The 57671-nt window shown below is 42.8% G+C and carries 42 protein-coding genes and 1 pseudogene (2 of these 43 cut by a window edge); 27 read left to right on the top strand and 16 right to left on the bottom strand.

Annotated features, from left to right (window positions below; all coding sequences use genetic code 11):
• From ACUNWA_RS08975 to ACUNWA_RS08960, 4 genes are all read right to left on the bottom strand, one after another.
• Positions 1 to 714, bottom strand: the start of a protein-coding gene (locus ACUNWA_RS08975; protein ID WP_445591560.1) for a hypothetical protein. Its footprint begins 777 nt before the window's first position; the window shows 714 of its 1491 coding nt (coding positions 1-714); the start codon lies at positions 712 to 714; its stop codon lies off the left edge, out of view.
• A 166-nt stretch (positions 715 to 880) separates the two neighbouring features.
• Positions 881 to 2218, bottom strand: a complete 1338-nt coding sequence (locus ACUNWA_RS08970) for an NAD(P)-binding domain-containing protein (RefSeq protein WP_445591559.1) — start codon at positions 2216 to 2218, stop codon at positions 881 to 883.
• A gap of 3 nt (positions 2219 to 2221) precedes the next feature.
• Positions 2222 to 3091 carry a hypothetical protein gene (locus ACUNWA_RS08965; protein ID WP_445591558.1) on the bottom strand — a complete coding sequence of 290 codons (870 nt, stop codon included), beginning with the start codon at positions 3089 to 3091 and terminating at the stop codon, positions 2222 to 2224.
• Positions 3092 to 3172: 81 nt separating this feature from the next.
• Entirely contained in the window at positions 3173 to 4963 is a 1791-nt protein-coding gene (locus tag ACUNWA_RS08960) for a GNAT family N-acyltransferase (protein WP_445591557.1), read from the bottom strand.
• A 167-nt stretch (positions 4964 to 5130) separates the two neighbouring features.
• On the opposite strand from ACUNWA_RS08960, the gene ACUNWA_RS08955 reads away from it, so the two are divergent.
• Both ACUNWA_RS08955 and ACUNWA_RS08950 read left to right on the top strand, forming a co-directional pair.
• Complete coding sequence (locus ACUNWA_RS08955; RefSeq protein WP_445591556.1) at positions 5131 to 6972, top strand: YgiQ family radical SAM protein; 1842 nt, start codon at positions 5131 to 5133, stop codon at positions 6970 to 6972.
• Positions 6973 to 7091: 119 nt separating this feature from the next.
• Complete coding sequence (locus tag ACUNWA_RS08950) at positions 7092 to 7841, top strand: DUF4197 domain-containing protein (protein WP_445591555.1); 750 nt, start codon at positions 7092 to 7094, stop codon at positions 7839 to 7841.
• Positions 7842 to 7980: 139 nt separating this feature from the next.
• Here the strand turns inward: ACUNWA_RS08950 and ACUNWA_RS08945 are convergent, their stop codons facing one another.
• Positions 7981 to 8925 (bottom strand): TIGR01212 family radical SAM protein, encoded by a 945-nt coding sequence (locus ACUNWA_RS08945; RefSeq protein ID WP_445591554.1) that lies wholly within the window; start codon positions 8923 to 8925, stop codon positions 7981 to 7983.
• Positions 8926 to 9165: 240 nt separating this feature from the next.
• On the opposite strand from ACUNWA_RS08945, the gene ACUNWA_RS08940 reads away from it, so the two are divergent.
• The 9 genes from ACUNWA_RS08940 (at position 9166) to ACUNWA_RS08900 (ending at position 23003) form a co-directional block, all read left to right on the top strand.
• On the top strand, positions 9166 to 10698 hold the full coding sequence (locus ACUNWA_RS08940; RefSeq protein ID WP_445591553.1) for a DUF4301 family protein: 1533 nt from the start codon (positions 9166 to 9168) through the stop codon (positions 10696 to 10698).
• 50 nt (positions 10699 to 10748) lie between these two features.
• Entirely contained in the window at positions 10749 to 12167 is a 1419-nt protein-coding gene (locus tag ACUNWA_RS08935) for a tetratricopeptide repeat protein (protein ID WP_445591552.1), read from the top strand.
• A gap of 2 nt (positions 12168 to 12169) precedes the next feature.
• Positions 12170 to 12928 (top strand): phosphosulfolactate synthase, encoded by a 759-nt coding sequence (locus ACUNWA_RS08930; protein WP_445591551.1) that lies wholly within the window; start codon positions 12170 to 12172, stop codon positions 12926 to 12928.
• 335 nt (positions 12929 to 13263) lie between these two features.
• Positions 13264 to 15525 (top strand): aconitate hydratase, encoded by a 2262-nt coding sequence (locus tag ACUNWA_RS08925; RefSeq protein WP_445591550.1) that lies wholly within the window; start codon positions 13264 to 13266, stop codon positions 15523 to 15525.
• A 19-nt stretch (positions 15526 to 15544) separates the two neighbouring features.
• Positions 15545 to 16795 carry an isocitrate dehydrogenase (NADP(+)) gene (locus tag ACUNWA_RS08920; RefSeq protein WP_445591549.1) on the top strand — a complete coding sequence of 417 codons (1251 nt, stop codon included), beginning with the start codon at positions 15545 to 15547 and terminating at the stop codon, positions 16793 to 16795.
• Positions 16779 to 18047, top strand: a complete 1269-nt coding sequence (gene icd / locus ACUNWA_RS08915; protein ID WP_445591548.1) for an NADP-dependent isocitrate dehydrogenase — start codon at positions 16779 to 16781, stop codon at positions 18045 to 18047. Before ACUNWA_RS08920 ends, icd begins: the two co-directional genes overlap by 17 nt.
• A 36-nt stretch (positions 18048 to 18083) precedes the next feature.
• Positions 18084 to 19406 carry a citrate (Si)-synthase gene (locus ACUNWA_RS08910; protein WP_445591547.1) on the top strand — a complete coding sequence of 441 codons (1323 nt, stop codon included), beginning with the start codon at positions 18084 to 18086 and terminating at the stop codon, positions 19404 to 19406.
• A gap of 297 nt (positions 19407 to 19703) precedes the next feature.
• Complete coding sequence (locus tag ACUNWA_RS08905) at positions 19704 to 20627, top strand: YitT family protein (protein ID WP_445591546.1); 924 nt, start codon at positions 19704 to 19706, stop codon at positions 20625 to 20627.
• Between the two features lie 87 nt (positions 20628 to 20714).
• Positions 20715 to 23003: a patatin-like phospholipase family protein gene (locus ACUNWA_RS08900; protein ID WP_445591545.1), complete on the top strand. Its 2289-nt coding sequence runs from the start codon at positions 20715 to 20717 to the stop codon at positions 23001 to 23003.
• A gap of 51 nt (positions 23004 to 23054) precedes the next feature.
• Here ACUNWA_RS08900 and ACUNWA_RS08895 read toward each other — a convergent pair whose 3' ends face one another.
• Positions 23055 to 24458 carry a glycoside hydrolase family 16 protein gene (locus ACUNWA_RS08895; protein ID WP_445591544.1) on the bottom strand — a complete coding sequence of 468 codons (1404 nt, stop codon included), beginning with the start codon at positions 24456 to 24458 and terminating at the stop codon, positions 23055 to 23057.
• A gap of 122 nt (positions 24459 to 24580) precedes the next feature.
• On the opposite strand from ACUNWA_RS08895, the gene ACUNWA_RS08890 reads away from it, so the two are divergent.
• The 5 genes from ACUNWA_RS08890 (at position 24581) to ACUNWA_RS08870 (ending at position 31512) form a co-directional block, all read left to right on the top strand.
• Entirely contained in the window at positions 24581 to 25684 is a 1104-nt protein-coding gene (locus ACUNWA_RS08890) for a gamma-glutamyl-gamma-aminobutyrate hydrolase family protein (protein ID WP_445591543.1), read from the top strand.
• Positions 25685 to 25739: 55 nt separating this feature from the next.
• Entirely contained in the window at positions 25740 to 27314 is a 1575-nt protein-coding gene (locus tag ACUNWA_RS08885; RefSeq protein ID WP_445591542.1) for a peptide chain release factor 3, read from the top strand.
• A 75-nt stretch (positions 27315 to 27389) separates the two neighbouring features.
• The gene (locus tag ACUNWA_RS08880; RefSeq protein ID WP_445591541.1) at positions 27390 to 27971 is read left to right on the top strand and encodes a DUF2179 domain-containing protein; all 582 of its coding nucleotides are present in this window, start codon (positions 27390 to 27392) and stop codon (positions 27969 to 27971) included.
• Between the two features lie 180 nt (positions 27972 to 28151).
• A complete protein-coding gene (locus tag ACUNWA_RS08875; RefSeq protein ID WP_445591540.1) occupies positions 28152 to 29321 on the top strand; it encodes a phosphoglycerate dehydrogenase in 1170 nt (389 codons plus the stop codon).
• A 166-nt stretch (positions 29322 to 29487) separates the two neighbouring features.
• A complete protein-coding gene (locus ACUNWA_RS08870) occupies positions 29488 to 31512 on the top strand; it encodes a transketolase family protein (RefSeq protein WP_445591539.1) in 2025 nt (674 codons plus the stop codon).
• A gap of 109 nt (positions 31513 to 31621) precedes the next feature.
• Here ACUNWA_RS08870 and ahr read toward each other — a convergent pair whose 3' ends face one another.
• Both ahr and ACUNWA_RS08860 read right to left on the bottom strand, forming a co-directional pair.
• Positions 31622 to 32629: an NADPH-dependent aldehyde reductase Ahr gene (gene ahr / locus ACUNWA_RS08865; protein WP_445591538.1), complete on the bottom strand. Its 1008-nt coding sequence runs from the start codon at positions 32627 to 32629 to the stop codon at positions 31622 to 31624.
• Between the two features lie 206 nt (positions 32630 to 32835).
• Complete coding sequence (locus ACUNWA_RS08860) at positions 32836 to 33225, bottom strand: nuclear transport factor 2 family protein (protein ID WP_445591537.1); 390 nt, start codon at positions 33223 to 33225, stop codon at positions 32836 to 32838.
• A gap of 331 nt (positions 33226 to 33556) precedes the next feature.
• On the opposite strand from ACUNWA_RS08860, the gene ACUNWA_RS08855 reads away from it, so the two are divergent.
• On the top strand, positions 33557 to 33682 hold the full coding sequence (locus ACUNWA_RS08855) for a hypothetical protein (RefSeq protein ID WP_445591536.1): 126 nt from the start codon (positions 33557 to 33559) through the stop codon (positions 33680 to 33682).
• Between the two features lie 44 nt (positions 33683 to 33726).
• On the opposite strand, the gene ACUNWA_RS08850 is transcribed toward ACUNWA_RS08855, so the two are convergent.
• The 3 genes from ACUNWA_RS08850 to ACUNWA_RS08840 form a co-directional block, all read right to left on the bottom strand.
• Positions 33727 to 34491, bottom strand: coding sequence for an SGNH/GDSL hydrolase family protein (locus tag ACUNWA_RS08850; RefSeq protein WP_445591535.1), 765 nt, complete (start codon positions 34489 to 34491; stop codon positions 33727 to 33729).
• Entirely contained in the window at positions 34463 to 34750 is a 288-nt protein-coding gene (locus tag ACUNWA_RS08845; protein WP_445591534.1) for an AAA family ATPase, read from the bottom strand. Before ACUNWA_RS08845 ends, ACUNWA_RS08850 begins: the two co-directional genes overlap by 29 nt.
• Before the next feature lie 134 nt (positions 34751 to 34884).
• A complete protein-coding gene (locus tag ACUNWA_RS08840) occupies positions 34885 to 36168 on the bottom strand; it encodes a DUF4493 domain-containing protein (protein ID WP_445591533.1) in 1284 nt (427 codons plus the stop codon).
• Positions 36169 to 36691: 523 nt separating this feature from the next.
• On the opposite strand from ACUNWA_RS08840, the gene ACUNWA_RS08835 reads away from it, so the two are divergent.
• Together ACUNWA_RS08835 and ACUNWA_RS08830 are read left to right on the top strand one after the other, a co-directional pair.
• Positions 36692 to 38209 (top strand): tagaturonate reductase, encoded by a 1518-nt coding sequence (locus tag ACUNWA_RS08835; protein WP_445591532.1) that lies wholly within the window; start codon positions 36692 to 36694, stop codon positions 38207 to 38209.
• Positions 38210 to 38215: 6 nt separating this feature from the next.
• Positions 38216 to 39703, top strand: coding sequence for a UxaA family hydrolase (locus tag ACUNWA_RS08830; RefSeq protein ID WP_445591531.1), 1488 nt, complete (start codon positions 38216 to 38218; stop codon positions 39701 to 39703).
• A 214-nt stretch (positions 39704 to 39917) separates the two neighbouring features.
• On the opposite strand, the gene ACUNWA_RS08825 is transcribed toward ACUNWA_RS08830, so the two are convergent.
• Positions 39918 to 41108 carry an FprA family A-type flavoprotein gene (locus tag ACUNWA_RS08825; protein WP_445591530.1) on the bottom strand — a complete coding sequence of 397 codons (1191 nt, stop codon included), beginning with the start codon at positions 41106 to 41108 and terminating at the stop codon, positions 39918 to 39920.
• 150 nt (positions 41109 to 41258) lie between these two features.
• Here ACUNWA_RS08825 and mltG point away from each other — a divergent pair, with 150 nt between their 5' ends.
• A complete protein-coding gene (gene mltG, locus ACUNWA_RS08820) occupies positions 41259 to 42338 on the top strand; it encodes an endolytic transglycosylase MltG (RefSeq protein WP_445591529.1) in 1080 nt (359 codons plus the stop codon).
• 142 nt (positions 42339 to 42480) lie between these two features.
• On the opposite strand, the pseudogene ACUNWA_RS08815 reads toward mltG, so the two are convergent.
• A pseudogene (locus ACUNWA_RS08815) lies at positions 42481 to 43302 on the bottom strand (alpha/beta hydrolase).
• 148 nt (positions 43303 to 43450) lie between these two features.
• Entirely contained in the window at positions 43451 to 44467 is a 1017-nt protein-coding gene (murB, locus tag ACUNWA_RS08810) for a UDP-N-acetylmuramate dehydrogenase (RefSeq protein ID WP_445591528.1), read from the bottom strand.
• A gap of 72 nt (positions 44468 to 44539) precedes the next feature.
• Between murB and ACUNWA_RS08805 the strand changes: the two genes are divergently transcribed.
• Positions 44540 to 45649 (top strand): glycosyltransferase, encoded by a 1110-nt coding sequence (locus ACUNWA_RS08805; protein WP_445591527.1) that lies wholly within the window; start codon positions 44540 to 44542, stop codon positions 45647 to 45649.
• Here ACUNWA_RS08805 and ACUNWA_RS08800 read toward each other — a convergent pair.
• Both ACUNWA_RS08800 and ACUNWA_RS08795 read right to left on the bottom strand, forming a co-directional pair.
• Positions 45646 to 46878, bottom strand: a complete 1233-nt coding sequence (locus ACUNWA_RS08800) for a DUF6051 family protein (protein WP_445591526.1) — start codon at positions 46876 to 46878, stop codon at positions 45646 to 45648. The two genes, ACUNWA_RS08805 and ACUNWA_RS08800, sit on opposite strands and share 4 nt — an antisense overlap.
• A 259-nt stretch (positions 46879 to 47137) precedes the next feature.
• Positions 47138 to 47854 carry a cell division ATP-binding protein FtsE gene (locus ACUNWA_RS08795; protein WP_445591525.1) on the bottom strand — a complete coding sequence of 239 codons (717 nt, stop codon included), beginning with the start codon at positions 47852 to 47854 and terminating at the stop codon, positions 47138 to 47140.
• Positions 47855 to 48012: 158 nt separating this feature from the next.
• Here ACUNWA_RS08795 and ACUNWA_RS08790 point away from each other — a divergent pair, with 158 nt between their 5' ends.
• The 6 genes from ACUNWA_RS08790 to hemA form a co-directional block, all read left to right on the top strand.
• Positions 48013 to 51078, top strand: coding sequence for a tetratricopeptide repeat protein (locus ACUNWA_RS08790; RefSeq protein ID WP_445591524.1), 3066 nt, complete (start codon positions 48013 to 48015; stop codon positions 51076 to 51078).
• Between the two features lie 11 nt (positions 51079 to 51089).
• Positions 51090 to 52883 (top strand): hypothetical protein, encoded by a 1794-nt coding sequence (locus ACUNWA_RS08785; RefSeq protein WP_445591523.1) that lies wholly within the window; start codon positions 51090 to 51092, stop codon positions 52881 to 52883.
• Between the two features lie 348 nt (positions 52884 to 53231).
• Complete coding sequence (gene gyrB, locus ACUNWA_RS08780) at positions 53232 to 55196, top strand: DNA topoisomerase (ATP-hydrolyzing) subunit B (protein WP_445591522.1); 1965 nt, start codon at positions 53232 to 53234, stop codon at positions 55194 to 55196.
• Between the two features lie 67 nt (positions 55197 to 55263).
• On the top strand, positions 55264 to 55845 hold the full coding sequence (locus ACUNWA_RS08775; protein ID WP_445591521.1) for an LOG family protein: 582 nt from the start codon (positions 55264 to 55266) through the stop codon (positions 55843 to 55845).
• Positions 55846 to 56211: 366 nt separating this feature from the next.
• Positions 56212 to 56547 (top strand): hypothetical protein, encoded by a 336-nt coding sequence (locus tag ACUNWA_RS08770; RefSeq protein ID WP_445591520.1) that lies wholly within the window; start codon positions 56212 to 56214, stop codon positions 56545 to 56547.
• A gap of 51 nt (positions 56548 to 56598) precedes the next feature.
• Positions 56599 to 57671: the 5' portion of a glutamyl-tRNA reductase gene (gene hemA, locus ACUNWA_RS08765; protein ID WP_445591519.1), read on the top strand. 178 nt of this gene lie beyond the right edge of the window; only the first 1073 of its 1251 coding nucleotides appear in the window; its start codon is at positions 56599 to 56601; the stop codon falls past the right edge of the window.

Raw genomic sequence — 57671 nt, 5'->3', positions numbered from 1 at the left:
TCCCTTTAAGGGAAAATTGGTTTGATTATGATCAAAATCAGGCAAGCTACTAACCTGAAGAAACGATTCTACGGTATGGCATTTGCGACAATCCTGACCAAATCTATTTTCATGCACGTCCTTGTGACAAGCAGTACAATTATTGAATTCCACATTGGTAAATTGCTGAAAAGCCTTTCCATTTCGTTCTTCCTTCATGTGACATTTATTACAGTCAACTTGCTGGTGTTTTCCTTCCAATTGGAAATCAGCTTGCTGGTGATCAAATTTTGTCGCTGGGTTAAAGCTGTTCAGGTTGTGACACGATGAGCACTCGTCGGATAAGGTTTGCTGATGATAATCTTCATGACAAGTCAGGCATTTTCTTTCCAAGCCAAGAAAAGTATTCCCTGTTTTCTTTTGTGATATTTCCTGATGAATAAATTCTTTCTTGTGGCAGTCTTTACACGTAATCAGGCTGTGCCTCCCTTCCAGTTCAAAGCCTGTCAGTGCATGGTTAAATTGTTCCTGATTGAACCGGGCCATCTCAAAATCCCTCCCATGATGTTCACTATGACAAGTAATACATGCCTTGCCATCCATTTCTGTTGAAGCATGAAACCCTTGATTTAGCTGGATCAGATTTTGAATTTCGATATGGCAATCCAGACACTTTTCATTGGTCACTTTTTCACCCAAAACATGACATTCGGTACAACGAGTTAATCCTTCCAAATGCTCATGGGCCTCAGTCAGATCTCCTGGCGAAAGCTGTGCAAACAGGTTCGCTGAAAAGAAAAAAGATATCCCTATGATAATAGCGTGTTTCAGAATTGTTCTTTTTTTATAAAAGGTAACGATGTTTAGCAGAACTAAATTGGTTTATCATGCAATTCTGGGCTTATTTATCATGTTTCAAAATAGCCTCTCCAAATTTTCGGGTAATATTAATTCCCGCTTTTGTCAGAAACTGAATCGGTAATTCGCCTCCAGCAAAAATGTACACCAGATCATTGGGCAGCAGAATCGGTTCCGTTTTTTCATGTACGGAGAGTAGTACGCCACCGTCTTTTACTTCCAGTAAGTTGGATTCAAAGCGGACCATCAGCGTTTTTTCGGCAATAGCCTGCTCTATTTGCATTTTATTTTTAGGTTTAATTCGATTAAAAATCTCTTTCCGATAAGAAAGTGTCACGTCATTTTGCATGCATAAAAGCAGGGCTGCTTCAACAGCTGAGTCACCACCACCAACCACCAGGATTTTTTTACCGCTTATCAACTCTGGCTCCAGCAAGCGATAGGCCACCTGGGCGCTTTCTTCCCCGGGAATATTTAACTTTCGGGGAGTTCCGCGTCGTCCAATGGCTACCAGTACTTTTCGCGAACTAAATCGCTCACCCGTTTTTGTTTCTACTTCAAAATGGCCATTGACGCGATGAATGGCTTCAACCTTCATTCGTTCCTGAATTGTGATGCCATTCTTAGCAATGACGTCATTCCACAGATCAAGCAATTCTTTTTTACTGGTCTCAAACAAACGTACCTTCCCATAAAGGGGAAGATCCATCGGAGAAGTCATTACAATTTTAGAACGGGGAAAGGTGTATACGGTACCTCCCAGAGAATCTTGCTCGAGCGCAAGCACAGAAAGGTTTCGTTTTTTTGCAGCCAAGGTGGCCGAAATTCCAGCCGGACCAGCTCCAATGACGACCAAATCGTAATCTGCTACAATCGTTTTATCGATCTTCCTCGCCAGGTTTTCAACAGCTTGTTTTCCCTGTTCGACAGCGTTTCGGATTAAACCCATGCCTCCGATTTCACCCGCAATATAGATACCTGGCACATTTGTTTCAAAGTTTTGATCAACATGAGGCAGATCAACGCCACGCTTTTCAGTCCCGATAACCAAGGTAATTGCTTGTGTAGGACAAGCATAAAAACAAGCCCCATGTCCGATGCAACTACTGGCGTTAATAGTCGTCGCCCGCCCATTCCTGATCCCAAGAATATCTTTCTCCGGGCACGAGGTGATGCAGGCGCCGCTCTTAATGCACGAGTTGGGATCAACCACAGGGTGCAATGAAACCGGTTCATACAATCCTTCCGCTTTCGCAATCTGAATTTTTTCTTCTACACGTTTTGACTCACGTTTCTGTTTTCGCATGTAAATCCACAAAACAGTCAACAGCAGGCCTACAACAACTGCATAAATGACGATCTTCTCAATTAAAACTTCCATCTTTCAAAATATCCATTTATACCCAAAAGTCAGCGTAACAGCAACGTGTATTACCATAATAACAAGCATGATCAAGGCAAATGGCAAATGGGCAACGTGCCAGTACCGAAATAGATTTTGCATATTTATTAGCCTGTCAATCTTTCGATTTAAGAGAATTTCAGCACGCACCAAGCCCCAGATTTTACGAAATTCCTCCCGACTAAGTTGTTGTTGTTTCAGCTGAGTCTTGATTTGCGGCTGCACCTTAGTTTCAAATTGAAACTTAATAAAAAAGCGCTGAAACATATTGCCACCTTCTCTTGTGGGACGTGCTTTTACAGCGGTTAAAATTTGATTTATCACTTGCTCATCCAACTGATGTTTAGCTTTCAGTTGATTATTCAAAACGACTTTTTTCTGATCCAGTTCCACCAGACTCAATTCACGACCTTCAATCGTGCGTGGAATTTGAAGATAAATATAACGCCCAATGATTCCACTAAAAACCACGGCCACCATGCTCCAAAAGCTAATAGCGACAATCCCTCCAAACTTAAACGCGGTGTGAAATAAAACCAAAATCGGCCCGAGCGTACATAAAAATATATGAAATTCGAGCCAGTATTTTAAAATGCCCAACCGGGAGAAAAGACGAACTCTTTTACGAACCATGTAAAGGGAAACTCCCGTTACAATCAAAAATGAACCTACAATTCCAAGCCCGTGCCCCCACACCCCACTTGGCTTCAACGCCTGGTGTTGATCATGATAAAAGCGCTCCTCCAGGCTAAGTTGATAGTAGCTGTATCCATCAATCAACAGGAAAAGCAAAACGCCAACCACAATTAGCACCAAGGTTGAAAGATATATTTTATACAAAAATTGCTTCATTTATTTTTTCCTAACAAAACGGGGGAAATGGGTTTTATTGTCTTTACCATCAACCAAAATCGAAAAATATCACCTTCTACCTTACTCCCTGCTCGTATAAAACCGATTCAAGATAGATCCATCATTTGTTTCTTTTGAGAGTGATTCAATTGTATTCTTTGGAACATCGTAAACATCCAGTAAAATCAGTCCATCCAAACAGTTATTAAACTTCGGATCGACGTTAAATCCAATAATTTTCGCATTCAGACGAACATATTTCTTTAACAACACCGGTAAGCCCGGATTTTGAAGATCGACATCGCCAATAAACCGATCCAGCTTATTGATATCGTCCATGTTTTCCATAATCACGTTCATATCCGCATCCTGGCTTTTAAACTTGAAGGCTTTTCGAGGAGCCACAAACCGGGCATTTTGCCAGTCGAAATGATGCGACATGATAAATTTGATAATTAACTCTTTCGAGCTCTTCGAATAGTTGGCACTAATACTTACCGGCCCAAGCAGGTAGCGGTATTCCGGGTTCTTCAGCAGAAAGTACAGGATGCCTTTCCACAGCAAAAATAAGGGTAAAGTTTGCCGCTGGTATTCCTTCACCACAAACGAGCGGCCCAACTCCAACGACTCGCCAAGCACGGGTTCGAACGTATCTTTCAACTTAAACAGACTTTGAATGTAAAAACCGCGAACGCCAAACTTGTGCAAAATATCGGCTCCTTTACCAATTCGGTAGGCTCCAACCAGCTGTTCGGCAACTTCATCCCAAATAAAAAGCTGCTGGTAATACAAGTCAAACTCATCCAGATCGATGCTTCGGTTGGTGCCCTCGCCCACCTCACGGAAGGTGATTTCGCGCAGACGCCCAATTTCATAAAGAACAGTTGGTATTTCGCTGGATGGCGTGCAAAAAACCTTGAAGTTTTTCACCTGAAACAAGAGCTTTTCACTTTTTAAACTATTAATTTCATTGCATATCAGTTCTTTTGACGAAGCCTTAGCAATCTCTTCAACGCGCTTTTGCCTTTTCAGTGAATAATTGAAAAAGCGCTTGACCTCAATGCGCGATTTCAAGCTGTAGGTCTTCGCTCTCAAGTAGCGTCCAAACTGGTATACTTCAGGAAAGCGGGCCTGCTCATTGACCGATATGGCCGAACCAATGCGCACCTTAACCGGCCTGCGTCTTTTATTAAGCAATTCAGAAGGAAGTTTCACTTGCTGCAAGTTCGAATTGACACGGCCAATCAAATGAAACAAACGGCTGTTGTGTCCACCAAAATAAACCGGGACAACCGGCACATTGGAATGCTTGATAAATTTCAGGGCCGAATACTGCCACTGGCGATCGGTTATTTTGTTATTCGACTGATAACCCGACACTTCCCCTGCCGGAAAAATACAAAGTCCGCCGCCTGATTTCAAATGTCTCATCGCATTTTTTATGCCTCCAAAGCCTGCTTGTTCCGCTTGTCGGTTTTCAAACGGATTGACAGGTAAAAAGAAATCGCTGATAGGCTCGATCTTTTTCAGTAAAAAATCAGCCATCACTTTAACGTCTGGCCGAACAAGGCTGAGGATTTTGATTAAAAGAATACCATCAAGGCCACCAAACGGATGATTGGCAACCACAATAAAAGAACCTGCTTTAGGAATTTTACGTAACTCCGACTCGTCAAACTCATACTTAATTTCCAGAATCTTAATCAACTCATCGATGAATTCGATCCCTTGCTTATTGGCAATTTGACCATAGATACGGTTAAGCTTGCTGAACCGCAAAACATACATGATAAATTTCGCGAGGTTCTCTCCTCCCAGATACGCCAGGTACGGACTGGCTTTAAGAATGTCTTTAGACTTGACAATTTCCATGATTTTATCGAATTATAGACTCCCTAAATTTAAGAAGGATGCCGCTTTCTTTTACAAAACCAAATGGGTTTTTAAACATATCCTTCGCTAAAAAAAGAGGACAAAGTCTTTTAAATCAGCAAAAGCAGGTTAACTTTGCACTTTACAAGATTAAGAAAGGACAACACGTGAATCAGTTATACGACAGATACAAAACAACCGACTGGTTGCCAACAACCAAAAAAGAAATTGAAGAACGCGGCTGGGACGAAGTGGATGTGATTTTATTTACAGGCGATGCCTATGTCGATCACCCTTCGTTTGGAGCAGCCGTAATTGGGCGAGTACTGGAAGCCGAAGGCCTGCGCGTGGCTATTGTGCCACAACCCAACTGGCAGGATGATTTGCGTGATTTTAAGAAACTTGGCGCCCCTCGCCTCTATTTTGCCGTCACTTCCGGAAACATGGACTCGATGGTCAACCACTATACGGCCAACAAGCGAAAGCGCTCCAGCGATGCTTACACACCCGGCGGTCAGCACGACAAGCGACCCGACTATGCAGCAACGGTATACTGTAATATTCTGAAAGAATTATACCCCGACACCCCCATTATGCTTGGAGGAATTGAGGCTTCACTACGCCGGGTAACTCATTACGATTACTGGCAAAACAAACTGAAACCTTCTATCCTGGAAGAAGCAAAAGCTGACTTACTTTTCTATGGCATGGGCGAAAAATCAATCATTGACTTTAGCCGACTGATTCAGCGGGGCGTTGATGCCCGAACTATTACGAACCTGCCACAAACAGCTTTTTTGGTTGATAAAGACTCTAATTATGCGACCAATAAGAAATGGAACAACATCGATTTGTATTCGCACGAGGAATGCTTAAACGATAAGATGAAGTTTGCTAAAAACTTCATGCACATCGAAGAAGAATCGAACAAGTCGGAGGCCAATAAAATAACGCAACACATCGGCAACCAGCAAGTGGTAGTCAACCCGCCATGGCCGCCTTTGCTTGAAAAAGAAATTGACCGCTTTTATGATTTTCCCTATACCCGGTTGCCACACCCCAAATACAAAAACAAAGGCACCATTCCTGCTTATGAAATGATTCGCCATTCCATAAACATTCATCGCGGGTGTTTTGGTGGATGTACCTTTTGTACCATTTCGGCACACCAAGGAAAATTCATAGCCAGTCGCTCCGAAAAGTCCATCCTGAAAGAACTGGACCAGGTTACCCAAATGCCCGACTTTAAGGGATATATTTCGGACTTGGGTGGCCCGTCGGCGAACATGTACAAAATGAAGGGTATTCATGAAGAAATTTGCCGCAAATGCAAGCGTCCGTCGTGTATCTTCCCTGAAGTCTGTAAAAATCTGGATATAAATCACAAGCCCATGCTCGACTTGTACCGCAAAGTTCGTCAGCATCCAAAGATTAAAAAAGCCTTTATAGGCAGCGGTATTCGTTACGATATGATTCTGCACGAGACCAAAGACAAGCAGGTCAATAAAACCAACATGAGCTACTTGCGTGAAGTGGTGAAACATCATGTTTCAGGGCGATTGAAAGTGGCTCCGGAACATACTTCCGACGACGTGCTGAAAATCATGCGGAAGCCTTCGTTCAAGCTGTTTTATAAACTGAATAAGACCTTTAACGAAATCAATAAACAAGAAGGCCTGAATCAGCAATTGATTCCCTACTTTATTTCGAGCCACCCGGGTTGTCATAACTCCGACATGGCCAATCTGGCTGCGGAAACCAAGCAACTCGACTTTAAGCTGGAGCAGGTGCAGGATTTTACGCCTACGCCCATGACATTGGCTACGGTAATCTATTACACCGGCTACCATCCTTACACCATGGAAAAAGTCTTTACCGCCAAATCAAAAAAGGAAAAACTCTCTCAACGCAAATTCTTTTTCTGGTATAAAAAGGAGTATAAACAGCAAATTCGACAGGAATTGATTAAATTGAACCGCAAAGATTTGCTGGAGAAGATATTGGATTAACGTAGCCTAATTCCTTTATCCTCGAATTTCCGCTGCCGGGCTTCAGAATAAATTCAAAAGACCGGGCATTTGGAACTTCAAGTTTTGGGATTTTAAATATGAATCTTCTTAAAAGAATTATGAATACAAAAAGGATACTCCTCGGATTGTTTATGCTGACTTTGGTGGGTTGTGCCGAGATGCAACAAATGGCCAAAACCATTTATGACGAGCAGAAACCACTGTCTACTACAGAGATTGCAGCCGGTCTAAAACAAGCACTGGTGGTTGGAACCGACAGCTCAGTTGCTGAACTATCAGCCCTAAATGGCTACTTAAAAGACGAAGCGGTAAAAGTCTTGCTTCCCCCCGAAGCAGATATCATCACCAAGAATTTAAGTAAACTCCCGGGAGGACAGGATTTGGTCGACAAAGTGATTACCAGCATCAACACCGCGGCTTCGGACGCCGCCAAAGAAGCCGCTCCCATTTTGGTGAACAGCATCAAAACCATGAGCATTCAGGATGCAGCCGGACTGCTGACTGGTGGCGACTATGCAGCAACCGAATATCTCAAACGTACCAATTACGATGCGCTGGTTGCGCTTTATCAACCCAAAATAAAAGGATCGTTGAACAAGAAGATTCTGGGCAATTATTCTGCTCAGCAATCCTGGGACGAAATGACGGGCAAATGGAACCAAGTAGCCGGCTCTTTCGTTGGACAGCTTGCTGACCTGGAAAAAGTGGAGACTGATTTGAGTACCTACCTCACCCAGCGTGCCTTAGATGGCTTGTTTCTGAAAATTGGAGAAACCGAGAAAAACATCCGGCAGGATCCGGCGGCCCGGATAACCGACCTTCTGAAACGGGTATTTGCCCGCCAATAAATTGACCAGGGAATTAATCCTCAGAGGAGAGCTCTCAAGGGTCTACTTAATATGATTATAAACTGCTAGTGGATGAATTCCAGCGCTTGAAAAACGTATATCCGGAATTTGTCCATCAGCAGACAACTCCCTCCCAAAACTATTCATATAATCGTCCTTGCCAGGTTTGACGTTCATCCAATCGTTTCTCCACCTTAGCTACGAACTCAAAATTTTTCAATCCCCATTTAGGGGCAATCAACATGCTTTGGGAGGTTTGGCTTACAAAACGTTCAACGACAATCTTCGGGTTCAATAACTCCAGGTAGTCAACAATAAACTCTACGTATTCTTCAGCCGAGAACAGGCCAAAATCCTCCGGCTGCCGCGCAAACTCGACAGCCATTTGGGTGCCCTTATGAATTTGTAGCTGATGTAGTTTCAGGTTCTCAACCGGCAATTGCGAAATCACCCGTGCCTGGTTTAACAAATCATCACGCGTTTCGCCCGGAAAACCCAAAATCAGATGCGCGCAACTATGAATCCCCCGACTAGCCGTCTGCTCAATCGCCCACCTGGCTTGAGCAAATTGATGCCCGCGGTTTATCCGCTCCAGCGTTTCATCCTGAACCGACTCCACACCATATTCAACCATCACGTAATAGTCATGAGCAAGTTCTGCAAGGTAATCCAGAACCTCAGCATCGACACAGTCCGGGCGGGTTCCCAGCACCAATCCAATAATTTGAGGATGCGCCAACGCTTCCTCATATCGGGCTTTGAGTACGACTAAATCTGCATAAGTATTTGAATAGGCCTGAAAATAGGCCAAGTACCGCATGGCCGGATACTTGCGGGAATAAAAACCTATACCCTGCTGCAACTGCTCGGCGATGCTTTTCTCCGGCCCACAGTAGTCAGGTTGAAACGATTTATTATTACAATAAGAGCAGCCACTACGCGCCTTGGTTCCATCCCGGTTCGGGCAGGTAAATCCGGCATCTACGGCCACTTTTTGTACCCTCCCGTCAAACATATTCTTGAAATAAGTCGGAAAATCATTAAAACGTTTGGCGTGTCCCCAAGGAAAATTCTGTTCAGTCATAAACTTTTATTATCCCGCAAAAATAAGGCAATTCTGAATCAAAAAAGACAAAATCCCTTTTAAAGATGAACAGCCGCAAAATCAGCCGTTTTAACGACCGGCAGCTATCGCTCTGAAAATGAAAAGCCAATCGGGCCTTATCAACAAATGTTGAAAACTTTAAAACCTTGACCTCGCTTATTGGTTCTATTTCTACAAGCTATTTTTTTAACTTTAGAGTAATTCATAAAACGTCAACCTATGTTTAGTGCCGAAGATTTGGTTTTTATTGATGAACGAGGAAGTGATTTAACAACCGTTAAAGAGCAAGTAAAAAATTTCGAGCAAGGCTTTCCCTATCTCGAAATCATACAAGCGGCAACTGTTGGACAGGGAATCATTCAATTAAAGGAAGAGCATGCCCAGGAGTTCATAAACTTCTTCGAGCAGAAGCGAGAAAAAGGTATCTCCCTACTGAAGTTTGTTCCCGCGTCAGGAGCTGCCAGCCGCATGTTTAAAAGTCTGTATAACGCCAAAGCCAAGCTTGAAAATGGCGAGCTAGAAGAAGACGTGCTGCAGGAGAAAGAGGTTCAGACCTTCTTTGACAAGCTCGAAAAGTTTGCTTTTTATGCTGATTTGAAAAAGCTGGCTGACAAACCCCTAGAAGAGCTTTCGGCCTTGGACGTACTTAACCTGGTGCTGACAGAAAAAGGATTAAACTACGGCAACCTTCCCAAGGGATTGCTCCAATTTCATCAATATAAAGATGATTCCCGAAGCTCATTCGAGGAGCACTGTGCTGAAGGTGCGCTTTACGCCAAAGATCGCGAGGGCAAAGTGCAAATGCATTTTACCGTTTCGCCTGAGCACAAACAAGCTTTTGAAACTCACTTGAAGGCCATCAAAGATAAATATGAGAAGAAGCTTGATGTAAGCTATAAAATCTCGTTCAGCCAGCAAAAGCCTGCTACCGACACTATTGCGGTAGACCTGAACAACAAGCCCTTTAGAAACGGCGACAACAGCCTGCTTTTTCGTCCGGGAGGGCACGGCGCTTTAATCGATAACCTGAATGATCTGGATGCGGACCTTATTTTCATCAAAAACATCGACAATGTGGTTCCGGACTATCTCAAAGCGGAAACTATCAAATACAAAAAAGCACTTGCCGGGTTGCTGCTAAATTACCAGAAACGAATTTTCAGCTATCAGCGAGTGCTCGACGAGAGGCACTATACCGCGCTTGACAGTAAGTTTTACTCCGAAGCGTCGGCCTTTCTCGAAAATGTTTTGAATGTAAAGCCACCAACCAACCAATACTATTCTGAAAAAGAAGAATTATACCATTACCTTAAGTCAAAATTTAATCGACCTATCCGCGTATGTGGAATGGTGAAAAATGAAGGAGAACCCGGAGGTGGTCCGTTCTGGGCAAGAAACGCCGATGGCTCTATTTCGCTTCAGGTAGTTGAAAGTTCACAAATCGACGAGAAGAATGAAAGTCAAGCCAACATTGTAAACCAAACCACCCACTTTAACCCCGTAGATCTGATTTGTGGAACGAAAAACTATTTGGGAGAACCCTTTGATTTGTTATTATTAAGGGATCCGAAAACCGGATTCATATCCTATAAGTCTAAAGATGGAAAAGAACTCAAGGCCCAGGAGCTTCCTGGTCTTTGGAATGGAGCAATGGCTGATTGGAACACGCTTTTTGTGGAAGTTCCAATCCTGACTTTCAATCCGGTAAAGACGGTCAACGACTTATTACGAAAAGAGCACCAGCCGGACTAAGTAATTCTAAAAAGTATTATTAAATTTGCAGCTGCAATTTTTGGGATTCTATGGAAGAAGATTCAAGGGACTTTTACGACAATGAGGAAATAGGGGAAGCCGTTAAACGCTTCGAAAGGATGATGAAAGCCAACCAAGTTGACTATTTTGATGTTTTTGAAGTAGAAGGTATTGTGGATTATTTTCTGGACGAAGGCCAAATGACCATGGCAAATCAAGCCATTGAAAATGGCCTGAAAATTCACCCCTCCTCCATTACGCTTCAAATAAAAAAAGCGCAACTACTTTTAGTGGATGGCAAAGTGGAAGAGTCACTGTCCATCATCCGTGTGGCCGAATTGATTGAGGAAAGCAACTCGGATATCTACCTGATTAAAGGCTCAGCATTAATCATGCAGGGCTTTGTTGATGAAGCCATTACGGCATACGAGCATGCTATTTCCCACAATTACGAGGAAGAAGATGAATTGCTCTACAATATTGGTATCACCTTAGGACAAGCGGGTGAAATTCAAAAAGCAATTACCTTTTTAGAACGTGCACATACCTTCAACCCGAAGAATGAACAGGTTCTTTACGAACTGGCTTACTATTGTGATAAAGACAATCAGGATGACAAAAGCATCCTTTATTACAACCGCTACCTCGATATTGACCCCTTTAATCCATCGGTTTGGTACAACCTCGGAATTACCTTCAACCGTATCGGGCAACATGACAAGGCGATTGAAGCCTACGACTTTTCGATTACCTTGAACGATGAGTTCGAACAAGCTCTTTTCAATAAAGCCAATGCCTTGTCGAATAACGGGCAACACGAAGAAGCCGTTGAATGCTATCTGGAATATTTAAAAACAGACAAAGATAATGACGATGCGTACTGCTACCTGGGTGAGTGTTATCTGAATCTTGACCGTTACAACGAAGCGCTGGTAAATTATAGAAAGGCCATACGCCTCAATAAAAATAACGCCAACGCCTGGTACGGCTCAAGCTTGATCATGTGGATTGAAAATAATCTGACCGAAAGTCAGTCCCTCATCAAGAAAGCCCTCAAGCTGGACGATACCAACCCCGATTATTGGCTCATGTATGGAAAAATAAATCACGAACTTGATTTATTCGACCAGGCAGAATCAGCCTTTGACATGGCAACTTCACTGGATCCGGACAACCGTGAATGCTGGATTTCTTATGCCGAAATGCAATACGATCGAGGCTTGCTGCAACAGGCCATTGATATTTTGAAGAAAGCCAATCAAATCATTGTGGACGATTCAAATATCAACTACCGGCTAACAGCTTTTCTACTTGAAAACAATGAAGAACGCTCGGCAACCGATTATTTTGAAATTGCCTTAAAAGCCGATTTCAACAGTTACCGTGATTTATTCGATTACTACCCACAAGCTCAACAAAACGAATCGATCAAACAACTCATAAAAGAATACCAATCAACCAATTTTTAAAGATGAATTTCAACTTACCCTTTATTCCTGAACGCCCTGAGAAACCAAGATCATCAGGTCTGACAATGGTTATGGACAAAGGCCTAAGCCTCCGCGAGGCTGAAGACTTATGCGAAGTAGCATCGGAATACACAGACTTTGTTAAGCTAGGATTTGGAACCGGGCTATTGACCCCAGGTGTAAAAGAGAAAATCAAACTGTATCAACAGGCAGGAATTAAACCCTACTTTGGAGGAACACTCTTTGAGGCATTTATTGCCCGCAATATGTTTGATGACTATCGCAAGTTTATTGCCGATAGCGGCGTTGAAACGGCCGAGGTTTCTGACGGTGTGCTTCCAATCGAACATGACAAGAAGTGCGAATACATCAACCTGTTGTCCAAAGAATTCCAGATTTTCTCAGAAGTGGGAACCAAACTCAAAGGGAAAGAAATTAGCAATGCGGAATGGGTTTCCTGGATGAAATCAGAGTTAGAAGCCGGTGCCTGGAAAGTAATCGCCGAGGCGCGTGAAAGTGGCAACATGGGCATTTACAAGGAAGATGGATCGGCCAACAGCCAGCTCATCATGGACATCAAAAAAGAAATAGCCCCCGAACATATTTTATGGGAAGCTCCGCTAAAAAGCCAGCAAGTTTGGTTTATCAAACTGCTTGGGCCCAATGTTAATTTAGGTAATATTTCTCAATCGGAGGTGATTCCACTTGAAACACTCCGCAGAGGACTTCGCGGTGACACGCTGCAGAGTTTTATTCCGTAAATAAAATTTCAGATTCAATCAATTATAAACCACTAAGGAAATCCTTGGTGGTTTTTTTTAGTCTCACAATCACGCACTTACTCCCCAGCCAGCATTCTTCACTTCCTTCCTCATTCTAAAAAAGAACATACTTTCAGTAAGCCATCCCCTCCCTGATGCTTCTTTTTATTTATTCTAAATAAACAAAAAGAGCTTTAAAACATCTAAATAGTTACATATTTTATCACCAAAAAATTGATATCTTAAGCTCATCACAGGAAACCTTTAGCCTCTGTTTTTGTTAAGGAAGATGTAAATATTGAACAGGAAATTACAATAGATTAAAAAACCACAATATGTTTGATTTAGATTTAATAAAGAAAACCTACGAGAATTTTGGCCCTCGTATATACAAGGCCAGAGAGATTTTAAAAAAACCACTCACGCTCTCTGAAAAGATTCTCTACACTCACCTTTTCAATCCCGAAGAAGTGGCGGATTTCAAGCGGGGTGTTGATTACGTTGATTTCGCCCCCGACCGGGTAGCCATGCAGGATGCGACTGCGCAAATGGCCTTGCTTCAATTTATGAATTCGGGAAAAAGCCGAACTGCGGTACCATCAACAGTGCATTGCGATCACTTAATTCAAGCCAGCGTTGGAGGACGAACAGATCTCAAGTTTGCCCTCGAAAGCAATAAGGAAGTGTTTAACTTTCTGGAGTCCGTTTCCAACAAATATGGCATTGGCTTTTGGAAACCCGGAGCCGGTATTATTCACCAGGTAGTGCTTGAAAACTATGCTTTCCCAGGAGGAATGATGATAGGAACCGACTCCCACACCGTCAATGCGGGAGGACTTGGCATGGTTGCCATAGGCGTAGGCGGTGCCGATGCGGTTGACGTGATGGCTGGCATGCCTTGGGAACTTAAATTTCCGAAATTGATCGGTGTTAAACTCACCGGAAAACTCAATGGGTGGACTGCCCCCAAAGACATTATTTTAAAAGTAGCCGGAATACTCACAGTAAAAGGAGGCACCGGTGCTATTATTGAATATTTCGGAGAAGGTGCCGAATCGCTTTCAGCAACCGGAAAAGGAACGATCTGTAACATGGGAGCCGAAGTTGGTGCCACCACATCAACCTTTGGTTACGACCAAAGTATGGAACGCTACCTGCGGGCTACAGGCCGCGCTGAAGTTGCCGACCAGGCCAATGGGATCAAAGAGCACTTAACTGCTGACGCAGACGTTTACGCCCATCCAGAAAAGTATTTTGACCAACTAATAGAGATTAATCTAGATGAATTGGAACCACACTTAAATGGTCCCTTTACACCCGATCTGGCAACACCAATTTCGCAAGTAGCCAAGGTGGCCAAAGAAAACGGATGGCCAACAAAAATTGAAGTGGGCCTGATTGGTTCATGTACCAACTCGTCATATGAAGACATTTCACGTGCGGCTTCGCTTGCTCAGCAAGCTGTCGATAAAAAATTAAAGACCAAATCAGAGTTTACCATTACCCCAGGTTCTGAGCAAGTACGCTTCACCATTGAGCGCGATGGATTCATAGACATCTTCAATAAAATTGGAGCGAGTGTTTTTGCCAATGCCTGTGGCCCATGCATTGGACAATGGAACCGACCTGGAGCAGAAAAAGGAGAAAAGAACACGATTGTGCACTCATTCAACCGTAACTTCTCCAAACGTGCTGATGGTAATCCGAACACCCATGCCTTTGTCGCTTCGCCCGAGTTAGTTACTGCCTTAGCAATTGCCGGAGATTTAACCTTCAACCCGTTAACCGACAAACTGGTCAACCAGGAAGGAAAAGAAGTGCAACTGGATCCACCAACAGGAGAAGAATTACCAAACAAAGGCTTTGCAGTAGAAGATGCCGGGTATCAGGCACCTGCCCAGGACGGTTCTTCCGTTGATGTCATTGTGTCCCCCGATTCTGAGCGTTTGCAATTGCTGAATGCTTTTGAACCGTGGAATGGCCAAAACCTGAATGGAGCGAAACTGCTGATCAAAGCACAAGGCAAATGTACCACCGACCACATCTCGATGGCTGGCCCCTGGCTGCGTTTCCGTGGTCACCTAAACAACATCTCAAACAATATGCTAATTGGCGCAGTCAATGCCTTTAATGGCGAAAGCAATAAGGTGAAAAATCAGCTGAATGGAGGCTACGATGAGGTTCCCAAAGTACAACGTGCGTACAAAGCAGCCAATATTCCAACCGTGGTTATTGGTGACCACAATTACGGTGAAGGTTCATCACGCGAACATGCCGCCATGGAACCCCGTCATCTGGGTGTAAAAGCCGTCATTGTAAAATCATTTGCCCGAATTCACGAGACCAATCTAAAGAAACAAGGCATGCTGGGCTTAACGTTTGCCAATGAAGCCGATTACGACAAAATTCAGGAAGATGACACCTTCAATTTCATCGATTTGGCTGATTTTGCTCCAGAGAAATCCTTACAACTAGAGCTCGTACATGCAGATGGAAGCAAAGAAATCATCGAATTGAATCATACCTATAATGCCCAACAAATTGAATGGTACAAAGCTGGTTCAGCGTTAAATTTAATCAAACAACAAAATAACTAATCAAAATTAGACACCCGCAATGGATAAAATTAAAGTTGTAAATCCAGTTGTTGAACTGGACGGAGATGAAATGACCCGGGTTATTTGGTCATTCATTAAAGAAAAGCTCATTTTCCCTTATCTGGATCTGGACATTAAGTACTACGATCTGGGGATGGAAAAACGTGATGAAACGGACGATCAAATTACCGTTGACGCGGCTCACGCCATCCAAAAATATGGCGTGGGAATTAAATGCGCCACCATTACGCCCGATGAATTGAGAGTAACTGAATTCAAATTGAAAAACATGTGGCGTTCGCCCAATGGTACGATCCGGAATATTCTGGGAGGAACAGTTTTCCGCGAACCCATCATCATTAATAATATCCCGCGTTTGGTGCCGGGCTGGAAAAAACCGATTTGTATCGGTCGTCATGCCTTTGGTGACCAATACCGGGCAACCGACTTCCTAACCAAAGGAAAAGGCAAACTCACCATTACTTTCACACCTGAGGATGGCGGGGAAGTGCAATCTTATGATGTCTATGATTTTCAAGACAATGGTGTAGCCATGGCCATGTACAACACAGACGAATCGATTATTGGTTTTGCCCGGGCTTGCATGAATCAGGCGCTAAGTAAAAAATGGCCATTATACCTGTCAACCAAAAACACCATTCTGAAAAAATACGATGGTCGCTTTAAAGATTTGTTTGAAGAAGTGTTCAACAAGGAATTCAAAGAAAAATTTGAAGCTGCCGGAATTACCTATGAGCATCGCCTAATTGATGACATGGTGGCTGCCGCCATGAAATGGGAAGGTGGCTTTGTATGGGCCTGCAAGAATTACGATGGCGATGTGCAATCGGACACGGTAGCACAAGGCTTCGGCTCACTTGGATTAATGACTTCAACACTCGTTACACCCGATGGCAAAACCATGGAAGCAGAAGCAGCCCATGGAACCGTTACTCGTCATTATCGCCAGCATCAGCAAGGCAATCCAACATCAACCAATCCCATCGCTTCTATTTTTGCCTGGACCAGAGGATTAGCCTTCCGCGGAAAATTAGATGAGAACCAGGCCTTGATAGACTTTGCCACTGCACTTGAGCAAGTGTGCATCGAAACCGTTGAGAGTGGCAAAATGACTAAGGATTTAGCGCTGATTATTCACGAGAAAGACCTTAAGCAGGAGCACTACCTGACCACCGAAGAATTTTTAAATGCCATTGACCAGAATCTAAAAAGCAAAGTAACAGCAATTACCTATGGGAGAAAAGATTAAACTTGAAAAAGGTCGGTTAATAATCCCTGATCAACCCATTATTCCTTACATACAAGGGGATGGAATTGGCAAGGACATAACAAGACCGACCCAAAAAGTACTAGATGCTGCTGTTGAAAAAGCTTATGGTTCAACCAGAAAACTGATTTGGAAAGAAGTTCTGGCTGGACAGAAAGCCTTTAAAGCAACGGGCGCATATCTGCCGGATGAAACACTGGATGCCTTCAAAGAATATCTCGTAGGCATAAAAGGACCGCTTGAAACTCCGGTTGGAGGCGGCATTCGATCGCTGAATGTAGCCCTGCGGCAAACTCTCGACTTGTATGTTTGTCTGCGTCCGATACGCTGGTTCAAGGGGGTACCCTCGCCTGTTCGTTACCCCTCCATGGTTGACATGCATATTTTTCGCGAAAATACCGAAGACATTTATGCCGGTATTGAATTTCAAACAGGTGAAGAAAAAACGAAGAAGTTTCAGGATTTCCTGATCAATGAAATGGGAATAAGCTCTCAAATTCGCTTCCCGGAAAGCACTTCTTTTGGTGTTAAACCAATTTCCAAAGAAGGCTCAGAGCGGCTCATCCGGGCAGCCATCCAATATGCTATCAAACGTCATCTTCCTTCAGTAACCTTGGTTCACAAAGGGAACATTATGAAATTCACCGAAGGCGCGTTCAAAAACTGGGGGTATGAATTAGCCGAGTCTGAGTTTGGCAAACACGTGTTTACCTGGCGTCAGTATCAGCAAATTGAAGCAGATAAAGGACAACTTGATGCAGACAAAGCCCTTGAAGAAGCCCAAAAGTCAGGTAAAGTCATTATCAAAGATGTCATTACCGATGCCTTTTTGCAGGATAGCCTGTTACACCCCTATGACCATTCGGTTATAGCCACGATGAATTTAAATGGTGATTACATCTCTGATCAACTAGCTGCCATGGTCGGTGGAATAGGTATCTCGCCAGGCGCAAACATCAACTACCAAAGTGGCTTTGCCATTTTTGAAGCCACACACGGAACCGCTCCAACCATCGCCGGGACTGGTAAAGCCAATCCAAGCTCCATGATCCTTTCCGGAGTGATGATGCTTGAATACCTGGGATGGGACGAAGCGGCCGAGCATGTGTTCGATGCCATGGAACATACCTTTGCCAAACGCCGAGTTACCTCTGACCTGCATGCGATGATGGAAAGTTCAACTTTGTTGTCTACCACAGAGTTTACTGATGAAATAATCCAAAATATTCACTAACTTAAGAAAGAAATCAAACTAAAATACTTTATACAAATGGAATACATTAAGAATAGGTTTTATCAAAAGGCGAGCAAATGCGTTAGCGAGTACCAACGGATTAAGAATGAGCATGGCGACAAAGTAATTGCCAATGTCACTATTGGTCAGGTAATGACTGGAATGAAAGGCGTACCCAGCTTGATAACAGATACTTCCAAGCTGGATCCAACAACCGGAATTCGTTTCCGTGGTTATACCATTCCCGAATTGAGGGAGAAACTGCCCCGCCTAAGCCCTGATGGAGAACCCCTTCCTGAGGGATTGTTCTACCTCATGCTTATTGGCGAAATCCCCGAACGCGACGATGTGTTAAACATTAGTAAAGACCTGGCAACTCGTGCCCATGTGCCTCAGCATGTTTTTGACGTCATTGATGCTATCCCAAAGAATTCACGCCCAATGACTCAGTTTAGTGCGGCAATCCTCAGTATGGCTACCGATTCAATTTTCCAGAAAGCCTATCGCGCTGGAGTCCATAAAAAATACTACTGGGATACCACTTACGAAGATGTGATGAACCTGATTGCACGCTTACCCCGAATAGCCGCGTACATCTACCGTCGTCAGTTCTTCAACGATGAACATATTGAACCAGATCCACGTTTGGACTGGGCTGGAAACCTGGCCCACATGATGGGACACGACAGTGAAGAAGTTAAACGCTTACTTCGTTTGTACATGGTTATTCATGCCGATCACGAAGGTGGAAACGTTTCGGCACACACCACTCACCTGGTCGGTTCAGCGCTCAGCAATCCTTATTATGCTTATGCTGCAGGTATGCTCGGATTAGCCGGACCACTTCATGGCTATGCTAACCAGGAAGTGATTAATTGGATTTTTGCCATGCTTCAAGAGTTGGATACGGAAAACCCAACCGAAGAGCAAATTATAGCTTATACTAAACGAACTCTGGACGAAGGTCGTGTTATTCCAGGCTATGGCCATGCAGTACTTCGTCAAACAGATCCCCGATTTACAGCGCAACAAGAATTTGCCAAGAAATATGTTAAAGATGATAAGCTCATCAATATTGTGAACACACTTCACCGCGTCGTTCCTCCAATTCTGGAAGCTACAGGTAAGGTTAAAAACCCTTGGCCAAATGTTGATGCGTATTCAGGTTCCTTGTTATATTACTATGGAGTGCAAGAGCATTCGTTCTACACCGTCTTGTTTGGTGTTTCCAGAGCTCTTGGCGTATTAGCTAGCTTAGTTATGGATCGTCTGTATGGCTTGCCAATTGAACGGCCATCATCTTATCCGCTCAAATGGTATCATGAAAAGGCCGGAGAACAAGGCCCTTCCGGATGCTAAATCGTACAAATCTGATAAAATTCAAAATGCTCTCTGTTAAGAGGGCATTTTTTTTGAAAGTCCATAACACCAGCAGGGCAATACCCACTAGCATACCGCAGAAAGACAGCAAAAGAAGATCACAAAAAACAGGCGACTAATGGAGATTTTCAAAATTGATCTCAGCAGAAGCCGCTCTTCTGAGATTACTCCTCCCTAACTCTCTTTTGCAAAACACTTGCAATTGTTACATTTGCTGATAAAAATCACAGCATATGATGCTCGTCTCAACTTAATTTGCAATAAAAACCGAGACTTATGGCTTACCTTCAAAAAGAAAAATTATTTACAGTAAGATGGTTTAAGGAATACAGCTTTATCACCATTGGCGCCTTTATTCTTGCAGTTGGTTTCGTTTATTTTATCTCACCGCATAAGATTGTACCGGGCGGTGTTTACGGCATCGCCATTGTCGTGCACTACCTGTCGGAAGGTGTTTTTTCTTTTTGGCCCGAAGGTATTCCCATCGGACTGTTTGGCTTGATTTTGAATATTCCGCTCACCATTGCCGGCATCAAGATACTGGGGCCGCGCTTTGGTGTAAAAACGGTCATTGGCTTTGTCCTTTCATCCGTCTTCATGGATCTGATAACTTATCTTCGTAGCAATGGCAATGCTCCTTTAGTTGAAGATGTTCTACTTTCTTGCGTCTTTGGCGGAGTACTTATCGGCTTCGGCCTTGGGCTTATTTTTAAATCCAGAGCAACATCAGGTGGATCTGATATTATTGCCATGATTATCACTAAATACACTGGTTTCCAACTCGGTCAATTATTGATTTATGTTGATTCCGTAATTGTTTTGATCGGACTTGCTGCCTTTGGCGAATGGCAAATTCCACTTTACTCTTGGTTAGTTATCTACATTACCGGTCGTGCTATTGACATTACCATTGAAGGGCCGAACTATAACAAGGCTTTGCTTATCATTTCGAATAAACATGATGAAATAAAAAATAAGATACTGGTTGACTTGCAACGTGGGGGGACTTATTTTAAAGGTCAAGGCATGTTTAGTGGCGAAGAAAAAGAAATAATTTATACCGTTGTCAGCCGTCGCGAAGTGATAATCCTGGAACAATATATCAGTCAAATTGATCCGAACGCTTTTATTACCGTAATGGACACTAGCGAAATTCTGGGAGAAGGGTTTCAGAATTTGAAAATGAAAATTGATTCATAAGTATATTTTATTTCTTCTGCTCACAGAAAGTTAAGTTACAATTCATTAATTTAGCTTGTCAAAATCGGACACTAGTTATTTATTGCTATGAAAGCCTTTCTTCTCACGCTCCTGTTTTCTAGTTTGATATTTATTTCCAATGCCCAATCCGTTGGACTCGTCCTTAGCGGAGGTGGAGCTAAGGGACTGGCACACATAGGCGTTATACGAGCACTGGAAGAACAAAATATTCCCATTGATTATATCTCCGGAACTTCCATGGGAGCCATTGTAGGTGGACTTTATGCCGCTGGATATACCCCTGATGAGATGGACGAACTTTTCCAGTCTGACCAATTTAGGTTTTGGGCCACCGGAAAAATTCAGGAAGAGTATCGATACTATTTCAGAAAATTGGAGCAAACCCCATCGTGGTTGAACCTTGACCTTAAAAAAACAGAGGACAAACTCAAAATCTTACTGCCCACCAATATTATTCCTGAAGAGCAAATTGACTTCGCCTTTATGGAAATGTTTTCATCCACCAATGCCGTGTGCAACTATGATTTTAACAACTTGATGGTACCCTTTCTGTGCATTGCTACCGATGTTTATGAAAACAAAGAAGTGGAGCTTCGTAGTGGTGATTTGGGAGAAGCCATCCGAGCCTCCATGACCTTTCCACTCTACTTTAAACCCATCACCATTGATGGAGCATTGGTTTTTGATGGCGGAATCGTGAACAACTTTCCGGTAAAAAATACCATTGACGCCTTTAATCCTGACATCGTTATTGGACATAAAGTAGCCAACAACTCCAAGCGTGCCAGCCAGGATGATGTAATGGCTCAGCTGGAAAACATGATCATGCAAAAAACAGATTATGAAGTCCCAAACGACAAAGGGATCCTACTGGAGACAAAATTTTCTAACGTCAGCTTGCTTGATTTTAACAAAATACTGCCAATTGAAGATGCTGGGTATAAAACCGCGATCGCTCAGATGGATAGCATCAAGATGCTAATAAAGAGAAGAGTTTCTCAAGAAACGCTGGCCCAAAAACGGCAATATTTTAATCTCCGTAAACCGGAGCTGCTCTTTCAAAACATACAGGTTGAAGGAGTTACCGACCCCATGCAGCGCAAGTACATCATCCAAAGCGTTAAACACAAAAACAATGTGATTGATCTGGGGCAGCTTCGCCAAGAATATTTTAAGCTCGTCGCAGATCCTCAGCTACGAGCAGTTCGCCCTGTATCTTTTTATAACAAGGAAACCGGTTACTTTGACCTTCACCTGAAGGTGACCAAAGAAAAGTCATTGGAGATAAAATTTGGAGGCAATGTCTCGACCAAGCCCATTAACCAGGGATTCTTAAGTCTCGATTACCTGTTTTTCGATAATCGTGCCTACACCTTAAGTTCCAACATTTATTTCGGTCGTTTCTACAGTTCAATAAAAGTCGGAGGACGCATTGATTTCCCAACCAGTCTCCCCTTCTACCTGTCGGGTTACCTAACCTTTAACCGTTGGGACTTTTTCTCCAGCAACAATGAATTTTTCTTTGAAGATGTTAGCTCTCCCTACATTATACAGGATGAAAACAATGTTCGTTTTGAGCTGGGCTTTCCGGTAAAAACCCATGGAAAGCTAACGCTGGGAACAAGTTTCTCATCGGCTGCTGACTCTTATTACTTCAATGAATCGATAAAAAAGGATGACGACGCAGAGCAAACTAAATTTGATGCCTTTTCAAGCAAAATCAGCTTTGAGCGTAACTCTCAAAATTACAAGCAATATGCTACTGAAGGTGTTTCTTCTGAACTGAACTTCACCTATACTTTTGGAAACGAAAAACACCAGCCGGGCTCCAACTCTCCGTTAAACCAACGTTTCTCCGGTTCACAGGATTATTATACCTTAAGGGCAAAATATGAACGGTATTATCCGATAAGCCGGAACTTCAGACTTGGACTTGCGCTAAATGGCGTATTCAGCAATAAAAAATTTCTAAATAATTACACAGCAACGGTATTGGCAGCAAACACTTTCTCGCCGACCCCTTTCAGTCAAACTTTATTTATGAAGAAATACCGGGCCAATAAGTATTTGGCTTCCGGCTTAAAAACAATTTTCAACTTAAGCAGCCAAATGCACTTCCGACTCGAAGGCTATGCATTTGCGCCGGTGCGGGAAATTACCCTTGGAGAAAATTTTCAAGCGAGTTACGCACCGAATCGTTATTCGTCCCTCAATTTAATGGCTATGGGAGGCTTTGTTTTTCATTCCGGACTTGGGCCCTTGAGCTTGACTCTAAATTATTTTGACAAGGAAAATACCAAGTTTTATGTGGTGTTCAGCTTTGGCTATGTACTCTTCAACAAGCGGGGGTACTGATTTTAAAGCCCCTCAAACCGTAAAACAACCATTAATTACTTGCCTTCGCTCTTAGGATTTCCGTTTTTGGTAAAACCGAACCCAATCTACGTCAAAATAATGAGGAAGTGCTTGGCTATCCTGAATGACCAACGAAGTTAAATTGAGAAACATCGGATAATCTGGCGTATTGGCACTCACAGTAAAAAGCTCTTTGTCATTGATCTTCCAGCTTACTTTACCCTTTTCCCAAACCATGCTAAAAATGTAAAGCTTGCCAGCTGATAATCCTGCTAAAGAGAAACCATTGCTTGTTTGCGACTGACTCAATCCAAGCTGGCTTTTGGCACCACATTCAAACAAATTAAGTCGTAAGCCATTTTGCTCACCCGCCAAGTAAAAAACATCCTGAAAATTTTTATTTGGATTGTACTTGATCTTAGCTTCTAAAATTCCGTATTGAGCTTCAAAAAGGCCTCCAGTTGTCAAGGTATCCGATGAATAATCCATTTCCTTTTCAACAAAGCCCAAAACCGGATTCCAAACTAAGGAATTCAGTTTCTCCTTTTTAACCTGAATTTGAAGGCGCTCTCCCTTGATTTGTGTATTCTTCCCATTCGAAAAAGCCTGCAAATCGCCATGTTGTGAAAAATTCTTTCCTACTGTTTTCTCCGCATAGTAATTGATACTCTTCCACTTGGCAGAATTCAGCTCATTACCATCAAAACAGTCTTCAAAAACTAGCTCCCAGTTTTTAGGAAAATCCAGCGCATCGGTGTTCTTATACTTCTGATAAAGCATAATCTCTGGCTTATTTTTTAATTCCAGGTAACGCTTTTCTTCAACAAATTCGGGGCTTTTCTCCCACTTCTTAGGATCTTCCAAATAGCTTTTCTGCGTCTTAAATTCGTCCGACTCAACCACGACCTTCAACTCATTAAAAGTTCGTCTTTCCTCTGACTTCTGCATTCGGAGGTAGTTCTTGTAGGCTGCAGATTTTGGATATTTCTGAAAGAATTGGACGTCAGACGAAGCTTTCAGTTGCTGGTATTCCGCATTGAGAGCCTTGCTTTCTTCTGCCGAGGAAATTGATCCTTGCTGAATCATCCTTTCCAGTTCGAAATAACGATCCAACGCATTTCCCTCTTTCAGGTTTTCATAACGCTTCAGGTCGGCTGAATCAGCTGTTTGGAAGTACTTCTGCAATCGTTTATTTCTTTTTAGCTTATTAAACTGTTTAAGCTGGCGCTCTTCAGAGCTACCTTTAAACCTTAACGTTTTCAGTTGCGCCTTCAGTTTTTTGAATGATTCGGCATTCACCTTCTCTTCTAATCGTAAAAGCTCCTTCAATTCATCCGACTGTTCAACTTGAGAAAACACGTGATAATCTTTCCAAAGAGATTCTTTTGCAGACTCGATCTTTGAAGTGGATTTAATACCGCCAAAGGTATTTAACAGAAACAGTTTTAGAGACATGTTGATCCTTTTCTTCGGGTTTATGAAATTTAAAAATAATAATAAAAAAGTTAGTTAATAACATTTTTCATCATCTAACAGAAAAATATTAATTTCAACTCCTGAAAAACAACCCTGCACCTATGAAGATGAATAAACGTATTCTACTGTTCCTGTTCGTTTTAAGCTTATTTCTTCATTTACCGTCTACAGCTCAAGACTATTTCAAAGATGGTGGCGAACCTGGAAAAACCTATCTGCTCATGGCGCATCCGACAGTAGAGAACATTCAAGCAATGAAATACCTGATTGACAACAATATACTATTTGTTGGCGAAACCGAGATTGTTGGTATCTACTATAGTTTTGAAAACTATAACTATAGCGAGTCCGTTGATTATATCCATGAAAATGAACTGGATAACTTCCATCTGCAGCATTTAACGGGCATGTTGACACCAGAAAATATTTTCAGCGAAAATGACTTCTCCGCTAATTTTGAAATTATTTTTCAACAAACGCTGGGGATCTTCTTCTTTGGTGGTCCCGATATCCAACCGAGCTTATACCATGAAGAGAATCAATACGCGGTTGTTACAGATCCCTATCGGCACCTGTTCGAGCTGTCCTTGCTGTTTCATCTTTTAGGTGGTCCCCAAAACCCCGATTATATACCCTTGCTGGAGTCAAATCCCAAATATTTCGTAGGCGGATTTTGTCTTGGCATGCAAAGTATGAATGTAGCTACCGGTGGAACATTAATCCAAGATATTCCGGCTGAGCTATACGATATTGATGAGCCGGCAGAAATAGTACAACTGGATAAAGACAAGATTCACCGTAACTATTGGCAGGAAATTTTCGAAAACGATCAGTTGATGCCTATCAATTTTCACCAGCTCCATTTGCCGGAAGATGGCTTTTTCGAGAATGAAGTCAAATGGCGCGGTACTACTTCTCCTCCCGTTCTTAGTTCGCACCACCAAGCCATTGAAAACTTGAATGATTGCTGGGAAGTAACAGCCTGGTCGAAAGACAAAAAGGTGATTGAGGGCATTCGTCATAAAAAATACCCGAATGTTTTTGCCTTTCAATTTCACCCTGAAGTTACAGCCTTGTTTGAACCGACAGATTCGTGGCTCTTCTCCCCTTCCGACCAGCTACGAACCTATTACGACCGCATTGGGCAGGAAGGTGTGAAATTCCATAAAAAAATATGGCGGCTGATATCTAAATCCATTCAGTAATCCAAAACCGGATTATTCTCTAAAAAATTCTATTTTTGCAGCTCAAATAAAATGTATGGGCTTTATAGACGAGATTAAACGCAGAAGAACTTTTGGTATTGTGAGTCACCCGGATGCCGGAAAAACAACCCTCACGGAAAAACTCTTACTTTTTGGTGGAGCCATTCGCGTGGCCGGAGCTGTAAAAAGTAATAAAATCAAAAAGGGAGCAACTTCCGACTTCATGGAAATTGAACGCCAACGGGGTATTTCGGTGGCTACTTCGGTCATGGGGTTTGAATACCGGGATTATAAGATCAATATTCTCGATACTCCGGGTCACCAGGATTTCCAGGAAGATACCTTCCGGACGCTTACCGCTGTTGACAGCGTTATCATTGTGATTGACGCCGCCAAAGGGGTCGAGCCACAAACGGAAAAACTGATGAACGTTTGCCGGATGCGCAAAACGCCCGTCATTGTGTTTATTAATAAACTCGACCGCCCCACACAGGACTCGTTTGACCTGCTAGACGAAATTGAAAATCAACTACAAATTAAAACCCGCCCTTTAAGCTGGCCCATCAACAGCGGCCCCGACTTTAAAGGAGTATATAATATATATAACAAAAGTCTACGTCTGTTCGATGCCAATGTACAGGAAATTGAGGAAGGGATTGCTTTTGAAGATATTAACAGCCCTGAACTCGAGAAATACATTGGCGATGATGCTGACGTATTGCGCGAAGAGTTGGAATTAGTCGAAGGTGTTTATCCTGAATTTGATCATCAGGAATATTTTGAAGGAAATTTGGCTCCAGTATTTTTTGGTAGTGCGCTTTACAATTTCGGAGTCCAAGAGTTGCTCGATGCGTTTGTAGAAATAGCGCCCTCGCCAAGATCTAGCATGACCGAAGAACGAGAAGTGAAACCCGAGGAAGATCAATTCAGTGGTTTTATTTTTAAAATTCATGCGAATATTGATCCCAACCACCGCAGTCGAATTGCCTTTGTGAAAATCTGCTCCGGGAAGTTCGAACGAAACAAACCCTACAAACATATCCGTAGCGGCAAAGCCTTACGCATATCAAGTCCTACAGCCTTTATGGCTTCGCAAAAGGAAATTATTGAAGAGGCATATCCTGGCGACATTATTGGGGTTCCTGACTCGGGAAACCTGGTCATTGGTGATTCCATTACCGGAGGCGAAGAAATTCATTTCAAAGGACTCCCCAGCTTCTCGCCTGAGTTGTTCCGCTACATTGAAAATGCCGATCCAATGAAGTCGAAACAATTAGCGAAGGGCATCGACCAGTTGATGGATGAAGGAGTGGCACAGCTTTTTACCAGCCAATTTAATGGTCGGAAAATTATTGGAACTGTAGGGCAACTTCAGTTTGAAGTAATTGAGTACCGCCTGCTACATGAATATGGTGCGAAATGTCGTTTTGAAAACCTGTCCATGCACAAAGCCTGCTGGATCGAATGCAGCGATCCTAAAAAGCTCAATGAATTCAGAAAGCGGAAACATCAGAAGATGGCGACCGACAAACGCGGACGGGACGTTTTCATGGCCGACTCAAGCTTCATTTTGCAAATGGCGCAGGATGAATTTAAAGACATCAAATTCCACTTTACCAGCGAATTTTAAGAGTAGGCGGCATTAAGTGCGCTTTGTATTGAATGGATATTTTTCTACTTTTAGAAAAAACACGACAGGCTGACTATGGAAATTCTAAGCATTAATCTTACTGAAGGCGATCTGTTTTCCTATCTTATTCTGCCGCTTTTAATTTTCTTTGCCCGCATCAGCGATGTAACTGTTGGAACCCTCCGGATTGTGATGGTTTCCAAAGGACAAAAGCTTATCGCTCCTTTGCTTGGTTTTTTCGAAGTAATTATCTGGCTGATTACCATGAGTAAGATTATCCAGAACATTGATAACTGGGTAGCCTATGTAGCCTACGGTGCCGGGTTTGCTGCCGGGAATTATATCGGATTGATGATTGAAGAAAGGCTGGCGGTCGGCATTGTCCAGCTTCAAATCATCACCCGCAAAAGTGCACAAAACTTAATCGCAAAGCTGAAAGCCAGTGGCTACGGCATTACCCATCACGAGGCACAGGGAGCTATTGAAAAAGTAGCTGTCATCTACACCATCATCAAACGGAACGAACTAAATAAGGTTCTTGAAATCATGCGCACCTATAATCCCAACGCTTTTTACTCCATTGAGGATATCAAATCGATGAGCAAAAACATGCCCCTGCAGGTGAATAGCAATTTTCGCTGGCGCAAAGGAAAATAAGCCTCTACTTGTTCCAAATCCTACTTGCCCCATTTTGTTTTGAACGTTACCAATGGGTTCAGATTCCAAAAAAACAAAAGCATTTAATATCAATTATTAAATAAAATTCTGATATTTGTCAGACTTTTTTAAACTTCTCAAGCAAAACAAAAATCATAATACAAAAAAATTATATAAACTATGTTTAAGATTCAGACCTTAAATAAGATTGATCCCATTGGATTAAAGAACTTTCCGTTGGATCAATACGAAATCGCCAGTGAGTTTTCAAATCCGGACGGAATTATTGTACGTAGCATGAAAATGCACGACATGGAATTACCTTCGAACTTGAAAGCCATTGCCCGTGCAGGTGCTGGTGTGAATAATATTCCAATTGAGAAGTGCACCAACCAAGGAGTTGTGGTTTTCAACACTCCCGGCGCCAATGCACACGCGGTAAAAGAATTAACGATTGCTGGTCTGTTGCTTGCTTCGCGAGATATTGCAGGCTCTATTGAGTGGGCCAAAACGTTGATTGGCAAAGGTGATGAAGTTCCTGGCCTAATTGAAGCAGGCAAGAAAAATTTTGCCGGACAGGAAGTTCGGGGTAAAACGCTGGCTGTTATCGGACTGGGTGCTATTGGTGTTTTAGTAGCCAACGCGGCACAGGCACTTGGCATGAATGTACTAGGATATGACCCATTTATTTCTGTAAAACACGCCTGGAAATTAAGCCGGAATGTGAAGCAAGCAGAAGGAATGGAATCGTTATTAGCTAATGCCGATTATGTAACCCTGCAAATTCCTTTAACGCCGGAAACCAAAGGATTTATCAATACAGATAAGTTTAAGATGATGAAAGACGGCGTTCGTGTGCTCAACTTTGCACGTGGAGGTCTGGTTAATAACCAAGATTTGGCTAGCGCTATTGAATCGGGAAAAGTAGCTCGCTACATCACTGACTTTCCAGATGAAGAAACCCTGAAAATGGACAACGTAATTTCCATTCCTCACCTGGGAGCATCGACTGCTGAGTCGGAAACCAACTGCGCCGTCATGGCTGTTGACGAAATCAGAGAATTCATGGAAAACGGGAACATCATCAACTCGGTGAACTTCCCAACTGCAGAAATGGAGCGTACCGGTGGAGCCCGTATTGTTGTTGCAAACAAAAACGTTCCGAACATGGTAAGCCAAATTTCGACCTTATTAGCTGGTGAAGGATACAACATTTCCAACATGCTTAACCGCAACAAAGCAGAAATTGCCTACAACATCATTGATGTTGACCGAAAAGAAGCCGATCCAAGCCTAATTGACAAAATTGCAGGAATCACTGGCGTCATCATGGTAAGAATCATCCAATAAGAACATTACAGTACAAATAGATACCGGCTCATCTTAAGCTTTTTGCTTTATTAAGCCGGTATATTTGTTTTTATTCTTCTCACTTCGCAAATAATTTTAATTTTGCAATCGTTTGAAAAAAACGGAATAAAACTGGATAATTTTAATTCTGGCAAAAAATAGAATCATGAGTAACAAGTTGATCGAAAAAGCTGCAGATAATGTTCGCATTCTTTCTGCCGCTATGGTTGAAAAAGCAAAATCTGGCCATCCTGGTGGTGCCATGGGCGGAGCTGATTTTGTAAGCGTATTGTATTCAGAGTTTTTAAACTACGACCCTTCAGACATGAGCTGGGCTAACCGCGACCGCTTCTTTCTGGATCCGGGGCACATGTCTCCTATGTTGTATTCCATTTTGTCGTTGACAGGCAAATACAGCATGGAAGATTTGGCAAACTTCCGCCAATGGGGAAGCGTTACTCCTGGGCATCCTGAGGTGGATGTTGAACGCGGAGTGGAAAATACTTCCGGACCACTTGGACAAGGACATACCATGGCCGTTGGTGCAGCCATTGTTGAGCGCTTTATGGTAGCCCGCTTTGGCGAATGGATGGCTCATAAAACATACGCTTTTATTTCAGATGGTGGTATACAGGAGGAAATATCGCAAGGCGCCGGACGTATTGCCGGATTTTTGGGGTTGAACAACCTGGTGATGTTTTACGACTCGAACGACATCCAGCTTTCAACAGAAACTGATGCGGTATCAAGAGAAGACACTGCTAAAAAATATGAAGCCTGGGGATGGAATGTCCTTACCATTGAAGGCAATAATCACAACGCTATTCGCGAAGCTTTAAAAGCAGCTAATACGGAAACTGAAAAGCCAACCCTGATTATTGGCAAAACGATTATGGGTAAAGGTGCTGTAACAGAAACAGGCGAAAGTTTCGAACGCAAAGTTTCAACCCACGGACAGCCTTTGGGAGCTGCAGGTGCATCATTAGCAAAAACGATTGCCAACCTGGATGGCAATCCGGAGAATCCGTTCCAAATCTTTCCAGAAGTGGAAGATTTATTCAAAAAACGAAACGAAGAGCTTATTGCTTCGGCCGCTGTAAAAAAAGCCGAGCAAGCTGAATGGGCAAAAGCCAATCCGGAACTAGCCCAAAAATTAGAAAAATTCTACTCGCAGGAAGCTCCTGAATTTGATTTTAGCAAAATACAACAAAAAGCAGGCGCCGCCTCTCGTGCTGCTTCGGCAACCGTGTTGGCTGCTTTTGCCGCTGAGGTTGAAAACATGATTGTATCTTCTGCCGACTTGTCAAACTCAGACAAGACCGATGGGTTCCTGAATAAAACAACTGCTTTCGCAAAAGGGGACTTCACAGGTGCTTTCCTTCAAGCGGGTGTTTGTGAGCTGACCATGGCTTCCATCATGAATGGAATGGCCCTACACGGCGGCGTGATTCCAGTGTGTGGTACTTTCTTTGTTTTCAGCGATTATCAAAAACCAGCTATCCGTATGGCTGCCTTGATGGAATTGCCTGTAAAATACGTGTGGACACACGATGCTTTCCGCGTAGGAGAAGATGGGCCAACGCACCAACCTGTTGAACAGGAAGCCCAAATTCGCCTGATGGAAAAACTGAAAAACCACAAAGGTGAAAATTCAACTTTGGTTTTGCGCCCGGCTGACTCAGAAGAAACAACGGTAGCTTGGAAATTGGCCCTAGAAAACACCAAAACGCCAACAGCGCTAATTCTATCTCGTCAGAACATTCCGAATCTCCCAGGAGAAAATCGCTATGCTGACGCCTTAAAATCAGAAAAAGGAGCCTACATCGTAACCGGTTCTGAAGGTACACCAGATGTCATTCTGCTTGCCAGCGGTTCTGAAGTTGCCACTTTGGTTGCCGGTGCTGAGTTGCTGGAAAAAGAAAACATCAAATGTCGTATTGTTTCGGTTCCTTCCGAAGGACTGTTCAGAAGCCAAACTGCCGAATACCAAAATGCAGTATTGCCAGCTGGCGTGAAAAAATTTGGTCTGACTGCCGGCTTGCCTGTCAACCTGGAAAGTTTAGTTGGTGCCGACGGAACTGTTTTCGGATTGGATTCATTTGGATTCTCTGCTCCTTATACGGTGCTGGATGACAAGTTAGGATTCAATGCACAAAATGTATATAACCAAGTGAAAAAGCTTTTGGTTTAATCACTCAATAATACATCAGAAAAGGCCGGTCAATCCGGCCTTTTTTTTGCCTCGTAATATTTAAGGGAAAGAATCGACAACAATCACTATTTCAACCACCAATCGAATCCTATCGTTTTAAAACAACTCGGTAACGGGCTTTTCCTTTTTCAAGATGTTCAATGGCTTCGTTAACCTTTTCCATCGGAAATTCTTCCACCATCGGATAAATCTCATGACGCTTACAAAAATCAAGCATCGTGCGTGTTAAGGCTGGACTTCCCAATGGACTTCCACCAACTGATTTTTCGCCTATGATCAATGAAAATGCAGGTATTTCCATTGGTTCCAATACCGCCCCTACCGTATGAAATTTACCTTTGGGAGCCAAGCTGGTTAAATAAGAATTCCAGTCGAGGGTTACATTAGTGGTGTTCAATATAAAGTTGAGGGTTCCGGCAATACTGTCCAACTCCTTCGGATCTCTGGAATTGATGACTTTTGATGCCCCCATGGCCATAATTTGTTCTTTTTTATCCGGATGAGAACTGAATGCCACAACTTCGCAGCCCCACTTGTTCAGGAATTTCAAAGCCATATGACCAAGTCCGCCTATCCCAATTACCCCTACTTTATCAGTTGGTTTTACACCCCACAAAACAATCGGATTAAAAACAGTTATTCCACCGCACAAAAGCGGTCCCGCTTTTTGACTATCGACGCCAGCAGGAATAGCGATAGCCCACGACCAATGACACCTCACATAATCGGCAAATCCTCCATGACGCCCCATGATAGTACCTTCAACGGTTTCGCACAAATGATGGCTGCCATCCATACATTGGTCACAATGCATACAAGAACCCGAATTCCATCCAAGCCCGACAATATCTCCTATTTTTACGTTTTTAACCTCACTCCCAAGGCTTACCACTTCTCCAATAACTTCATGTCCCGGAACAAATGGGTACTGTGTCATCCCCCAGTCGTTGTTCAACATGCTTAAATCGGAGTGACAAACTCCGCAGTAATGAACTTCAATATCGACCTGATCGGTGCCTATATCAGGCAATTCATAGGTAAATGGCACCAGCTTCCCACCGGGCTCATTTGCTGCAAAGGCATTTACTTTTCTCATAATATGTGTTGTTGAATTATTAATAACGACTAGGAACAAGTTAAAGCACTGACAAATAAGCCACAAACTAGCCTTAATTTTTTTCTACATAGAAGTATATACATGCCAATAAATCAAATTCAAAAAGTCAGGTGATATTTAAATGACGGGCATTCATTGCGAACAAGAGTCATTTGGTGATTCTAGTTCGCAATGAATGTTTTGACTTACGGATTAATAATTGATGCCGAATCAGCTGCCTGGAAAAAATGGATCGCTTTTCCATCTTTAAATGTCCAGGTGTGCGTTGCATTTGCCTTGAATTTTTTCCCAGTAGCTTTCCACGTCCCCGTATAGTGGCCAACCATCACAATCTTGTCTCCTCCGTCAACAAAGTCGAATATTTCAATTTTAAAATTGTCGTAATATTCAGGAATGAGTGCCAAAACGTCGTCCACAACAGCCTGTGCTCCAACATACCTTCCTTCGTCATTTACGTACGGAAATCCAATACACTCTTCCCAAACAATGTCTTTATGCCAAGAGGACAGAACTCCTTTCATGTTACCAGCTGCAAAATCCTGGTAGCCTTTTTTTAAAACCTCTAAATTACCCATAATAACCTTTTTAAATTTATTTGCATTAACCCTGATTCGTTCTAACTACTTGATGTAACTGGTTATCATTTTCTCAATTCGAATCAGCAAGAACTGACTGGGTATATTTCTTGCTGATTCCAGATTAATTTGAAGCAATTACATTGGAAAGAACACTCAATTCAACGAATAAAAAGAAGCGATTTCTGGCAGAGAGATACAACTTTAGGCAAATAGTGAGTTAGTGAGAGAACGGACTATCAATCAGCCCATAACATTCTAAGCGAGCATTCAAGTTACACCTTATCCAAATTAATTCAAAATAATGAACTGATTTATTTTGAATAAAAACATGGAAAAATTAGTTCGACGATCCATCCTCCAATCTTCGAAAAAACGGACCAACAAAAAAGGCCGGGATTTCCCCGACCTTCCTACTATTCCTACACAAATGGATGTAAAAAGTGAAACCGTTTGATGCATCAACTACATTTCGTTTTCCATTTAACGGCTTTCTTCTACTTATTTCACTACTTTCAACCAGGCGCTGGCCATCAGCTGGGCACCTGCCATTGAAGGATGCACGCCATCCCCACTCCAGTATGTTGCTGGAGCATAATTCAGGGCTTTTTCAAAGATCTTTTGATAGGGTACAAACAGGGTGTCGTATTCGTCAGCCAGTTTTTTTGCCACGTGCTGATAAGGTTTAAACTCGTCCATCCAGCCGTCAGCAATGGCTGATCCGCCGGGAACGGAAAACGGTTCACAAATTACCAATGTTACATTGGGCAGGGCCTCTTTTGTGCGTTTAAGCAATGCCCGAAAATCATTTTCATACACCTGCACGGTTCCGTCATAGTTGCCATTGCGTTTGTGCCAATAGTCGTTCACCCCAATCAGAATGCTTAAAACATCTGGTTTTAGGTCCAGGCAATCTTCGTACCAGCGATCATGCAACTGATACACTTTATTTCCGCTAATTCCGCGGTTGTAAATCGTCAGGTTTTTCTCGGCTTGTTTGGTCAACAAACACGCGCCGGTCATCAAGGCATAACCATTTCCAAACGAACTGGCATCATTAGCAAGCTGTCTTTCCCGGTTTCTTCCGGCATCGGTAATCGAATCGCCCTGAAAAAGAACGGTACCATCTTTCGGTAAAATGGAAAACTGATCCTTTTTCTTCTTTTTCCTTTCAGGTACGGTGGCCGACAAAATCATAGGGATACTGGCAATTCCGGCAGCCTGAACGGCCGATCGCTTAAAAAACTTTCTTCTTGATAAACTCATAATTTAGTTGTGTTAGATATTCTAAAATAAATACCACACGTTCCGGAATCGATATGCTCGGTAATCCAACCAGCTGATATTCCAGTTTTTGGTATGTTTTCCTAATTACTTCGTGAATTTGACAAGCCTCTGCAAAAGACGCTACTCGAATAGTGTCTTGCCTGTATATTCCTTCCCAGGGAGGCAGAATAAAGACCACCGAAAAATAACGATATTTTTTAGCATTGTCAACCAAGATCAGCCGGATTCTGGAATCCACAGCAAAGCACAAAAGTCAGTTAAGGTAAGTGATTTTGATATTTTATTTTAAAATAACACTTTTTCATCCGACTCAAACATTACGCTTTATTTTTTCTGCTATTATATGTTGATCTTCTAGAAATTGTACAACGATCATTCACAAGAAGAATTGGCAGCTCCAGGTGTACCAAGATCGCCTGTTGAATAAGGAAGTGTCGATGAACACCAGTTCAATCCATCCTGAGCATCCAAAGCATTAGTTACCGCCGGATCAAGCTGGATCGATTTCCCCTCGCGGTCGGGTACGTAACTATCAGCCCCGTAATCAACCGAGCAAATAACAGTTCCATCCGTTCCATTCGTTCCATAGGTGTTGATGAAGAGTTCATATCCTGTATTTACCAAGTCGATACCACCCCCATATACGCAATCAACGTAATCTGCTGCAGATTCTGTTCTCCCCAAAACAGCATAAGCTCCGGAAGCCAGGTTCACATCTGCTGCTATCTGATAAAAAGCATTGTTCGACCCTCGTCGGAGTACCAGACCTTTCAAATTGATGTTTGTACTTGAGTTATTAAACACTTCAACCCATTCTCCTTCCGAGTCAGCCAATGCTCCCGGATTATACATGATCTCCGTGATCAGCAGATCACCAAAGACTAATTCTCCATCGTCTCCTCCTATCTCATCTGTAATGGTGATTATCTCAGTCTCGATCTCGTCCAGAGAAATATTGAAAGCTGCATTGCCATCATTTAAAGCTGCATCGACATGAATTTCATAATGTTTCCCAGGTTGAGGGCTGGCAATTATGCCGCTAATTGTTTTGGTTTGACTAGTTGCCCCATCGCTATATCCAAGCTCAGATTCAATGCTCAAGGGGCCAGCATTGAAATAACCTGCCCGTTCCTCACCCATCGAGAATAGAAGGGTCCCATTCGCATTGCTCACCGTAGTGCTGTAATCAGTAAAAGAACTAATTACTTGATCAGAGTAAAGAACAGTCAACATTATATTCGCCAGAGAGCAGGTAATACCCACCTGGGTTGTTTCTCCCTCCATAATGGTAAATGATTCAGACTCTCCATAATAGTATGGTGTTTCAAATGCAGCAACCGGATTATTCTCCGAAACTGCAGTAGCATAATATATTCCTGTCGATAATTCGAGCGCCTCCGGGATATCGGTGACATGGGCAAAAGTTACAACAGGCTCAGTACTACTACTGCTAAAAATTTCAACCTTGAGATTTTCTATAGAAGTAGACTTCAGCGGATTTTCAACTTCGTTAACGACTAAAGACAAGCCCACTTTCAGGTTTAGTTTACCAGTAGCCTCTTCGGGCAGCGGCTCATCATTACGACAAGCACTTGATAAAACACAAACGGCTATAATAACTATTGAATAAACGAACTTTTGATTGATTGAATCCATGACAATTGAATTTATTTTACAAAACAAATTAGAACTATTTTTAAAGCGAGTCAAGAGAAAAATAAAATTTAGACTCATTCTAACTAACTGACTATTAGTCGCAGTATCAATATTCATCGCAACTCAATCAAATGAACTCATTGCTATTGGAAGGATAGCCCCACTTCACAATCAAAATAGAATAGTCGTTAAATAACTACAGAAAGTGCGGTTGCTACAGAAACTCTACAATGCCTATTTAGGCTATTCCATAATCTGACTTCTCTCCACAAAACACCATTTTCGTTTAAAAAGTAGCCTTGTTCTTGAGCCCAAGTGTTGTTGAAGTCTATGTTTTCATCCTTCGCATTAAACAAAATAGAAGCTGGTTAAGGATAATTTAACGATAGAAATTCAAAATAAATTAGGGCGAATTAAGAAAATAGTATATTTTCGTCGGCGGAATCGTGTGCGAACACGGTTCTTTAAAGCCTGGCTACCGTGTACGAGAACGGGATCGCTTAAATAACTTTATAACAACAAGATGAAACTCAACAGGTCAAACGTAAAGAATGCAGCCCAATATCCGACTCGAATTCTACAGTTTGGAGAAGGTAATTTCCTGAGAGCCTTTACCGATTGGATGGTTCAGAAAATGAATAATGAAATCGACTTCAACACCGGAATTGATGTCGTTCAACCCCTCCCCGAAGGAATGGTAGACCAACTTAACCAGCAGGATGGCTTATTCCATGTGTATCTGAAAGGAATTAAAAATGGCAAGCCCATCAAAGAGTATGAATTCATTCAATGCCTGAATAAAGGAATTAATCCCTACACCCAATTCGAATTTTATCAGGAATCGATTCTTAACCCGGATTTACGCTTTGTGATTTCCAACACCACGGAGGCTGGTATTGCTTTTGATCCGACTGACACGCTGGATATGAAGCCTCAAAAGTCGTTCCCCGCTAAAGTGACGGCCTTGCTGTATGAGCGCTTTAACGCTTTTGAAGGCGCAAAGGACAAAGGACTCATTTTCTTCACCTGCGAATTGATTGACCGCAATGGCGACATGCTGAAAAAACATATGCTGCAACATGCCGATAACTGGCAGCTGGGCGATGCATTTAAGCAATGGGTGGAAACAGCCTGTGCGTTTTGCAACACTTTGGTCGACCGCATTGTGCCCGGATTTCCGAAAGATGATATCAAAGAAATTCAAGCCGAGTTGGGCTCCGAAGACAACTTGGTCGTTGTGGGCGAATATTTCCACTTGTGGGTGATTGAAGCACCGAAATGGGTGGCTAATGAATTTCCCGCGGCCAAAGCAGGTTTAGATGTCAAATTTGTTGAAGATATGACCCGTTTCCGCGAACAAAAAGTTCAGGTACTCAATGGCTGCCACACCGGAAGTTATGCGGTATCCTACTTAAGCGGTATTGAAACGGTGCGCGAAGCATATGAGAACTTAGAAACAGGAAGTTTCATGAAAGAATTGGTTTACGATGAAGTGTTGTCAGTTCTGGATGGCTCAGAAAAAGAATTGAAGAACTTTGCAGGCAAAATTCTGGAGCGCTTTTCAAACCCTTACATTCGTCACCAATGGCAAAGTATTGCTCTGAATGCCATGTCGAAATGGGAAACACGTAACCTCCCCTCTTTACGCAATTTTGTGAAGCTTCATAACATGCTGCCACAAAAGCTGGTATTCTCGCTAGCTGCTATGATTGCCTATTTCAAAGGCGAAACTGAAGGTAAGAGCTACCCTATTCAGGAAGATCAGTGGATTCTGGATTTCTACAAAGAAGCTTGGGAAGCCTGCGATGGCCGTCCTATTTCAATTTACCAGTTAGTTGAAAAAGTATTGGCTCTTGACAAAGTCTGGAAACAAAACCTAAATGAAATTCCAAACTTAACAATCACCGTTAGCCACTACCTTTTCCTGATTCAGCAGGTAGGCATGAAAAAGGCTGTAAAAGCTGTGCTGAGCGAAAATAACCCGCTGATGGAAATGACCATCGAAGGAAAAGCCAAAGAAGCTGAGACTACAATTAATTAGGAAAACATGGCAAATACCATTAAAATAAATGTGCAGGACAACGTTGTCATCGCATTAAAAGACTTTTCTGCCGGAGAGTTCATTGAACTGGAAGATCGGAAAATCACCTTAAAAACAGATGTTCCACGAGGACATAAAATTGCTCTGGAGAGCATCGCAGAGGGGGACAACATCATGAAATATGGGGTACCCATTGGGCATGCTACCGAAGCTATTCAGGCCGGGGACCACGTTCATGTGCACAACACAAAAACCAACTTGTCAGGAACGATGGAGTATAAGTTCAATCAAAAATTGAATCCCCTGCAAGCTGTTGAAGAAAAGCGAAGCTTTAAAGGTTTCCAACGAAGCAATGGTCAGGTTGGTATCCGCAACGAGCTGTGGATCGTACCAACCGTGGGCTGTGTAAATGGGCAGGCCGATCAGATCATTAGCCAGTTTAAGGCCAGCCATCCGGCAAACGACATTGATAATGTGCAGGTATTCCGACACAGTTATGGCTGTTCTCAATTGGGCGATGACCATGAAAACACCCAAAAGGCCTTGGCAAACCTTATCAACCATCCCAATGCCGGCGGTGTACTGGTGATGGGTTTAGGATGCGAAAACAATCAAATCAGCCATCTCAAAAAGTTCATTGGTGATTACGATGAGCAACGCATTAAATTTTTGGTAGCTCAGGACGTTGAAGACGAAGTGGAAAAAGGGCTGCAGCTTTTGGAAGAGCTGTACGAGGTTATGCGTTACGATCAACGCACCGATTGTCCGGTTTCAGCATTAAAAATTGGCTTGAAATGTGGGGGGTCTGATGGTTTATCCGGAATTACAGCCAATCCTCTGGTTGGTTCGCTTTCCGATTACCTGATTGCCCGCGGAGGCACCACCATCCTAACGGAAGTTCCGGAGATGTTTGGAGCCGAGCATTTGCTGATGGAGCGGGCAGCCGACAAGGAGGTTTTTGACAAAACAGTCCATCTGATCAATGACTTCAAAGAATACTACCTGAAGCACAAGCTTCCCGTATACGAAAATCCGTCGCCAGGCAATAAGCAAGGTGGCATTACCACGCTGGAAGACAAGTCGCTGGGCTGCACTCAAAAAGGAGGCACAGCCACCATTGTCGATGTGTTGGACTACGCAGAGCCACTCCAAAAAAACGGGTTAAACCTGCTTTCATCTCCGGGTAATGACCTGGTTGCCGCCTCGGCGCTTGGTTTTAGCGGTTGCCAGCTGGTACTCTTCACCACTGGTCGCGGCACCCCTTTCGGCAGTTTTGTGCCCACCATGAAAATAGCCACTAATACAGCACTTTACGAAAAAAAAACGAACTGGATCGACTTTAATGCAGGGAAACTGCTTGAAGGCTGTTCCATGGAAGAACTGACAAATAAATTATTTAACGAAATAATTTTCGTCTCAGAAGGTAAAAAATTAAAACATGAGCTTAGCGGGTTCAAAGAAATTGCTATCTTTAAAACCGGAATAACCTTATAATTTAAAATATCCCCTCGGGAAGGGGTAGTTAGTAGTAATTGAGTAGTAGTAAAAAACCCTCCGGTTCGCCGGAGGGTTTTTGTTTTATATAGCTGTGGTCCTGTTTTATGGCAAAAATAATGCCTACTAAATTACTTTAACAGGCATTACTCCAAGCTTTCAGCCACTCCCCTCTTCTTAGAGGGGAAAAGATTGACCAAACAAGTCAGCTCAATTACTCAGCTAATAATCTATCGGCCATCGCATTGGCCATTTCAATGCATTCCTGGTATTTATCTTTTTTCAAAGCACCTTTTTCTTCCACCGGCTGGTAAACCAGATCCCAATTAATTTTTTCGGCAAACTTCATCAGGTTTTTCACACCACCACCATTCCAGGCAAAGTTACCAAACACGCCAAGGTAATGATCTTTAACTCCCATATGCTCGATGGTTGTCAGCAGGGTTTGCACATTGGGAAACATGGCATTGTTGTATGCACAGCTTCCAACAATGAACCCTTTGTATTTAAAAATATCATTGATAATATACGAGTCGTGTGTTTTGGATGAATCGTAAACACGAATGTTCTTAATCCCGCGCTCACTTAGCTGACGAGCAATGACTTCAGCCATTTTCTGTGTATTTCCATACATCGAGCCATACACAACGACTACTCCTTTTTCGGTATCGTAGGTACTCCATTTGTTATAACGGCTCAGCACCCAGTCCAGGTCTGTACGCCAGATTGGTCCGTGTGTCGCAGCAATCATCTTAATATCCAGAGGAGCCAGCTTTTTGATCGCACGCTGCGTATGCGGACAATATTTACCTACAATGTTGGTAAAATAACGCATGATTTCAACCTCATAAAAATCCAGGTTAATCTCGTCATCAAAAACACCACCATCCAATGTTCCGTAGCTACCAAAGGCATCACCCGAAAACAGAATTTTGTTGGTTTCATCATATGTAACCATCGTTTCGGGCCAGTGAACCATCGGAATGGTTTGAAACTGAAGCTTCACTTTTCCAAGATCCAGGATCGATCCATCATTGACTTCAAGCGTGTTTTCAGGTTTGAAATAAAAACTTTCAACAAAGCCAAATGTCTTTTTATTTCCAATCAGCGTAATGTTCGGATATTTAGTTTTTACCGCTTTAATGGCTCCGGAATGGTCTGGCTCCATGTGGTTGATAATTAAATAATCAACCTGCCGGTCACCAATCAAGGTCTCAATCTGATCCAAATAATCATCAATAAACTGACGCTCTACGGTATCAACCAACGCGATTTTCTCATCAACAATCAAATACGAGTTATAAGAAACGCCATGTGGAATTGGCCAGATATTTTCAAACAAAGTGGTCCTACGGTCATTATAACCTAAGTAGTAAATATTTTCAGCAAGTTTAACCTGATGCATAATTTTCTATTTTTATAAAGTCATTCTTAGGGTCACGAAAATAACCATTTTAGCCCAGACCTGAGCCGCTTGCTTTTCAATTCTTCAAAAATTAAGGTAAAACTCACACAGACGGAAAATCATAGAAAAGATTATTTTTGTAGCCAAACTATGATAAGAAAAGATAAAATGGATTTGAAATCGAATAATCGCTTACACCTTTTTCCAAAACTCAACAAGTGGGTACTAGTCTTTTTTGCTATTGCCTTTATCGTTGCCGGGCTTCGTGGGTACCAGCTTTTTCAGTATATTTTTGCTGAAAACATCCAGCAACCGGGAAGCATTACCATTCCGAAGGAAGCGACCTTCCAGGATGTGCTGGATTCGCTGAATGCGCATAACATTATTGAAAATGAAAAGGCCTTTCGGTGGGTTGCCAAAAAAAAGAACTACCCTACCGCTATTAGGGCTGGAAAATATGTATTCAACCGAGGCATGAACACCAATCAGATTGTGAATATGCTGCGGGCAGGAAATCAGAAACCGATAACCGTTACGTTCAACAACCTACGTTTTATCGACGAACTGGCTGGTTCTGTCGCCCAGCGGCTGGAACCTGATTCTGTCGAATTTCTGGCTTACCTGAACGACAGCATTGTCATTAACGACAACGGATTCGATCGCCATTCGTTTCATGCCATGTTTATTCCAAACACCTATGAATTTTACTGGACCACGACTCCTGAGCAGTTCGTAGAGCGCATGCATGCCGAATACCAGCGTTTTTGGAACAACGAACGTTTAGCCAAAGCCGAAGCACTGGGCTTAAGCCCGGTTGACGTTTCAACAGTAGCCTCCATCGTTCAGGAGGAAACCATTAAAGCCGATGAAAAACCCCGGGTGGCCGGCCTCTATCTGAACCGCATTAAGCGGGGCATGCTTTTACAGGCCGATCCAACCATCAAGTTTGCCGTTGGCGATTTTAGCATCAAACGCGTGCTCAACAAACATCTGGAGGTTGATTCGCCTTACAATACATACAAACATGCAGGACTGCCACCGGGCCCCATCAACTTCCCTGAGATATCGAGCATAGAAGCCGTGCTGAATGCGGAAAGTCACAGCTACTTGTACATGTGTGCCAGCGACGAATTCAACGGATACCATAACTTTGCACGTACGCTTCGCGAACACAACAAAAATGCCCGCCGTTACCAGCAAGCCTTGAATGCCCATAAAATTTGGAAATAACTAGTAACAGCGGGTACCTTTAACGCTTATAATGCAAGAGAAAAATTAGAACAAGGAAGCCTCCCAAATAATAAAAGCGGAACTACTATAACAGTTCCGCTTTTATTATTTGGGAGGCTTTTATTCAAAAAACGTCTAATCCTCAGCTGCTAGTCCTGGTGAAAAGCATCGGACACGAAGGACAAAACCGTTGGCAACGACTCGCGCCAGTAAGTCCAAGTGTGACCTCCCTGACGAATATTTTACGCATCGCGATATGTACCAAAGAATCGCCAAAATCAATAAACCAGCGCACTGCATTTTTCTGATCTTCTCGCATACTCTCAATCAAAGCCAACGTACTGTATTTTTGATAATACGATTCAATTTTGCCATCTGTAGCCCCCGTTTCTCCCCAACGCTCGTAGTATTTCCGGGCATCCGCTTTTGTAACTGGCCCTGTGACTGCGCTCAGTGGGCAGGCTGACGAAAACAGTTCAGGATGATGCATGGCATACATAAAAGTACCGCCACCACCCATGGATAGTCCGGCAATTGCCCGGTAGCGTTTTTCGCTTTTAATCCGGTATTTCGTTTCCACATGTAGCATCAACTCACTAAAAATGAAATCTTCGTAACGCCAGTCACCTTTGATGCTGTTAAAATAACCACGCTGCCCCGTATTGGCATCCGGCATAACAATAATCATCGCTGTAGCCGAACCGTTCAAAATCGCTTCATCGGCAATGCGCAACACTTCGCCAAACTGCACCCAGCCCGTCTAATCATCGCCCGCACCTTGAAGCAAATACAGCACCGGATAACTACGCTCTGAGGTTTCATAATCGGGCGGCAAATAAATGGCATAATTGCGACCCATATTCAGGATCTCACTTTTCACAAATAGCTTGTCGAATACTATTCCGGTTTGCGCAAATAAAGAGGCAGATAGACACAAAAAAAGCAGAGTGAAAAAACTTCTCATCATGATCACTATAGTTGATTTAGAAACGAAAGATACAATCTCATTGTCAAATGGAAGACTTAATTATGCTCCCTAGTACCATATCGTATTATCAGTAATCCAAGCAAAACAGCACCCAATCAAGAACCATCATGCACAAACAAAAAAACTAAAGGATATTCGCTTCCGCCTCCAGTTCAACCCCAAACTTTTCGGCCACCGAAGCTTTTACTTTTTCAGAAAGTTGAAACAGCTCTTGTCCCGTAGCCGAACCGTAATTCACCAACACCAGCGCCTGATGCTGATGCACACCGGCATCTCCGTCTCGAAAGCCTTTCCAGCCACACTGCTCGATAAGCCACCCGGCGGCAAGTTTAATCCTTCCTGCATCTGCAGGATAAGCCGGCATCTCCGGGTATGCTGCCTTCAGCTTTTCAGCCAGTTCAGCGGCAACTACGGGGTTCTTGAAAAAACTTCCAGCATTGCCCAATTCTGAAGGATCTGGAAGTTTTGACTGGCGGATTGCCACCACGGCATCGCGCACATGCTGAGGGTGTAATTCACCGCGTTTTTCCACTTCCGCTTTCAGGCTGCCATAGTCCAGCTTGAATTCCGGGAACTTCTCTAACCGAAAAATAACAGACGTAACGATAAACCGATTTTTCAGTTCATTTTTAAAAATACTATCCCGATAAGCAAATTGACATTGCTCAGCCGGAATGGAGTAGTTGGTCATGGTATCCAGGTCAAATCCATTCACCGTATCGACATAATCCTTCACTTCTACTCCATATGCTCCGATGTTTTGCACAGGTGCCGCCCCTACATTTCCAGGAATCAGTGACAGATTCTCCAAGCCGTAGAATTCTGCTTTCACACAATAATCAACAAAACGGTCCCAATCTTCGCCGGCTCCAACTTCGACCCAAACCTGGTTTCGGTTTTCACGAACAACCTGCACCCCCGGAACATTGGGATGAATTACCAGCCCATCAAAATCATTCACCAGAAGCAGATTGCTTCCACCGCCAAGCAATAAAAGTCGTTCCTCTTTCCAAGAGGTATTTTGTTGCAGAAATTCAGTTAAATCGTCTAGTTCTGTAAACTCGAAAAAGAAGCGGGCTCTGGCATCAACGCCAAATGTATTGTAGTTTTTTAAGGAAAAATCTTCGAAAAAGCGGATCATAGAATTTTTTGAGCAAAGATAATAGAAGCTATTTCAATTTCGTTTATTTTGCAGAAAAGTAAAAAGCCCACGTTGAAAAAAGTTATCCTATCTGTTACGAATGATTTGGTTACCGACAGCCGGGTGCACAAAGTAGCCCTTAGCCTGAAAAAGATGAATTTCAAGGTAGTGCTGGTTGGACGCAAACTGCCTGGCAGTTCGAAGCTGAAACGTCGCCCTTATAAAACCAGGCGACTGAAACTTTTCTTCAGGAAAGGTCCGCTTTTTTATGCTGAATATAACATTCGTCTGTTTTGGTTTTTACGTCTTCGGAAAGCCGATGTCTTTCTAGCAAACGATTTGGACACCCTACCGGCCAATTTTCTGGTTTCAAAATTAAAAGGCAAACCACTGGTATACGATAGCCACGAGCTGTTTACCGAAGTTCCTGAGTTACTCAACCGCCCCACAAAAAAAGCGTTATGGCGAAGCATCGAGAGGCTTATTCTTCCCAAAATCGCTAAAGCATATACTGTTTCAGAATCGATTGCAAATCTGTATCGGAAAAAATACGGAACACCGTTTCGGGTGATTCGAAACTTACCCCACCGCGAAAAATTGCTGATGGTTCCTCCGGAAAAATACCTGCCCAGTGATGAGCGAAAACTAATTTTATACCAGGGAGCATTAAACATTGGGCGTGGACTCGAATATGCCATCAAAGCGATGCAATACGTCGATGGCGCGCGTTTGCTAATTGCCGGAAATGGCGACATTACCCTTCCTTTAAAAAAATTGGTGGCCGATTTAGCGTTGGCTGACCGGGTAAGTTTCATGGCTAAGATACCTTTGGAAGAACTCAAGTATGTGACGGCCCAAGCAGACCTAGGTCTATCTATAGAAGAAGATTTAGGCTTAAACTATCGGTATGCGTTGCCTAACAAGCTGTTCGACTATATTCAACAGCAAGTACCGGTATTGGTAAGTAATTTACCCGAAATGAAATCGATTGTCGAACAATACCAAATAGGCATGATTCTGGAAAAGCACGATCCGAAAATTATGGGCAAGCAACTTCAGGAAGCCTTATTTAACCGCGACCTACGCGAGCAATGGATTGAAAACCTTCCCCTGGCAGCCCAGGACCTCTGTTGGGAACACGAAGAAAAGATACTCGAAGACATCTTTCGCGACCTCCGCTAAGATCCGTAGCCATTAATAAAATTCGCAAACTTCCCGAAAACCCGCTTAAACTCGACATCAATCAAATCCTTATTCTTCTCGGTAAACGGAAACGGAGTAACATGATTGTAGCGAAAAGGGAAATCATAAATATCAACAGGAATTGGAATCTCCCGCGTAGCCCCTTGCAGCGTGTTAATGATCTCGTAGGCCGGAATAATCGTATCCTGTTTCAACGAAATTGCCATTAAGTCGGAGCTCACTTTTTGGAACAGACTTTCCCGATAATCTCTTTTCACTTTGTAATCGAGCATCGAATAAAACACTTGTCCTTCATCATGCGGTCCATCAATGTAATGTTTCAAATGAGAATTCCGTTCCATGTGTTTTTGAATATGCTCTACCATATAGGAATAAAGCGCAATGTTGGCCTCGCTATCCAGAATGTATTTTGAAACGGGTGACAGCCGGTTAAAAACAGCCCCTCCGCAGAAAAGACACAACTTGGATTGCTCAAAGTAGTTGTTGTAGTTGGTCAACTTCAGAATTTCGGCCAACAAACAACCAATGGAATAGCCCACCATATGAAAACGTGCGTCAGGCGATATCAGCGGATTTTCGCCCTGTTTGCATTGCTCCATAAACTGAATAACATCGTAATAAGTTTGCAAGCCCGACCAAATAAACCGTTGCGGGCGAGAATGCAAACGCAGGCTGATAGCCACATTAGAAAGCGACGAATTAACCACATTAGGAAACATTTTCTTTCGTTTTTCGCTCAGCAGAAACATTTTGCGCTTATCGCTCCAAACCGACAACGTCCGGTTCATATGAAAGGCGATGGGGAACATGATCACGGCACATTGCGTTTGCTCAGCTAAAAAATGAGCCCACGGCAGGTATTTTTCCCAATTTTTCTCGTTGAAACCATGAAACAAGAAAATTGCACACTTAGCCTGCTTCATTGCCTTTGGCATGAATACCCGGTAAGAGAAATGCTCATTTTCCTTAATCGTCACATCATGCTTGTAGATTTGATCATCTATCGCTCCCAAATCACTGAAGAAGTTGTGCGGAGTATCAAACGATTCCTGGTGTTTTTCACAAAAATAGTGTTCTTCGCCAGGTAGCAAGCTTTGCGACTTCGAATGAAATTTCTGCTTATAGATATTCAGATTTTCAAATTCAATCATCGGATTTTCAGACGATAAAACCGACCTTAAGTTTTTAAAGGAATCAAGATACTTCATAGGACAAAACATTAATGCGTATTATAAAATACGAGCAGACTTAATCATTAAAAAGATTTGAAACAGCGATCCAAGAAAAGGATTCACCATGCACTAACTCCTAATTTTCTTTCCGGCACAACAATGCCACAGGTCCAATTATAAATACAGAATTAGTATGCAACTAAAGTATACAATTCACCTTGAAAAAAGCAGGGATCAACCTGCTTGAATGCGCAACAAAAGTTGCAAAATAAATTTATGCGTGCTTACTGAAATGCTATTCCTCCAACAACTCGGAAAAATCCACTTCGGTTTCGGTTTGGGAAGAGTCGCTCACCTTGTTTTCGCCACAAACCAAGGTGCGCGCAGGGTAACGATTCAATATATGGTAATCGTGAGTGGCTACCACAATGGTTTTTCCCTGCTCACTAATTTCTTTAAAAATACCCATCAACTCATCCGATGTTTCCGGATCTAAATTACCTGTGGGTTCATCAGCTAAAATGATATCCGGATCATTCAAAATGGCCCGTGCAATAACAATACGCTGCTGCTCTCCTCCGGACAGCTCATGAGGCATGCTTTTCAATTTCGATTTCATCCCCACCCGCTCCATCACTTCATTGATTCGGTTTTCGATGGCACGCTCCACTTTCCATCCAGTAGCTTTCAGCACAAACGACAAATTATCATGAACATTGCGATCTGTTAACAAGCGAAAATCCTGAAAAATAACACCGAGCTTACGTCGCAAAAAAGGAACTTCGGATTGTTTTAGCTTACGCAGGTTAAACTCCCCTACCCGGGCTTCACCGCTATAAAGGTCCAACTCAGCATTCAAAAGCTTAATCAAACTCGACTTTCCGCTCCCCACTTTGCCAATCAAATACACAAACTCCCCTTTTTTAATATCGAGATTAACATGACTTAAGATCAGTTGATCTTGTTGAAAGACATCGACGCCCTGAAGAGAAATAATAGACTCGAAATTCATAAAGCTGCTTTTGGTTACTCAGTACAAAACTAATTTTTTTTGAACAACCAAATAATAAAGCAAGGGAATAAACAGTTTTTTGTTAAGAAATCAATGGCCTAATCCGCTTGAAAAGAAAACAGAATCGCTATTTTTATGCAAAAAATAAAACAAAGTCTATGAGAACAAGAATTCTGCTGTCCACCATGCTGTGGATATGTCTTACTGCTACTGCCTTAGCACAGGAAACAGCTTACTATCCTTCTCTCGAAGCCGACATTCATCAAGCGAAAGAACTTTTCGAAAAACATAAATTCATCGTTGCCCAACAACAATTTGCCTCCATTGCCGAAAAAGCCGATGCTGGTTCCGAAATCCAATCAGAAGCTAAATTCTACATGGCCCTCAGTGCCCTTCGCCTGAACACTAAAAATGGAGAAGAGCTGGTTGAACAGTTCATAGACGAAAACCCAGTCAGTCCCTACACCAACAAAGCTTGGTTCGAACTTGGAAGCAGCCAATTTAACAACGGCAAATACGCCCAGATGCTTCGTTCCTACAAAAACATTCAAGCCAAAACCCTGAGCTCAGAAGATCAAATCAAGGTACACTATCAAAAAGGCTATGCTTTTTTCCAAACAGAGAAACATCAGTTGGCCGAAGATGAGTTTGAAAAAATAAAAGATACCAACAACCTGTATGCCGGGCCCGCCAAATATTACTGGGCGCATATCCAGTACCTGAAGGAAGATTACGATGCCGCTCTTTCAGAATTTAATAAGCTGAAAAACAATCCAGCCTTCGCGGAAGTCATACCGTTTTACATGAGTCAGATTTATTACAAACGTGCGCAGTATGACAAGGTGATTGAATTTACCATCCCGCTATTAGACGAAGTTTCAGAAGATAAAAAGCCCGAACTGGCAAAAATCATCGCCAACAGCTATTTTCATCTAAAAGCTTTTGATAAAGCCATTCCTTATTTCGAGGCCTATTTTAATTTCACGGAAAGCAAGCTACGCGAGGAAAGTTACATGCTCGGTTATTGCTATTACCAAACCAGTCAATACAAAAAATCTATTCCTTCGCTTGAAAATGCCTCGCGCGGGAAAGATGAGCTGGCTCAAAATGCTTATTATCACTTAGCCGATAGCTACGTCAGAACCAACCAAAAAGACAAAGCCCGGGTAGCTTTCGAATCTGCTTCGGAATTGGATTTCAACCCCGAAATTAAAGAAGATGCCTTGTTCAACTACGCCAAAATAACCTACGAACTTTCGTATTCTCCTTTCAACGAGACCATCAAGGCTTTTGATAAGTACATCTCGCTTTACGCCAACTCCGAACGTAATGATGCTGCCTATGACTACCTTGTCAAGGTGTATATGAGCACCAACAACTACAAGGACGCTATTGAGTCAATTGAAAAGATCAAGGTGAAAAGCCCGGCTGTGAAGAAAGCCTATCAACGTGTTACATTTTATCGCGGATTGGAGCAGTTCAACAACCTCTATTACGAATCGGCCATTGGCTTGTTCGATCAATCGCTTGAGAATGCAGCCAGCAACTCCGACATCAAAGCCGGGGCTTTATTCTGGAAAGCTGAAGCCAACTACCGGCTCGAAAATTATGAGCTCGCCATCAACGGATTTAACCAGTTCCTGAAAACACCAGGAGCCAACGGACACCCCGAGTTTCAGGCTGTGCACTACAACCTGGGCTACGCCTATTTCAAAGAAAAGAATTACACAGCAGCCAGCCAGTCCTTTCAAACATTTCTGGATAAAAACAGCGAAGACAAAGACCATAAAGTAGCAGACGTCCTCAATCGCCTGGGTGATTCTTATTTTGTGAGTCGCGACTATCAAAAGGCCATCAAAAATTATGAACAAGCCTACCGGCTGGAGCAATACGATGCTGATTATGCGCTTTTCCAAAAATCCATTTGTGTTGGCATTCAGCGTGACCAAAATCAAAAAATCAGCAATCTGCGAACCCTGGTTCAATCCTTCCCTAATTCATCGCTAATGGATGACGCCTTGTATGAATTGGGCCGGGCATACGATCGTACCGGTCAGGTTAAGGTTGCCGAAGGGTATTACCGCGACATCATCAACGACTATCCCCAAAGTAGCTTTCGCACCAAATCCATCCTACAACTAGGACTGGTTTTATATAATCAATCGCAGTTCAACCAATCATTGGAAACCTACAAACAAGTCGTTGAAGAGTATCCGAATAGCCCGGAAGCCCAGTCGGCGCTGATTGGCATAAAGAACAACTACATCGAGCTGAATAATATTGACGCCTATTTTGCCTACACGCAACGCCTGGGTTCAGAATCACAAGTATCTGCCTCAGAGCAGGATTCATTGAGTTATCTGGCTGCAGAAAAATCGTATATGGCCCGCGACGAAAAAGCCAAACAGCAGTTGGAGCGCTACTTACGTCAGTATCCCAACGGAAGTTTTAGCGTGAACGCTCAATTCTATCTGGGTGAAAAACGCTATGCTGACAAAGAATATGCACTGGCCTTGAAAAATTACGAATACGTTCTAGGTAAAGGCGACAATATCTTCACAGAGCCTGCTCTGGAAAAAGCTTCCGAGCTGCAATTCAATGCGTCAAACTTCGAGCAAGCCCTGAGCTACTATGAACAACTAGAGCAAGTGTCAAACACCCAATGGAGCCTGCTTCGGGCCCGAGCCGGAAAAATGCGCAGTCAGTTTAAACTCGCCAACTATCCGGCTTGTATTGATGCTGCCAAAATACTGCTTAGCTCCGAAAAGCTAACCGACATTTTAAAACGAGAAGCCCAATACAAGCTGGCAAAATCGTATTACCAAACCAAGCAGCTGGATGAAGCGCTTCCGGTGCTGGGCAACTTAGCCGAAGATACCAAGTCGGAAGAAGGCGCCGAAGCCAAGTACCTGCTAACCGAAATCCTGGTTGCTAAAAACAAACTGCCGGAAGCTGAAGAGCAAGTGATGGATTTTATTTCAAAAAATACACCGCACCAATTCTGGCTTGCCAAAAGTTTCATCCTGCTTTCTGACATTTACCTGAGCCAGGGGGATCGTTTTCAAGCCCGACACACCATTAAAAGTATTATTGAAAACTATCCCGAAACCGATGATGGCATCGTTGAAACAGCCCAATCCAAATTGCAGCATCTGGGAAATCTGGATGCCCAGGAAGAGCAAGAAGGAAAGAGCCCAATGAAAATCAACATTAACGAACAGTAAAAACAAGCGACATGAACCAATCATATCTTAATTATATCCCTGCCTTCTTATTCACCGTGCTGAGCTGCAACCTGGCAACAGCACAGCAAGACAGCACACTAACACAGGAAGTTGAAGTAGTAAAAGCCTACCAACCAAGTGTTTCTGATGTCTTTAAAATCAACGATATTCCAAAAGTTAAGGATGAAAAGCGCGACAAACCCGTGTTCGACTACAAAATCAACGCTCAGCCTGTTTTTAGCACTTTTGAAGTAGAACCAGTACCAGCTGCGGAAATGGTGGGAGAACCTAAGACCGAGCTAGGGAAAGGTCTGCTCAAAGCCGGATTTGGGAACTTCATGACGCCTTACGGAGAACTGTTCTACAACACGCAGGCCGGAAAAAATTCCATTTTAGGAATGCATTTCAAACACCTCTCATCGAATGGCTCTGTGAAACTTGAGAATGACGATAAAGTAGACGCTCCGCGCAGCGAAAACGTAGCCGAACTATTCACCAGGCATTTTTTCAGAAGATCAGCCTTGAGCACCAAGCTATTTTTCGATCGTCAGGCACATCGCTATTATGGCTATGCCGGCGAAGCCCTTTCCAATTCAGAAAAAGAGCAACTGTTTCCCAACTGGAATCAGGATCAGGCTTTCTCAAAAGGCGGCCTTCAGCTCAATCTGAACAACGATGAAGATTCGCGTGCCGACCTGAACTACGACCTGGATTTATACTTCCATCATTTCGGAACAAAAACCGGCCAAACAGAAAACCTCATCAAACTAGGTACCGCCTTCCAAAAGAACTACGATGCTTACCTAGGACTTCTGAAGGCATCGGTGTCTTATCTTAAAACCGACGGAATCATTAAAGAAATTACGTCAGACTATGGAAACAAGCAGCAAATCCGAATCGATTTAAGCCCCGCCCTATTGCTGCAGGGCGACCTAGCCAAATTACAGGTAGGCTTGAATGCCTTTACCTTACTGGACGACGATGACGACGCGCGCCTACTGGTAACTCCCAACATCAAAGCAGAGTGGTCACCCATTAAAAACACCATGACTTTATTTGCAGCCCTAGATGGTCGCCTGCAGCAGAATCACTATTCTGCTATTGCTGCTGAAAACCGGTTCGTCACCCCCACACAAGACATTCGCAACACTGAGTACCGCTACATCCTTTCCGGAGGAATCAAAGGTAAGTTCACCCCAAAGCTCAACTATCGATTACAGGCTGATTATGCTAACATAAAAGACGAATACTTTTACCTGTTCAACACCAAAACGGTCATCACACAAGCATCGCCAATACTGGATCTGCCGTTTATATCAAAAGCAAATACCTTTGATGTTCTTTATGATGACCTGAAACAGGTGACGGTAGGTGGCGAGCTTTATTATACCGCTTCGGAACTAGTCAACTTTCACTTACAAGGAAAGTATTACTCTTATGAATTGGACTCACTTGAGCAAGCCTGGCATAAACCCGATTTTGAATTGAGTATTTCTTCGATTGTTAATCCGGAAGGCCCCTTGAAATTTAATGCTGATATCTTTTTTGTAGGAGAACGAAAAGCTCCTGTGCAAAGCGAAATCGATTACTTATTTTTAAATACGCCGGGAGTCGATCAAGTTAATCAAACAATCTTCACCCTTTCGTCTTATATCGATTTAAACGTGGGAGTTGAATACCAATACAGCCCGAATCTTAGTTTTTGGGGCCGCATGAACAACTTTGCCTTTCAGAAATATGAAAACTGGCTAGGGTATTCACAACAGGGCGTCAACCTGCTTATTGGTGCCAGCCTTTCGTTTTAAAAGAAGGTGATTGCACGAAAAACAAGGTGACAAATATCATACTTGAATAATAAAGAGCATAACGCGCAACATAACTGCGAGTTACACCCGCATCGACACTTAAAAACTTTGGTTTTTTCTACCCCTCTAAAAACTCAGTTTTAAGCATATTTTTCTTATATTTGTGAGTTATGAATCTGAGGCGAAGAATGATATTTAATCAACTGGAAATTAGACACCTTTTTTCTTATCTGCCCAATTTATAGAACGATAATTTTGTATCAGGCACATAAATCTGACATAAGTGAACGATTCATCATTCTGACACGATGAATCGGTATTTTTTTGATAAAAATAAACATACAATAGATGAGTGAATTAGAGAACAAGCAGAATAGAGACAACGGAAATTATTCTGCAAATAGTATTCAGGTACTGGAAGGTTTGGAAGCAGTGCGCAAGCGTCCGGCGATGTACATTGGAGATGTAAACGAAAAAGGACTTCACCACTTGGTTTATGAAGTTATTGACAACTCCATCGATGAAGCCCTTGCGGGTTATTGCAACAATATAGAGGTCATTATCAACGAAGATAATTCGATCACCGTCACCGATGATGGTCGTGGTATCCCCACAGATAAAATGACCAAAGAGAACAAGTCGGCACTTGAGGTGGTTATGACGGTACTTCACGCCGGGGGTAAATTCGACAAAGACAGCTACAAAGTATCTGGTGGATTGCACGGTGTAGGTGTTTCCTGTGTTAATGCACTTTCAACTCTGTTAATAGCAGAAGTGCACCGCGACGGAAAAATTTATCAGCAGGAATACCGCAAAGGAATTCCCCAGTATGATGTAAGGGAAATTGGAGAAACAGAAAAATCAGGAACTATCGTTACCTTCAAACCCGATGATTCGATCTTTTTGACAACCACTTACAAATACGAAATTCTATCGGCCCGTCTTCGTGAATTGGCCTTCCTGAATGCTGGAATCCGATTAATTCTAATTGACAAACGAGAGCAGGATGAAGAAGGAAATTACAAATCCGACAACTTCTTTTCAGAAGAAGGATTGAAAGAATTCGTCGAATTTCTGGATCACACCCGGGAAAGACTGATTGATGAAACCATTCATATTTCGTCTGAAAAAGCGGGTATTCCTGTTGAGATTGCCTTGCATTATAATACCTCTTTCTCTGAGAACATTCATTCGTACGTCAACAACATCAACACAATCGAAGGAGGAACGCACTTAACCGGATTTCGCCGTGGATTGACCCGTACCTTGAAAGGATACGCCGAAACTTCAGGCATGCTTTCAAAATTGAAATTCGACATTAGTGGTGATGACTTCCGTGAAGGACTTACTGCTGTTGTTTCGGTAAAAGTACAGGAGCCTCAGTTTGAAGGACAGACGAAAACCAAACTAGGAAACTCTGAAATCAGCCTTCCGGTTGACCAGGCTGTAAGCGAAATGCTTTCCAACTATCTAGAGGAAAATCCGAAAGCTGCCCGCGCCATTGTTAACAAGGTTATTCTTGCTGCTCAGGCTCGCCATGCAGCACGTAAAGCCCGCGAATTGGTTCAACGTAAAAACGTTATGTCGGGCGGTGGCCTTCCCGGTAAATTGGCCGACTGCTCGGACAAAGATCCCGCACAATGCGAGATTTACCTGGTCGAGGGAGACTCGGCGGGTGGTACAGCCAAACAAGGACGTAACCGTCGTTTCCAAGCTATTCTCCCCCTGCGTGGTAAAATTCTGAACGTGGAAAAAGCCATGCAGCACAAAGTATTTGAAAGCGAAGAAATTCGAAACATATTTACCGCTCTTGGTGTGTCCATCGGAACCGAAGAGGACTCCAAGGCACTGAACATGAGCAAAATCCGTTATCACAAAATCATTATCATGACGGATGCCGATGTGGACGGAAGCCACATTGCAACCTTGATTATGACCTTCTTCTTCCGCTTCATGAGAGATCTCATTAAAGAAGGTTACCTATATATCGCAACTCCTCCTTTGTTCTTAATCAAAAAAGGGAAACGCGAATCATACGCCTGGAGTGAGCAGCAACGCATGCAGCTGATTAATGAATGGGCTGATGGAAAAGAATCTCAGGTGCACACTCAGCGTTATAAAGGTCTTGGAGAGATGAACGCAGAACAGTTATGGACAACAACCATGGATCCGGAACATCGTACGCTACGCCAGGTAACGATCGAAAATGCGGCAGAAGCCGACCACGTTTTCAGCATGCTTATGGGCGATGAAGTACCTCCACGTCGGAAGTTCATCGAAGATCATGCGGTATATGCAAACATTGATGCTTAATAATAACATTCAAGAATGCCATTCATTAGAATGGCATTCTTTTCTTTTCACCCAATAAGTTACCTTCATGAAAGTTTGTGTTTTCTCTTCTTCAAGCAATGCAATTGATCCGGCTTATATCCACGAAGCCATTAAGCTGTCACATCTCATTGGGGAACAAAAAATGACCTTAGTGAATGGTGGTGCCAATGTTGGACTGATGGAAACCGTTTTGAAAGAAGTGGTTACTTCCGGAGGGAAAACAATTGGGATTCTGCCCGAAAAATTGAATGGTCATAAACTAGCATCGGAGTATGCCCAGGAACTGATTATCTCAAAAGATATGATGGAACGGAAATCCATTATGCGCGAACTTTCCGATGCTTTTGTTGCCTTGCCTGGCGGTTTTGGCACCCTGGAAGAAATCCTTGAGGTGATCACCCTCAAGCAATTAGATTACCACAACAAAGCCATTGTCTTTGTCAACACCAATGGTTTTTACGATCATTTATTCCAACAATTCGAACGCTCTTTTGACGAGAACTTCGCCAAAGTCAGCTACCGTGATCTCTATTTTATTGCGAAAGATAGCGAAGAAGCGATCAGTTATTTGACTTCCTATTCACCCCCTGCCCCCATTAATAAATGGTATAAAGTCCCGCAAAAATAGAAGAATCAAAACTGCTTGCTTTCGCAAGTGCCGTTGCCTTTAAGCTCAAATTAGTATCGTCCAAGGCTGAAAAGCCAACTCCAAGCTAAAAGCACCCCCCGAAAGAAAACACACCTTTTAGAAACATAAGCATCTTTTGGTTGTTGTGTAAGCTGAAATTGAAGAATAAAGAACCAAAAGAAATACAACAAAGTATAGCAAGGTCTGTGCTGTCGGGCACCGAAAACCATAAACATGATTGTTAAACATGTAAACTGATTGATATTAATCAATCAATTTATAGCCGTTTTTCAAAAGACATTGTTAATTTTGTTTCTGCAACTTTAAACGAAGACTATGTTTTTTCTGGGATTAGCCGGTCCATTTATGCCTTACCTATTATTAATGGGTGCGTTGTTTGTCCTCACATTGGGGATGAACTTAAGGGCTGACGATGATACCGACCTGATTGCAGAAAACACCATTGAATACCAACAGCCCGACAAGCAAGAATTCAAAGCCGAAAACTGCTGCCATTTTCATCAATCGGATGAAAACATTACAACCATTCACCCGGGAGCAATAGCAGCATCCATTGGAAACTCGGACTTTTTAATCTACCAACCCCGCGGCAAGACGATCTTTAGTTTAGTACATCATAATTATTCATTCGAAACACACCACACTTATTGTGGCCTCTCTCCACCGGCATTGATTTCTTAGTACATTCATAAAAGAAATCGACGACCAAACTTTCATTTATTTTCAACACGCATGATTGGAGTAGTAGGCTTAAGTCATAAATCGGCCCCCGTACATATACGTGAGAAATTTGCTCTTAATAAAGAAGAGTACACCGATTTGTCACAGACCATTTTGAAAAATAAGAATATTGGAGAACTTGTAATCATTTCGACCTGCAACCGCACCGAACTGTATTTCGCCGCTGAGGAATGTTGCTCTCCGGGCGCATTTCATATCTTATTTCATTATCTAAAGAAACATATCGACGAAGAGGATGGCATTGAATCGCACTTTTACCAATACGAGGGAAAGTCGGCAGCCAGTCATCTGTTTCGTGTCGTATCCGGACTAGAATCCATGGTATTGGGAGAATACCAAATCGTAGCTCAAATAAAGGAAGCGGTAAGCCATGCCGAAGAAATTGGTTCTGCAGGAAAGTTGCTGACCCGCTTATTTCATAAAGCCTTGGAAACCGGCAAACAAGTTCGTACAAAAACAGCCATGAGCACCGGAGCTTTTTCCGTAAGCTATGCCGCTGTAGAAAAATGCAACAGTATTTTCGATCAACTTCCGGACAAAAAGATATTATTGATTGGCGCCGGCGAAACAGGTGAGCTGGTCATTAAAAACCTTTACAAGAAAGGTTGTCAAAACATTTTGGTTTCCAACCGAACCATCGCAAAAGCTGAAGAATTAGCCAAGCGTTATGGCGGACAGGTTCAGGACTTTAAAGCCATCAAAGAAGGCATTCAGGGGGCCGACATTGTCGTTAGCTCCATCGCCTGTAAAAAACCCTTGATCACCCCACAAATTCTCAGCGAAGAAAACACACAGAAACAAACCGTATTTATTGACTTGGGGGTTCCACGTAATATTGACCCCAAAATTACCGATCAGGACTCCGTTTGCCTTTACAATGTGGATGATCTGGAAGAGGTGGTTGCCCAAAACATGGAAAAAAAGAAAAGCTACATTGCAACCGCTGAAAAAATAATTTCCAAAAAGCTGAACGAATTTTTGGATTGGTTAAGCATTCAAAACCTGTCACCAGCCATTCAAAATATAATTTGGGGGGTGAATGAAATCAATGCATCCGAACTGGC

The sequence above is a fragment of the Sunxiuqinia sp. sy24 genome (assembly GCF_052677165.1).
Note: the sequence above shows the minus strand (reverse complement) of the source record. Positions and strands in the feature narration are given on the sequence as shown.

Excerpts from the sequence above, each read along its gene's own strand:
- ACUNWA_RS08970 (WP_445591559.1), bottom strand. The coding sequence starts at position 2,218 with ATGGAAGTTTTAATTGAGAAGATCGTCATTTATGCAGTTGTTGTAGGC.
- ACUNWA_RS08965 (WP_445591558.1), bottom strand. The coding sequence starts at position 3,091 with ATGAAGCAATTTTTGTATAAAATATATCTTTCAACCTTGGTGCTAATT.
- ACUNWA_RS08960 (WP_445591557.1), bottom strand. The coding sequence starts at position 4,963 with ATGGAAATTGTCAAGTCTAAAGACATTCTTAAAGCCAGTCCGTACCTG.
- ACUNWA_RS08950 (WP_445591555.1), top strand. The coding sequence starts at position 7,092 with ATGAATACAAAAAGGATACTCCTCGGATTGTTTATGCTGACTTTGGTG.
- ACUNWA_RS08945 (WP_445591554.1), bottom strand. The coding sequence starts at position 8,925 with ATGACTGAACAGAATTTTCCTTGGGGACACGCCAAACGTTTTAATGAT.
- ACUNWA_RS08940 (WP_445591553.1), top strand. The coding sequence starts at position 9,166 with ATGTTTAGTGCCGAAGATTTGGTTTTTATTGATGAACGAGGAAGTGAT.
- ACUNWA_RS08935 (WP_445591552.1), top strand. The coding sequence starts at position 10,749 with ATGGAAGAAGATTCAAGGGACTTTTACGACAATGAGGAAATAGGGGAA.
- ACUNWA_RS08930 (WP_445591551.1), top strand. The coding sequence starts at position 12,170 with ATGAATTTCAACTTACCCTTTATTCCTGAACGCCCTGAGAAACCAAGA.
- ACUNWA_RS08925 (WP_445591550.1), top strand. The coding sequence starts at position 13,264 with ATGTTTGATTTAGATTTAATAAAGAAAACCTACGAGAATTTTGGCCCT.
- ACUNWA_RS08920 (WP_445591549.1), top strand. The coding sequence starts at position 15,545 with ATGGATAAAATTAAAGTTGTAAATCCAGTTGTTGAACTGGACGGAGAT.
- icd (WP_445591548.1), top strand. The coding sequence starts at position 16,779 with ATGGGAGAAAAGATTAAACTTGAAAAAGGTCGGTTAATAATCCCTGAT.
- ACUNWA_RS08910 (WP_445591547.1), top strand. The coding sequence starts at position 18,084 with ATGGAATACATTAAGAATAGGTTTTATCAAAAGGCGAGCAAATGCGTT.
- ACUNWA_RS08905 (WP_445591546.1), top strand. The coding sequence starts at position 19,704 with ATGGCTTACCTTCAAAAAGAAAAATTATTTACAGTAAGATGGTTTAAG.
- ACUNWA_RS08900 (WP_445591545.1), top strand. The coding sequence starts at position 20,715 with ATGAAAGCCTTTCTTCTCACGCTCCTGTTTTCTAGTTTGATATTTATT.
- ACUNWA_RS08895 (WP_445591544.1), bottom strand. The coding sequence starts at position 24,458 with ATGTCTCTAAAACTGTTTCTGTTAAATACCTTTGGCGGTATTAAATCC.
- ACUNWA_RS08890 (WP_445591543.1), top strand. The coding sequence starts at position 24,581 with ATGAAGATGAATAAACGTATTCTACTGTTCCTGTTCGTTTTAAGCTTA.
- ACUNWA_RS08885 (WP_445591542.1), top strand. The coding sequence starts at position 25,740 with ATGGGCTTTATAGACGAGATTAAACGCAGAAGAACTTTTGGTATTGTG.
- ACUNWA_RS08880 (WP_445591541.1), top strand. The coding sequence starts at position 27,390 with ATGGAAATTCTAAGCATTAATCTTACTGAAGGCGATCTGTTTTCCTAT.
- ACUNWA_RS08875 (WP_445591540.1), top strand. The coding sequence starts at position 28,152 with ATGTTTAAGATTCAGACCTTAAATAAGATTGATCCCATTGGATTAAAG.
- ACUNWA_RS08870 (WP_445591539.1), top strand. The coding sequence starts at position 29,488 with ATGAGTAACAAGTTGATCGAAAAAGCTGCAGATAATGTTCGCATTCTT.
- ahr (WP_445591538.1), bottom strand. The coding sequence starts at position 32,629 with ATGAGAAAAGTAAATGCCTTTGCAGCAAATGAGCCCGGTGGGAAGCTG.
- ACUNWA_RS08860 (WP_445591537.1), bottom strand. The coding sequence starts at position 33,225 with ATGGGTAATTTAGAGGTTTTAAAAAAAGGCTACCAGGATTTTGCAGCT.
- ACUNWA_RS08855 (WP_445591536.1), top strand. The coding sequence starts at position 33,557 with ATGGAAAAATTAGTTCGACGATCCATCCTCCAATCTTCGAAAAAACGG.
- ACUNWA_RS08850 (WP_445591535.1), bottom strand. The coding sequence starts at position 34,491 with ATGAGTTTATCAAGAAGAAAGTTTTTTAAGCGATCGGCCGTTCAGGCT.
- ACUNWA_RS08840 (WP_445591533.1), bottom strand. The coding sequence starts at position 36,168 with ATGGATTCAATCAATCAAAAGTTCGTTTATTCAATAGTTATTATAGCC.
- ACUNWA_RS08835 (WP_445591532.1), top strand. The coding sequence starts at position 36,692 with ATGAAACTCAACAGGTCAAACGTAAAGAATGCAGCCCAATATCCGACT.
- ACUNWA_RS08830 (WP_445591531.1), top strand. The coding sequence starts at position 38,216 with ATGGCAAATACCATTAAAATAAATGTGCAGGACAACGTTGTCATCGCA.
- ACUNWA_RS08825 (WP_445591530.1), bottom strand. The coding sequence starts at position 41,108 with ATGCATCAGGTTAAACTTGCTGAAAATATTTACTACTTAGGTTATAAT.
- mltG (WP_445591529.1), top strand. The coding sequence starts at position 41,259 with ATGATAAGAAAAGATAAAATGGATTTGAAATCGAATAATCGCTTACAC.
- murB (WP_445591528.1), bottom strand. The coding sequence starts at position 44,467 with ATGATCCGCTTTTTCGAAGATTTTTCCTTAAAAAACTACAATACATTT.
- ACUNWA_RS08800 (WP_445591526.1), bottom strand. The coding sequence starts at position 46,878 with ATGAAGTATCTTGATTCCTTTAAAAACTTAAGGTCGGTTTTATCGTCT.
- ACUNWA_RS08795 (WP_445591525.1), bottom strand. The coding sequence starts at position 47,854 with ATGAATTTCGAGTCTATTATTTCTCTTCAGGGCGTCGATGTCTTTCAA.
- ACUNWA_RS08790 (WP_445591524.1), top strand. The coding sequence starts at position 48,013 with ATGAGAACAAGAATTCTGCTGTCCACCATGCTGTGGATATGTCTTACT.
- ACUNWA_RS08785 (WP_445591523.1), top strand. The coding sequence starts at position 51,090 with ATGAACCAATCATATCTTAATTATATCCCTGCCTTCTTATTCACCGTG.
- gyrB (WP_445591522.1), top strand. The coding sequence starts at position 53,232 with ATGAGTGAATTAGAGAACAAGCAGAATAGAGACAACGGAAATTATTCT.
- ACUNWA_RS08775 (WP_445591521.1), top strand. The coding sequence starts at position 55,264 with ATGAAAGTTTGTGTTTTCTCTTCTTCAAGCAATGCAATTGATCCGGCT.
- ACUNWA_RS08770 (WP_445591520.1), top strand. The coding sequence starts at position 56,212 with ATGCCTTACCTATTATTAATGGGTGCGTTGTTTGTCCTCACATTGGGG.